General features: G+C 45.8%; 44 protein-coding genes and 1 pseudogene. 15 read left to right on the top strand and 30 right to left on the bottom strand.

Annotation, left to right across the window (positions count from 1 at the left end; all coding sequences use genetic code 11):
- Positions 1–148 precede the first annotated feature (148 nt).
- From E2R66_RS22625 to E2R66_RS22595, 7 genes are all read right to left on the bottom strand, one after another.
- Positions 149–634, bottom strand: a complete 486-nt coding sequence (locus tag E2R66_RS22625) for a hypothetical protein (protein WP_133235086.1) — start codon at positions 632–634, stop codon at positions 149–151.
- 51 nt (positions 635–685) lie between these two features.
- Positions 686–2,869, bottom strand: coding sequence for a penicillin acylase family protein (locus E2R66_RS22620; RefSeq protein ID WP_133235084.1), 2,184 nt, complete (start codon positions 2,867–2,869; stop codon positions 686–688).
- 843 nt (positions 2,870–3,712) lie between these two features.
- Positions 3,713–4,846 carry a DUF3810 domain-containing protein gene (locus E2R66_RS22615; protein WP_133235082.1) on the bottom strand — a complete coding sequence of 378 codons (1,134 nt, stop codon included), beginning with the start codon at positions 4,844–4,846 and terminating at the stop codon, positions 3,713–3,715.
- Between the two features lie 104 nt (positions 4,847–4,950).
- Entirely contained in the window at positions 4,951–5,466 is a 516-nt protein-coding gene (locus tag E2R66_RS22610; RefSeq protein ID WP_240049445.1) for a DUF2911 domain-containing protein, read from the bottom strand.
- 258 nt (positions 5,467–5,724) lie between these two features.
- Positions 5,725–5,919 (bottom strand): hypothetical protein, encoded by a 195-nt coding sequence (locus E2R66_RS22605; protein WP_133235080.1) that lies wholly within the window; start codon positions 5,917–5,919, stop codon positions 5,725–5,727.
- A gap of 270 nt (positions 5,920–6,189) precedes the next feature.
- Positions 6,190–8,679, bottom strand: coding sequence for a TonB-dependent receptor domain-containing protein (locus E2R66_RS22600; RefSeq protein WP_133235078.1), 2,490 nt, complete (start codon positions 8,677–8,679; stop codon positions 6,190–6,192).
- A 179-nt stretch (positions 8,680–8,858) separates the two neighbouring features.
- On the bottom strand, positions 8,859–9,272 hold the full coding sequence (locus E2R66_RS22595) for an EamA family transporter (protein WP_133235076.1): 414 nt from the start codon (positions 9,270–9,272) through the stop codon (positions 8,859–8,861).
- A gap of 181 nt (positions 9,273–9,453) precedes the next feature.
- On the opposite strand from E2R66_RS22595, the gene E2R66_RS22590 reads away from it, so the two are divergent.
- The gene (locus E2R66_RS22590) at positions 9,454–10,473 is read left to right on the top strand and encodes a fatty acid desaturase (protein WP_133235074.1); all 1,020 of its coding nucleotides are present in this window, start codon (positions 9,454–9,456) and stop codon (positions 10,471–10,473) included.
- A gap of 149 nt (positions 10,474–10,622) precedes the next feature.
- Positions 10,623–11,561: a hypothetical protein gene (locus E2R66_RS22585; protein WP_133235072.1), complete on the top strand. Its 939-nt coding sequence runs from the start codon at positions 10,623–10,625 to the stop codon at positions 11,559–11,561.
- A 3-nt stretch (positions 11,562–11,564) separates the two neighbouring features.
- Here the strand turns inward: E2R66_RS22585 and E2R66_RS22580 are convergent, their stop codons facing one another.
- The 10 genes and pseudogenes from E2R66_RS22580 to E2R66_RS22535 all read right to left on the bottom strand — a co-directional run bounded on the left by E2R66_RS22580 (position 11,565) and on the right by E2R66_RS22535 (position 23,552).
- A complete protein-coding gene (locus tag E2R66_RS22580; RefSeq protein ID WP_133235070.1) occupies positions 11,565–11,993 on the bottom strand; it encodes a hypothetical protein in 429 nt (142 codons plus the stop codon).
- Positions 11,994–12,037: 44 nt separating this feature from the next.
- A complete protein-coding gene (locus E2R66_RS22575) occupies positions 12,038–12,286 on the bottom strand; it encodes a hypothetical protein (RefSeq protein WP_133235068.1) in 249 nt (82 codons plus the stop codon).
- Positions 12,287–12,301: 15 nt separating this feature from the next.
- Complete coding sequence (locus tag E2R66_RS22570) at positions 12,302–13,189, bottom strand: AraC family transcriptional regulator (protein ID WP_133235066.1); 888 nt, start codon at positions 13,187–13,189, stop codon at positions 12,302–12,304.
- A gap of 44 nt (positions 13,190–13,233) precedes the next feature.
- The gene (locus tag E2R66_RS22565) at positions 13,234–14,478 is read right to left on the bottom strand and encodes an NAD(P)/FAD-dependent oxidoreductase (RefSeq protein ID WP_133235064.1); all 1,245 of its coding nucleotides are present in this window, start codon (positions 14,476–14,478) and stop codon (positions 13,234–13,236) included.
- 344 nt (positions 14,479–14,822) lie between these two features.
- A pseudogene (locus E2R66_RS22560) lies at positions 14,823–15,122 on the bottom strand (GIY-YIG nuclease family protein).
- A 179-nt stretch (positions 15,123–15,301) separates the two neighbouring features.
- On the bottom strand, positions 15,302–16,303 hold the full coding sequence (locus E2R66_RS22555) for a 4-hydroxyproline epimerase (RefSeq protein ID WP_133235062.1): 1,002 nt from the start codon (positions 16,301–16,303) through the stop codon (positions 15,302–15,304).
- A gap of 113 nt (positions 16,304–16,416) precedes the next feature.
- On the bottom strand, positions 16,417–17,994 hold the full coding sequence (locus tag E2R66_RS22550) for an aldehyde dehydrogenase (NADP(+)) (RefSeq protein ID WP_133235060.1): 1,578 nt from the start codon (positions 17,992–17,994) through the stop codon (positions 16,417–16,419).
- A 211-nt stretch (positions 17,995–18,205) separates the two neighbouring features.
- A complete protein-coding gene (locus tag E2R66_RS22545; RefSeq protein WP_133235058.1) occupies positions 18,206–19,153 on the bottom strand; it encodes a dihydrodipicolinate synthase family protein in 948 nt (315 codons plus the stop codon).
- Positions 19,154–19,333: 180 nt separating this feature from the next.
- The gene (locus E2R66_RS22540) at positions 19,334–21,529 is read right to left on the bottom strand and encodes a putative Ig domain-containing protein (RefSeq protein WP_133235056.1); all 2,196 of its coding nucleotides are present in this window, start codon (positions 21,527–21,529) and stop codon (positions 19,334–19,336) included.
- 16 nt (positions 21,530–21,545) lie between these two features.
- Entirely contained in the window at positions 21,546–23,552 is a 2,007-nt protein-coding gene (locus tag E2R66_RS22535) for a glycoside hydrolase family 127 protein (RefSeq protein ID WP_133235054.1), read from the bottom strand.
- 238 nt (positions 23,553–23,790) lie between these two features.
- Here E2R66_RS22535 and E2R66_RS22530 point away from each other — a divergent pair, with 238 nt between their 5' ends.
- From E2R66_RS22530 to E2R66_RS22525, 3 genes are all read left to right on the top strand, one after another.
- On the top strand, positions 23,791–24,228 hold the full coding sequence (locus E2R66_RS22530) for a hypothetical protein (RefSeq protein ID WP_133235052.1): 438 nt from the start codon (positions 23,791–23,793) through the stop codon (positions 24,226–24,228).
- 78 nt (positions 24,229–24,306) lie between these two features.
- Entirely contained in the window at positions 24,307–24,474 is a 168-nt protein-coding gene (locus E2R66_RS28715; protein ID WP_192902003.1) for a hypothetical protein, read from the top strand.
- The gene (locus tag E2R66_RS22525; RefSeq protein ID WP_133235050.1) at positions 24,461–24,829 is read left to right on the top strand and encodes a PIN domain-containing protein; all 369 of its coding nucleotides are present in this window, start codon (positions 24,461–24,463) and stop codon (positions 24,827–24,829) included. Before E2R66_RS28715 ends, E2R66_RS22525 begins: the two co-directional genes overlap by 14 nt.
- Positions 24,830–24,893: 64 nt before the next feature.
- On the opposite strand, the gene E2R66_RS22520 is transcribed toward E2R66_RS22525, so the two are convergent.
- Together E2R66_RS22520 and E2R66_RS22515 are read right to left on the bottom strand one after the other, a co-directional pair.
- A complete protein-coding gene (locus tag E2R66_RS22520; protein WP_133235048.1) occupies positions 24,894–26,270 on the bottom strand; it encodes a 3-keto-disaccharide hydrolase in 1,377 nt (458 codons plus the stop codon).
- Between the two features lie 201 nt (positions 26,271–26,471).
- Positions 26,472–27,797 (bottom strand): Gfo/Idh/MocA family protein, encoded by a 1,326-nt coding sequence (locus E2R66_RS22515; RefSeq protein WP_133235046.1) that lies wholly within the window; start codon positions 27,795–27,797, stop codon positions 26,472–26,474.
- 454 nt (positions 27,798–28,251) lie between these two features.
- On the opposite strand from E2R66_RS22515, the gene E2R66_RS22510 reads away from it, so the two are divergent.
- Both E2R66_RS22510 and cdaA read left to right on the top strand, forming a co-directional pair.
- The gene (locus E2R66_RS22510; RefSeq protein ID WP_133235100.1) at positions 28,252–29,223 is read left to right on the top strand and encodes a polyprenyl synthetase family protein; all 972 of its coding nucleotides are present in this window, start codon (positions 28,252–28,254) and stop codon (positions 29,221–29,223) included.
- A 410-nt stretch (positions 29,224–29,633) separates the two neighbouring features.
- A complete protein-coding gene (gene cdaA, locus E2R66_RS22505; RefSeq protein WP_133235044.1) occupies positions 29,634–30,425 on the top strand; it encodes a diadenylate cyclase CdaA in 792 nt (263 codons plus the stop codon).
- Between the two features lie 249 nt (positions 30,426–30,674).
- Here the strand turns inward: cdaA and E2R66_RS22500 are convergent, their stop codons facing one another.
- Positions 30,675–31,535 carry a hypothetical protein gene (locus E2R66_RS22500; protein WP_133235042.1) on the bottom strand — a complete coding sequence of 287 codons (861 nt, stop codon included), beginning with the start codon at positions 31,533–31,535 and terminating at the stop codon, positions 30,675–30,677.
- Positions 31,536–31,545: 10 nt separating this feature from the next.
- Here E2R66_RS22500 and E2R66_RS22495 point away from each other — a divergent pair, with 10 nt between their 5' ends.
- Entirely contained in the window at positions 31,546–31,833 is a 288-nt protein-coding gene (locus E2R66_RS22495) for a hypothetical protein (protein WP_133235040.1), read from the top strand.
- A 175-nt stretch (positions 31,834–32,008) separates the two neighbouring features.
- Here the strand turns inward: E2R66_RS22495 and E2R66_RS22490 are convergent, their stop codons facing one another.
- A complete protein-coding gene (locus E2R66_RS22490) occupies positions 32,009–35,134 on the bottom strand; it encodes a PVC-type heme-binding CxxCH protein (RefSeq protein ID WP_133235038.1) in 3,126 nt (1,041 codons plus the stop codon).
- A 1,007-nt stretch (positions 35,135–36,141) separates the two neighbouring features.
- Between E2R66_RS22490 and E2R66_RS22485 the strand changes: the two genes are divergently transcribed.
- The gene (locus E2R66_RS22485) at positions 36,142–36,645 is read left to right on the top strand and encodes a protease (RefSeq protein WP_133235036.1); all 504 of its coding nucleotides are present in this window, start codon (positions 36,142–36,144) and stop codon (positions 36,643–36,645) included.
- A 438-nt stretch (positions 36,646–37,083) separates the two neighbouring features.
- On the opposite strand, the gene E2R66_RS22480 is transcribed toward E2R66_RS22485, so the two are convergent.
- Positions 37,084–38,778, bottom strand: coding sequence for an AIPR family protein (locus E2R66_RS22480; protein ID WP_133235034.1), 1,695 nt, complete (start codon positions 38,776–38,778; stop codon positions 37,084–37,086).
- Positions 38,779–39,079: 301 nt separating this feature from the next.
- Positions 39,080–42,391, bottom strand: coding sequence for an NACHT domain-containing protein (locus E2R66_RS22475; RefSeq protein ID WP_133235032.1), 3,312 nt, complete (start codon positions 42,389–42,391; stop codon positions 39,080–39,082).
- A gap of 323 nt (positions 42,392–42,714) precedes the next feature.
- On the opposite strand from E2R66_RS22475, the gene E2R66_RS22470 reads away from it, so the two are divergent.
- On the top strand, positions 42,715–43,647 hold the full coding sequence (locus E2R66_RS22470; RefSeq protein WP_133235030.1) for an HNH endonuclease: 933 nt from the start codon (positions 42,715–42,717) through the stop codon (positions 43,645–43,647).
- 144 nt (positions 43,648–43,791) lie between these two features.
- Here the strand turns inward: E2R66_RS22470 and E2R66_RS22465 are convergent, their stop codons facing one another.
- Positions 43,792–44,151, bottom strand: coding sequence for a hypothetical protein (locus tag E2R66_RS22465; protein ID WP_133235028.1), 360 nt, complete (start codon positions 44,149–44,151; stop codon positions 43,792–43,794).
- A 273-nt stretch (positions 44,152–44,424) separates the two neighbouring features.
- Between E2R66_RS22465 and E2R66_RS22460 the strand changes: the two genes are divergently transcribed.
- From E2R66_RS22460 to E2R66_RS22440, 5 genes are all read left to right on the top strand, one after another.
- Positions 44,425–45,390: an EamA family transporter gene (locus tag E2R66_RS22460; protein WP_204985978.1), complete on the top strand. Its 966-nt coding sequence runs from the start codon at positions 44,425–44,427 to the stop codon at positions 45,388–45,390.
- 745 nt (positions 45,391–46,135) lie between these two features.
- Positions 46,136–48,982, top strand: coding sequence for an excinuclease ABC subunit UvrA (uvrA, locus tag E2R66_RS22455; protein ID WP_133235026.1), 2,847 nt, complete (start codon positions 46,136–46,138; stop codon positions 48,980–48,982).
- A gap of 26 nt (positions 48,983–49,008) precedes the next feature.
- A complete protein-coding gene (locus E2R66_RS22450; protein ID WP_133235024.1) occupies positions 49,009–49,728 on the top strand; it encodes a phosphodiester glycosidase family protein in 720 nt (239 codons plus the stop codon).
- A gap of 43 nt (positions 49,729–49,771) precedes the next feature.
- Complete coding sequence (locus tag E2R66_RS22445; protein ID WP_133235022.1) at positions 49,772–51,151, top strand: Fic family protein; 1,380 nt, start codon at positions 49,772–49,774, stop codon at positions 51,149–51,151.
- A 50-nt stretch (positions 51,152–51,201) separates the two neighbouring features.
- A complete protein-coding gene (locus E2R66_RS22440; RefSeq protein ID WP_133235020.1) occupies positions 51,202–52,701 on the top strand; it encodes an NAD(P)H-hydrate dehydratase in 1,500 nt (499 codons plus the stop codon).
- Between the two features lie 220 nt (positions 52,702–52,921).
- On the opposite strand, the gene E2R66_RS22435 is transcribed toward E2R66_RS22440, so the two are convergent.
- The 6 genes from E2R66_RS22435 to E2R66_RS22410 all read right to left on the bottom strand — a co-directional run bounded on the left by E2R66_RS22435 (position 52,922) and on the right by E2R66_RS22410 (position 57,343).
- The gene (locus tag E2R66_RS22435; protein ID WP_133235018.1) at positions 52,922–53,779 is read right to left on the bottom strand and encodes an anti-sigma factor; all 858 of its coding nucleotides are present in this window, start codon (positions 53,777–53,779) and stop codon (positions 52,922–52,924) included.
- 2 nt (positions 53,780–53,781) lie between these two features.
- On the bottom strand, positions 53,782–54,333 hold the full coding sequence (locus E2R66_RS22430) for an RNA polymerase sigma factor (RefSeq protein ID WP_133235016.1): 552 nt from the start codon (positions 54,331–54,333) through the stop codon (positions 53,782–53,784).
- Between the two features lie 25 nt (positions 54,334–54,358).
- A complete protein-coding gene (lipA, locus tag E2R66_RS22425; protein ID WP_133235014.1) occupies positions 54,359–55,237 on the bottom strand; it encodes a lipoyl synthase in 879 nt (292 codons plus the stop codon).
- A 200-nt stretch (positions 55,238–55,437) separates the two neighbouring features.
- On the bottom strand, positions 55,438–55,767 hold the full coding sequence (gene ytxJ, locus E2R66_RS22420; protein ID WP_133235012.1) for a bacillithiol system redox-active protein YtxJ: 330 nt from the start codon (positions 55,765–55,767) through the stop codon (positions 55,438–55,440).
- A gap of 238 nt (positions 55,768–56,005) precedes the next feature.
- Complete coding sequence (gene ribH / locus E2R66_RS22415; protein WP_133235010.1) at positions 56,006–56,503, bottom strand: 6,7-dimethyl-8-ribityllumazine synthase; 498 nt, start codon at positions 56,501–56,503, stop codon at positions 56,006–56,008.
- Between the two features lie 162 nt (positions 56,504–56,665).
- Positions 56,666–57,343: a tetratricopeptide repeat protein gene (locus E2R66_RS22410; protein WP_133235008.1), complete on the bottom strand. Its 678-nt coding sequence runs from the start codon at positions 57,341–57,343 to the stop codon at positions 56,666–56,668.
- Positions 57,344–57,671: the final 328 nt, after the last annotated feature.

The raw sequence follows: 57,671 nt of genomic DNA, 5'->3' as shown, positions 1-57,671 counted from the left end.
AGACGGTGAAAGAGGGGGCGAAGCAAACTCGTAGTGTGCAAAGCGGCAATGCATAGTGAAGAGATTGCTTCGTCGCGCAGCCCCGCCCGCAGGCTGCCTCGCAATGACAAATTGATGAATTGGCTTAATAGGAAATGTTTACTGCGCACTAATACGCTACGTATTCCTTCTGATCTATCCGTACCGATCCTTTATTTTCGGTGGTGCTGATGTACATGGAAACGCGGTAAAAATCGTTATCGAACACGTAGATATTATTATAGGTATCTGCCCCCTGAAACTGCATCACCAGCCTGGTGCGGCGTGCCTGTGCCACCAGGTTGAGGATATGCTGCGGATTGCGCGAGGTATAAGTAATGGTATGCAGCACAGCTGTATTAGGCAAAACCTTGTTCACGCCTATAATAATTGTTTGCTCGCTCTCTTTCGGGCTTATCGACCGGAAGTGCTCTATCTGCTTACCATCCACTTCTTCAATATACTCGTGCTTAAACACGCGGCCTAAGGTTAAATAGGTATGCGCCTGCCCATCGCTCAGATTGGCCAGGTTGGTCAAATCGTTAAACGTGATGCTTTGCGCACGTGCACTAATCTGCAGGCAAAACAACAGGACGAGCAACAGGTACTTTTTCATTTCTTTTCCTCCCAACAAATATAATCCATTTTAAATGAGTTTGAAATGATGTTACGGGTGATAAGTAATCACAGCATGCCGCAAAACATCTCCTTTATAAAACAGCACATCTTTAAACTTCCCGTCGATGTATCCCTGCGCCTGATCGGTAAAATTCGGCGATTGGGCATCGAAAGAGTGCCCACCTGTGATAATGGTTTTTGCTTTGAGGAAGGGGCCGAACTCAACCGCCGCGATAAAACTATTGCCCGAGTAACCGTAGCGTTTTTGCGTGCCCGGCATTATACGACTCACGAATGAGGGTAGTTGCCCAAAGTTGGATGAGGTTTGCCCCACCGGTAGGCTGGGCAAGGCATCGCTAAAAGTAATGCCATCTGCGGGGCGCTGAAACCGATTAATATCGCCCCATTGCACCTTCCAGCTGCCGTAACGGGATTGCAGATTATTGAGCGCGGTACCAAACAATTCCAGCTGGCGGGCGGCGGGTAGCGTTTGCAGCAGGGCGCGCATACGTTTTACAATGCAGCTCGTCTCGCCAGGCTCGGGCGGCGGCATGGCGCGGAATACCAGCGTGCCCCATTCTACCGCCAGCGTGGTAGCTACCGATGCTGCTGCGCTGCGCCTGTCCCAGTCCTTCAGCAGGGCCATAGGTTCGGCCAGTTTTGTCTTAAGGGTGTCGGGCGCGCCATCGTAGGCGGCGAACAGGTTAGGCAACAGATCGTCGAAAGCGGCGAGGTAACGATCGTAGCCTTTGGCAATCATGCCATCCAGCGTAAGCTTTTTGGCATCTTTTAAAACATTCACAGCGGTTATGCCGCGGTAATTTTCATCATCTGGTGCCATATAAAGGGGGTATTTCATCCTATCTGGACTTGCCACGCCTGCCGATGTAAAAACCGATGAATTACAGTTTTGGATATACCCGGTAGATGGGTTGTACACATGCACCAGCTCATCTATATTGCATAGCCCCTTCCACTCTGTAGCCGAAGTGCTGCCATCAACGGGTTTTTCCCAGTTGAAGGCCGGATCGCGTTTGGGCATAAAATTGCCATACCAAAAGGCGGTGTTGCCTCTATCGTCGGCATAAACGGTGTTGTTGCTGGTATTGGCCAGCAGGCCCATAGCTTTGCGGTATTCGGCCAGGTTATTGGCCTTGGTAATGAGCCAAGATTCCAGCAGGGCTTTATAGGATCGGTTATAGTGTTTCAGCGCGAGCCATTTTCCGTTGCGGGCCGCCAACACCGGGCCATGATGGGTGTAGTAAGCGGTAATATCCGTGGCCGACATCGCGTCGCCTTTTTTAACCCAAAGCTTCAATTTCTTTTCGGTAACGGGCCGTAGTTTACCGTCGTATTGGTAAAACCATTTGCCCTCTTTCCTCACCACCGTTTCAGCATACATATCGCCAACATCGGCATAGCTGCTGGTGTGCATCCAGCCGCAATGTGCATTAAAGCCCTGGTATATAAAAAACTGCCCCCAGGTAACTACACCGTAGGCATGCAAGCCCTCATCGCTTTGCAGGCCCACTTCGCTGCGGAAGTAAAAGGGTACATGCGGGTTGATGTACAGCATGGCATGGCCCGATGCCGTGCGCAATGGCGAGATAGCAAAGCCGTTGGAGCCCATCTCGCGTTCCTGCTTCATGTTGATGATGCTTTGCGGATTGTACAGCGCCCCTACCCTGTTGTCGGCATCGCCATAAAAGGCCTCCGTTTCTTTCGCAGTAATGTCGCCGGTTTCGGTTGCGGCTACACTGCCATCGGTAAACATCAGGGCGTACCATGGCTTGAATTTCCTGAACACAGTCGGCTTTACTTCCGGGTGTTTATAAAGGTAATAGTTGAGTCCGTCGGCAAAGGCATCCAGCAGTTTTTTGAAGGCCGGGGAGCTGTTTTTATAGTCGTTTATAGCATCCGCGCTATCGGCTATCAGTTGTAGCTGCACATCAGTAAAAAGCGGCGCGGCACCATCGGCCTCACTTTGGCGGCCCATTTGGTACAGGTAGTTGCGTTCGATTCCTTTGAAGTTTTCCTCGCATTGGGTGTACATTAACCCGAACACCACGCCGGCGTCGGTTTTAGCATATATGTGCGGCGTACCGTAATTATCGCGAACGATGGTTACCGATTGCGCCTGCTGTTTATAGCGGGCTACCTCGGCAGGCGTATATCCTTGGGCCAGCGCACAAAATGGCAAAGCCAGCAGGACGAGTATGAAAAACTTCTTCATATGCTATATATGGGCGGCGCTGCGCAGGGGGCTTGCTGCCGTGGTTAAACTTATTGCCTAAGTTACTAATAATTGCCGTAAAGCAGCAGTAGCCCATACATCCGTATAGCGTTTGTGGCAAACAATAGTGTATTATGCACACTTTAAAAACATTGGTCCATTTATCGCGCACATACATATCCCAAATAAGCTATAAACAGCTATAAAAAACGATCATTACCTAAAATTAACATTCGAATGGTGTATCGGTAAAAAAAATACTTTAAAAAGTTTTTTACACTATGCCTATAATTTGTATATTGGGCTGTTAAATTGCAGCATCCTACGCATTGTGCTGTATTTGTAGCAAAAGCAAATATTATTTAAGGATAGTGTAACATTTAAATGTAAAACTGCGTCTTTTTATAAAAGACGACATATAATATATGTTCTGCGATGTCGTTTATTTGTATATTTGACAGTTATCTAGCCGTATTAGCGGAATTATGACTGTTTTTTCTTAAGAAAACGGTGCCGGTGCTACCATTTAAAGAGCCATTCATCAGCCGCAGGGTTGCATAAATAAAGAACTTGGATAAACTTCATGTTGTCTGAGATTTAGTTGATCAACATTATTTGAGAGATGATGTTGCAGAGCGTCCCGGGGTGAGATACGGGACGCTTTTTATTTATGGGGATTTTGGTTGATTTTACTGATTATTTTGATTCCTTTGATTATTTTCTGAACCTTGATCTTACACGATTAAGCGATTTCAAGATTTGGCAGGATTATTTTCTGAACCTTGATTCTCCTGATAAAAGGATTACTTGATGCTTAGCTGTGTTGGCTAAGGGCCAAATGCTTCATTGTTTCCGCAACTTCGGCCCCCCAGCCCCCTTAAGGGGGCTGGGGGGCCGCCTGTACATCGCCATTACCAGCGTTACCATGCGGTTATAGGTGTCAAGGCCCTGGGGTTGATTGTTGGCCTTAAGGAAATTATCGTAAAATATACCTGTAATTACGTTAGCCTTGTTCTGGTAGGCCTGCCAGTACTGGCGTTCCTGCTTAAAATCGGCTTTTACTTGGGGGGATATGCGTTTTTTGAGGGGTTTGCTCGCCAAGCTATCGGCCATGTAAAGGCTAAACATAAACTCGCGCACGGCCAGTTGATAGGCCGAATAACGCAGCAACCTATTTTGCGAACCGGTTGCGGCCAGGTAACCAACAAAGTTAGCCTCGTCCTCGGCGCCGTACCCCATTTGGTGGCTCATTTCGTGGCAGGCCACAAAGGGCCGCACAAAGGTGGGCTGCTGGTAATTCAGCTGCGCCTCGCTGGTAAAAGGGTTGTAATAGCCCGATGTACCGATGTAGTTGAGCAGCGGCGTAAGCAGGGAAGGCTTAATATCAGGGCTGTACGTTTTAAAATTATCCGATGTGCCGCCAAGCTCTCTCACCGCAGTGATTGCATTTTTATAAATAGTATCGTTGGGCTGTGCCAGGTCGGCAGCGGTTACGCGCGCACGGGTAGCGTTGGCGCTATCTATCAGCAAAGTGGTTACCGCTTGTAACTCGGCCACGGTAAATTTCTCTTCTTTCAAATGCAGCCGCTCTGCTGCCGATGGACGGAAATAATTCAAGCCCCAAAAAAGGTAAAACAGCAATAAAGCAACCTGCACGCCTATCACCAATCCCAAAGCCAGCATACCCGCGCGCAGGAAACGTTTCCTGATCAAATGCCCGATGAGTTTAACCACAGCATACAGCAAATAGGCAACTACTGCAATGTAAACCACATCGCCAAAGCTAAAAGGGAACAGATTGAGTACCGGGTGCAGTACAAAACAAATGGCGGGGTAAAGGCCCTGCGAATAATACTTTTCTACCGCTGCGGGGTGCCGGGCAAAAAGCATCAGCAGCCAAATGGCAAGGGCAAACACAGCTACAAGTGCGCATCTTTTGAGCAAAGGATGTGCTGCGAAATATTGTTTTATCTCCACAGGGTAAATATATGGCTTTTAGTGGCTGCCGGTAAACATCGTGCATAAAACAAAAGCCCCCCGTTTTTGCTGCGGAGGGCTCTGCTATAGAAATCACAAAATGATTATTTTACGCTTACCGGTACCGATAACTTATCCCAGTTAAGAGAGAAGCCTTTGCCGTTGATCTTATAAACCAAACGCTCGTTCATGGCAGAGGCTACCGGTTTTACGGTTACACGCAGGGCATCCTGACTTTCGTCGTATTTGTAGGCACCCCATTGTTTGGCCACTTTGTTGAAAATGATGGTCCAGGTAGTTTCTGTAGGGATGGCGAAAAAGCCATAGGTACCTGCAGGCAGTTTCTTGCCTTCTATCGTAATATCTTTGCTGGTGGTAAACACGGTAGCTTCGTTTGCACCGGCGCGCCACACTTTGCCAAATGGCTCCAATTCACCAAAAACCTTACGGCCACGTACCGATGGACTGCCGTAGTTGATGGTGATAGTTGCACCTGCCACTTTAGCACTAACGCTATCGCGTGGGCTTGGCACTGTTTTTTGCGCAAAGGCAAAGGTTGTCATCAATAAGGCGAACACGAAAACTGCGGCTGCCTTAACCTGAACTGTTCTTTTCATCATAATTAAATGTTTCTTTTTAGATTGGTTTATAAACGCTTTCAGCGTGTTTTATTGTGAGCAAATATAGGTGCAAGCTTTGGCAAAAGTATCTTGTTAACGTAAAAACAACCCCATTTTAAAAACTTTTGTCTGCAGTTAATGTTACACAAATTATAACGCACATTGCAGTTAGGAATTGACCGAAAGGTTAAACAATTGTTGTGAGTTTTGGCCCTCTGTCTTCAGCAAGGCAGGGGGTTTTTATTCAAAACAACAGTTTTATTCTTCTTCCTTTATCTCTTCCCAATAAAGGGTCTCCTGATAAATATCGTTCTTGATAGCTACCTGCGCCTTTATCTTTTCCAGCTCGGCTTTTACCTCGTCGGTATTTAACGCTTTGTTTAAAGAGTGATAAAAAATAGCGTACCCGGTACGGCTATTGATACATTTGTAGTGTTTTTCAGCAGTATTCATGGCAGATAATGCTTGGTTATTATATAAATACAAACTGCCACGTTTTTGTTTTAGTATGGGGATAATCGCATTATGTTTTGCCTGGCGATTGGGGTGACCACGAATTTCCTAAAGGGCTATCGAATTAATATTCAGGAACATATTTGATAGCGACTGGAAATGGATTTAAAGATCAGATTAATATCAAATACCGAATGTTCAATAGTGAAGTGAAAAAATCCTTCCTTCATTATTGGCCATTCATCATTCGATATTTTACGGCCACCGTTGTTACCTCCCGCCGTCGCCTTGCGGCATGGCATTGTCTTCTTTATCGCGGCCCTTATCTTTATCCTTAGAAAACTCCAGCTTGCCGAATTTATAGCTAAGCGTAACGCCAAAACTTTGCAATGGCACCTGCCTGATGCTTACCTGGTTAAAGCCCGGACCAAAGGTTGTGCCACGTTGCGTTACGTAATGTGTAAACGGATTAGCCGCCTGCAAGCCCAGGCTTGCCTTCTTGTTCATGAATTGCTTGCGCACCGCAATGTTGTAAAAGAAAAAATACGGCCTGGTGCCCTGTAAGCCCTTCTGCGATGAGTTGTAGTTGGCAAACGCCTCAGCAGTAAAATCGTGCGGGAACTGGTAAGTAGCATTGAGGTTGATGCGGTAGGCCAGCCCTGTTACCTTAGATATCCCGGGGTTGGTATTGGTGCGGCTGGCAAAAAACATATTGGTACGCAAATTCAGTTTGCCAATGGGTACGGAGCCGAACAGGTTAGCACCTACCGTGGTTTGCGTACCTATGTTACTGCGCTGGTTCAATATTACATCCGGGTACACCCTGCCGTTTACATTGAGGCTATCGTAACGGGTGCTGAACTGCTGGATATCGTCGATATTATGGCGATAAAAACTACCGAAATAAATATTAGCCCCGCCATCGAAAGATTTATTGTAACCCAGTTCTATGCCGTGGCTCAGCTCTGGTTTTAAATTAGGGTTACCGGTACTGATGTTGTGCGGATCGCTGATGTTATAGAAAGGGTTGAGGTCGCCATAGTCGGGGCGCTCTATTCGGTAGTTGTAGCTTGCTTTAACAGATGAGGTTGGGCTCAATTTATGCGAGAAGGTTAACGAGGGTACCACGGTATTGTAACCGGGTATGGTTACGCCGGCAAAATCTGCCGAGGTGTTGGTGTATTCATTTCTGATGCCTGCTTTCACATCCAAAAACTCCTTAAATAATGATGTAGATACGGAGAGGTAAGCCGCATATATCTGGCGTTTATAGTTGAAACCATAGCTTTGGTTGGCATTGTTAATGTAAGTACCATCGTTTAGCAGGGTATCGGTGTTAACAACATTTTTCAGGTTTTGTATAACGGCTTTCGCGCCACCTTCCAGCGTAAAAGTTTTATTGAAGGGATGCACGTAATCGATAGAGATATTGGTTTCCCTATCGTTACCCGGGTTGTTGCTGCGCGAGCCGGATGTTGGATAGCCGCCGGTTAAATAATCCTGCTCGTTAAAGTACGAGAAGGTATTTTTGCCGTAGCTGGTGGTGTACAAAATCTCCAGTTCCTGCCCTTCCTTTTTAAATTGTTTTTTATAGGCGAGGCTAACGTCGGTAGCGTTTACGTGGAAACGGCTGTCGGAAATGCGGTTGCTTAGCAAATCGTATAGCGTTGCGCCGCCGGTAGTTGTCTTAAATTCGTCCTGGCTGCTAAAACCATTACCATGATTGCCAAAATGGTTAAAGCCTACAGATGCGGTCAGGTCATCTTTGGGCGTAATGCTCCAGTTAAAACTCAGGCCCGATTGGTAACCGCTTCGGCGCTGGGTATTATTCCCGCTTTGCGTTAAATTGGTAGTGGTGCCCGCTGATGCGTCGGTAGATGTGCGGTTATTGCTATTTAAACCGGTGGTGGCCAGTTGTGCGTTGCCGCTGAAAAATGCATTTACGCCAAAGTTATTCTTACGCATGTTGAGGTTGAACGAGCCATTCTCCAGCCTGGTGCCTGCAGCGAGGTTTACGCTGCCATTAATGCCCTGTACCTTGCTGTCTTTTAAGATGATATTGATAATGCCACCAGTACCCGCCGCATCGTACTTGGCACCGGGGCTGGTGATTACCTCAATACTTTTGATCTGGCTGGCGGGGATGGCTTGCAGGGCATCGGCAAGGCTGGCCCCAAAAATGCTTGATGGTTTGCCATTGATGAGGAAACGCACGTTAGCGTTGCCCTGCAACTCTACGTTACCATCAATATCTACCGAAACCTGGGGCACTTTCTTCAGCACGTCAAGCGCTACGCCGCCTTGGGCAGTAAGGTCGTTAGCTGCATTGTACACCATTTTATCTATACGGTTTTCAATGATGGGTGCCTTGGCGGTGATGGTTACGCCGGTTAACTGATTTTGTACCGGAGCCAGTAATATATTGTTTAAAGCGGGAGTGCCGATACCCTCTGTTACGATGACATGTTCAATAGTGGTACGGGTGTAGCCTAAAAAATCTACAGCCACTTTATAATCGCCGGCGGGTATGTTATCAATAACAAAAGTTCCTTTTGCATCGGTGCTGATACCGTTGAAGGGGCTGGTAGCACCCTGCTTAAATACCGAGATGGTAGCATAGTCCACAGGCAGCTTTGTAACTGCATCAATAACTTTACCGTTTATTTTGCCTTTGCCTGCGTTTTGGGCGAAGCTGTTAACAGATATTATAGCCAATAAGAGTATCGAAAATATGGCGCTGATAGATGATTTGAAATTCATAGAACCACAAAACTGCCAAAGAAATTTGGATAAAAACTGAGTTTAGGCCAAGGTTACGGAATTGTTACAGATGCGTTATGTAATACATAAGCGCGTTAAGGATAGCGCGGCTACACCATAGCGTCATTCAGATCGGTCGCCTGGTTAGTGGAAAAGCTGTTCAGAATTGGAGGATTTGCTTAAAATATCAGCACCAGCGTCCCGGCGATAATCAACACCGCACCTACAGAGCTTTTCAGCGTGAGCGGTTCGCCCAAAAAAATGACGGATAGCATAATGGCTATGGCTACGCTCAGTTTATCTACCGGGGCAACCTGCGATACCTTGCCTAATTGCAGGGCCTTAAAATAAAATATCCACGATAACCCCGTTGCACAACCCGACAACACCAGGAACACCCAGTTGATTTTGGTTAGGTTCCCCATCCCGTGCTCTGCTCCTTTGTACAACACAATTGCCCAGGCTATAATCAAAATAACTACCGTGCGAATAGCAGTAGCCAGATTGGTATCAACGCCTTTGATGCCGATTTTAGCAAAAATGGCTGTAAGGGCTGCAAACAGTGCTGATAATAAAGCGTAAATCCACCACATAGCGTTTAGTTTTTAAGTTTTTCTGCCCCTGGTACGGGATATTAATCAGGCATTATGTCTCGGTAAATAAATTAACCAAAAAGCAATACACCTGTGATCCAGATATTCAAAAATCATTAATTTTTTCAATAAAATGGATTTTATGGCACGTAATCCTTATCTTCATCGTTTTAACCCTAATATGAAGAAAACCGATTTCGTTTATTCAGAGGAGTCTGAACCACATCGTATCCGTACAAAAAAGATACTAAAGAAGTTTCCGGAGCTTAGGAAACTGATAAGCAAAAACCCCAATACCATCTTCGCCATCATTGGCCTGGTGGCGTTCCAGGTAGTGTTAGCCTGGTTCTTGCGCGATCAATCGTGGTGGCTGGTGGTTGGTGCCGCCTACTTTTTAGGGGCCTTTGCCGATCATGCTTTATTTGTGATGATACACGAATGTACCCACCAATTGCTGTTCAAAAACCGCAACGCCAATCGCTTTGCATCTATGTTTGCTAATTTGCCGCAGATATTGCCAAGCGCTATCTCTTTCGAAAAATACCACATCAAACACCACTCTTTCCAGGGGGTGCACGAACTGGATGCCGATTTACCCAACCGTTGGGAAGCCAGGCTCATCAGCAATTCGTTCTTCGGTAAAGCTTTATGGTTAATGTTTTTTCCGGTGTTCCAGTTATTCCGGTTATCGCGTTTACGCGAGATACACCCCTTCGATGGCTGGATAGTAACCAACTTTTTGATACAGGTGGTATTTACTGCCGCTATCGTTTATTTCATGGGCGCGCACTCACTGGTGTTCCTGTTGCTTAGCTTCTCGTTCTCGGTTGGGCTTCACCCGCTGGGTGCCCGCTGGATACAGGAGCATTACCTTACCCACAGCGTAGAGCAGGAAACTTACAGCTATTACGGCCCCCTGAATAACGTTGCCTTTAACGTGGGTTTCCACAACGAGCACCACGATTTCCCTTCTATCCCATGGAACAAGCTTCCTGAAATTAAGAAAACGGCCCCAGAGTATTATGATACTTTGTACTACCACACTTCGTGGACCAAGCTTTTCTTCCAGTTTTTGTTCGATAGAGAGATATCTCTATTCAACCGCATCCTGCGCCGCGAGCGCGGCCGCGTGGCTATTACCGATACCAGCAAGCCTGATATTGAAATGACCGCCGACCTCAAAACCGAAAAGGTAGCTTAGGCACCACTTCAAAATATAGACGAGCCGCCCCGAAACGGGCGGCTTTTTTTGTCCTTATAATCTATAGTTTTCAACCTGGTGCATTTCAACGCTATAATTTCGCTATTTTTGATAACCAATAAGCTAATTTTGTGCGAAGTTGATAATATATGAAACGATTGTATGTTATTAATGCTTATAAAGATATGAGCCGACGCAGGAAACTAAACATACTTATACCTATTGTGATACTGATGTTTGTTGGTGCCTTTGCCAAACATCGCCTCATTGATCGCAAACAGGAGGCTGCCGGCCGCTTGCAGGATAAAGCGATGGACGAAACATCGGGCATTGCAGCATCAACCCTTAACGCTAATATTTATTACGTACACAACGATAGCGGCGACACGAGCCGTTTTTTTGCCATAACGCCCGATGGCAAGCTGCGCACCACTATCTATTACCGTGGGCATAGGCAGCACCTAGGCGCGCTGGACGCGGAGGACATTGACGTTGGCCCTGGCCCTGTAAAAGGTAAAAGCTATGTGTACGTTGGCGATATAGGCGACAATTCTTCGCAACGGAAATTCATTACCATTTACCGAGCCGAAGAGAAGAAAAACTGGGGAAAAGACAGCGTAGCCAATACCATCCCGGTGCCCATTAACCTGCAATACCCGGGCGGCCCGCGGGATGCCGAAACCATGATGATAGACCCGCTGGAGAAGCTGATATACATCGTTTCCAAGCGTGGCGATAGTGTGGGCGTTTATACCTCGCCCCTTAACTACCGCAACGACGATACCGTTACCATGACCTTGCGCACGAAGCTGTTTTTTAAAGGCATACGCCCGTTTAAATGGATTACAGCCGGGGATATTTCTAAGGATGGTACTAAAATATTATTGAAAAGCTACGAGAAGGTGTATTATTGGACGCGCCGCCCTAATGAAGCGGTATGGCAGGCCATGCAGCGCCCTCCGCGCGAATTGCCTTATAAACAAGAAAAACAAGGCGAAGCCATTGGCTTTACACCCGATGGCAAAGGCTACTACACAACCAGCGAGGGCGTGTACTCGCCCATTTATTATTACGACGTGCCGAATTAAGCTTTATTTGTGCCCTACCAATAAGCGTTTAAAGTCAGGCTTATCAAATTCAAACTCTCCCACTTTCTGCGTTTCGCAGTAATTTACGATTAGGTCAAAGTATTTAATCGACTCTTTAGGTATGTAAAGGCTGTATCTATAAGCATCGGGCATTGCCGTATCCTCAAAAACAGTGATGTTGAGTTTGGGGTCGATAACGTAAATATTAAGATTTGACGCATGCATATCAAAACTCAATGTATTCTGCAAAGACAGCCCGCCATTTTTCATTTTTACAGCCCTCTGTAAGGGGCGCACTTCCGGGCCATCCATCCACCAATAAACTACGGTGCTATCCGTTATGATACGCCGGGCTAATTCGCCTGGCTCAGACGGCTTGTAAACGTAATATTTGCCTTTGTATAAGTATAAAGGGACCCAATCCCGAGGCAAACCAGTAAGATTGTGCTTTTTAAGCGGCCAAAGCTTTTTCTCTTTTAGGCTTTGATAGCTCCCCCGGAAAGTTGCGCTTTCGTATTTATCAAAAGTAAATCAGTAAGATATTTATAATATATCGATTGCCTGTTGCGCTCTATAAAAACCGCGTGGTAAAAATCTTTCGATTCCTCTCTGAGCAGGAAGGCTGTATCGGAACTTATCAGCGGTTGCGCAACAATGGCCTTCTTAGCTTGCTGTGCGTCAGCACTTACCCAACTCAGCAGTAATAAAACCAGCAACTTTCTCATGTTTTAAATATAACATCAGCGCGTGGCCTTTACCGCGCCTGAGTACTCGTTTATGTAATCCCTGGGCGATTTTCCGGTAATCGCTTTAAACACATAGTTAAAATTGGTAATACTGCTAAAACCGCAGCTATAGGCCACATCGGCAATATTATTGAGGCTGCCGTTTACCAGCAGCTTGCAGGCCTCGTTCACCCTTACTTTATTCACAAAGGCGATAAAGGTAGTGCGGGTATGCTTTTTAAAATACCGGCAAAATGCGTTGGGCGTTAAGTGTGCCAGCCGGGCAACTTCATCCAGCGTGAGCGCGCTGCTGTAGTTATGCATAATGTAGTTATACACCGTAGCGATACGGGCTCCCTCAGGATCAGTCATGGAATAGGGAAAATTGCCGGATGATAGTGGCTCTATACCCTCCAGCATGCTCATCGCATTCAGCATATCTATCAGCAAGGCCAGTTGCGCGGCTCCATTAGCATACTGTATCTTTTGTATCATGGCCCAAAAAGCAACGGCTGCCTCTGCAGGTACCTTAAAACCACTTTGCTGTTTGGTAAAAAAGCTTTTCACCAAAACCATCTCCGGCAAGCCAAAAAGCGCGCTCAATTGGCCGTTAGGGTTAAAAAACACGCTGACGGCCCTCACCTGTTTATCGCTATCTTCAGCGAAATATTCGGGACTGCTTTTAAACAAATGTGGCTGATTTGCACCCAATACATATACGTCGCCACTACCAAAAACGTGCATGCTATTACCTGCAAGTAATGTACCTTCTCCCTGTTGTATCCAGGTTACCTGTATTTCGGCATGGCGGTGCAGATGCGGGTAAAAATGCGGCAATACCTCCTCCTGCACAATAATGCTTTGCCCATGGGGCACCGGTATGGTAAAGGGGAGGACTTTCAATTTGGTGAGCGATGAATGGTGAGTAGTGAGTGGTTCCTGGCTTTTTAATACCTGTTGGGTGAGAACTGGTCAATATTAACAGAGACTTGCTTTTCGTTGAGTACTTCTTCAATTAGTTTACCTGTTGCGGGGGCAAGGCTAAGGCCCATCATGCCGTGGCCGGTGGCTATGGCTACGTTGCTGTATTTGGCCGATGTGCCGATATAAGGCAAACCATCGGGCGAGCAGGGACGGAAACCGTACCAGATATCTTTTACCTGCGGGATAGCGGGCTTAAAGCCGGGGAAATACTTGGGGATAGATTCTACGATCCCCGCTACACGGTTCATGTTTATTTTATCGTTTACCTTGCCAATTTCCATAGTGCCTCCAAAGCGAATATTACCATTCATCGGCGTTACCGATACCCTGGCCTCGCATAGTAGTGCGGGGATACTCATACGTTTTTGTGGTTCATCAACCATAAAAGAATAGCCTTTACCAGGCATCAACGGAACGTACAACCCCGCAAGTTTAGCAATCGCAGGCGACCAGGCACCCCCGGCAATAAGGTATTTATCTGCCTTAAAACTTTTATCATTACTTTGCACAGATACCACTTTACCGTAATCGTGCCCGATATGGGTTACAGTTGTATTACGATGGATCTTCACGCCCGCAGCCTCGAGGTATTTTACCAGGCCCGCAACTAGTTTATTAGGATACAAATGCGCATCGCAATGGTAAAGTACAGCACCTAATACGTCCAAATCTATATCGGGTTGCAAAGCGCGCACTTCATCAGCCGTAAGGTTTTGCGCGTCGAGACCCAGCGTTCTTGCTTTCTCGGCAGTGTGGTGTTCTTCTTCTTCAAATTTAGCTGTTTTATACAGCATCAGGATGCCTTTATCCTCCAGCCCAAAATCAAAGCCTGCAGCTTTGTCAAAATCTTGGTATAGCTTTTTGCTCAGGAGCGAAAAGTCGCGCAAGGCTACGGCCGAGCGTTCCACATGCTTTTTATTGGCCGCCTTTAAAAATTTAAGTCCCCAGCCAATCAGCTCGGGATTTAAAGACGGTTTTACGTAAAACGGACTTTTACTGTCAAACATCCAGCGGATGCCCTGCTCTATCATGCCCGGTGCAGCCAATGGTATAAAATGGCTGGGCACTATCATGCCCGCATTGCCAAAAGAGGCATTGTCGCTCAGACTGCCCTGCTCTAATATTTCTACTTCCCAGCCTGCTTTATGCAGGTAATAAGCTGAAAAAAGGCCGATTATTCCGCCTCCTATGATGGTTGTTTTACTCATGTAATCTTATTCTTTAACAAATTTGTCATTGCGAGACAGCCTGCGGGTGGGGCTGCGCGACGAAGCAATCTCGTCACCATGCATATCCGCTCTGCTAACTACGAGATTGCTTCGCCGCTCCTACCCCGTTCACGGCCCCTGCTTATAATGACGTGGCCTTAAGTTGTTGATTACCAGTGTGAATTTTTTACACGTCATAACCTTTTTTTTCAGGGTTACCCCTGATGGATACTCGCAATGACAAAACGGAAAAAATCCACATTGTCATTGCGAGGCGGCCAGCGGGCGGGGCTGCGCGACGAAGCAATCTCGTCGCCCATGCTCATCGGCATCATGAATTATTTTTATCCGTCATACCACCCCTCGCTCAAATCCTCCCACCCTGGATTATCTTTAACAACCAGGTCTATTTTCTTTTGCCTCGAGCCGCCTTTCAATTGTTTTTCTCTTGCGATAGCATCTTGTATCCACTGGAACTCTTCGTAATAAACCAGTTTATTACATTCATATCTAGCGGTAAAGCCCTTGTACGCCTTTTGTTTGTGCTCCCAAATCCGTCACTCCAAATCATTTGTCACGCCTACATAAAATACCGTATTCACCTTATTGGTAATAATATAAACATAGTATTCGTGAATTTTCATAACACCAAAAATAACAAATTTGTCATTGCGAGGCGGCCCGTGTGCGTGACGTTGCGACGAAGCAATTTCTTAACCTTGCGTACCGAATGCATTGTGAGGCGATTGCTTCGCCGCTCCTACCCCCCGCGCTGCCCTGGCTCGCAATGACATAGTCTATTAAATATTCGTTGATAACCGCTCTATATCACCTGAAAACCATGCGCGTACGGGTCATCTTCATCATCAATTTTGATGGTGTTGTAGCCGTACACTTTTGCCCAGCCTTCTATGCCGGGGATAATGGCGGGCTTGCCGCCTAATGTCACTTCATCCTCCACCGTGCCGATGAACTGGCTGCCGATGATGCTTTCGTGGATGAACTGGTCGCCCTTTTTTAATTTTCCCTTGGCGTGCCATTGTGCCATACGTGCCGATGTACCTGTGCCGCAGGGTGAACGGTCTATCGCCTTATCGCCATAAAACACCGCGTTGCGGGCAGTTGCCTCCGGCGATATGGTTTTGCCTGCCCACAGGATATGCGTACAGGTATTGATGGTAGGGTTCTCCGGGTGAACGAAGGTATATTTTTCGTTAATGCGTGTGCGTAACACCCTGCTCCAGGATATCAATTGATCGGCGGTGTAGTTTTCAAGTCCGCCGAAATTCTCCTGAGGGTCAACTATCGCGTAGAAATTACCACCGTAAGCCACATCCACGGTGAGCATCCCTAAATCGGGGCATTCTACCTCCAGCCCTTCCGAATCCAGATACGAGGCTACGTTTACCAGCTTCACCGATTTTACCTTACCGCCCACTTGTTTGTAGGAAATAAGTACCAAACCGGCAGGTGCCTCCATACGGATAATGCCTGGCGTTTTTGGGGTGATTAGGCCCTCTTCTACCGCGATGGTAATGGTACCGATAGTACCATGCCCGCACATGGGCAGGCAACCGCTGGTTTCTATGAATAGTACAGCTACGTCGTTAGCCGGATCGTGAGGCGGATAAAGGATACTGCCGCTCATCATATCGTGCCCGCGCGGCTCAAACATCAGGCCTTTGCGTATCCAGTCGTATTCTTTTAAAAAGCGCTGGCGCTTCTCGCTCATGTTGGCTCCGGTTAAGTTGGGGCCGCCACCGGCAACCAGCCTCACAGGGTTACCGCAGGTATGCGCGTCTATACAGAAGAATGTTTTAGTCATTTCATTTTGGTGAGTGGTGAGTAGTTGAATGGAGAGTGGTTGGTTCGGTGGTTACGGTGCATTTAATAGTATTCAGCTTTGCAACCATTCACCACTCTCCATTTACCATTCACCTATTTACTCCATTCATTATTAAATAGCCGCCATATGCCCAGCGGATTTTCGTCTTTCAGGGCATCGGGCAGCAGGGCGTTATCCCAGTTTTGCCAGGCTACGGGGCGCACAAAACGCTTGATAGCACCTGTACCTACTGAAGTAAACCTGCTATCAGATGTGGCCGGGAACGGGCCGCCATGCTGCATGGCGTTGCCTACCTCCACACCTGTTGGCGGGCCGTTCAGTATCACACGACCGGCTATGGCTGATAGTTTATCTATCATGGTTTCGTACATGGCCAATTCCTCCCTTTCGGCCATAATGGTAGCAGTTAACTGCCCTTGCAGGGAGCCGATAACGGTTTCTAACTGTGCCACATCGTCGGCAACTACCAACATGCTATATGGACCAAAGACCTCTTCCTTGAATTTTTCATCCGCCAGGAAATCTGAAGCCGCTATTTCGCTTACCACAGCCAGTGCCTGGTTTGCGCTTTCGGTATTCAGTTTCTCTGATTTCCCAATAACCACTACTTCATCACTACCCATCCTTTCTTTGGAAAGTTTTTGGTAATTGCTGCAGATACCGGCAGTGAGCATTGTAGCCGAGTTTACATTTACTATGGCTGAGCCAAGGGCGGCTTTAAACCTATCCAAGCCTTCTGATTTTACGGCGAGCAATAAGCCCGGGTTGGTACAAAACTGCCCCGCACTCATAGTGATAGATTCGCCGTAGGTTTTAGCCAGTTCTTCGGCACGGTTTTGCAGGGCCTGCGGCAATAATATTACCGGATTAATGCTGCCCATTTCGGCAAATACCGGGATAGGCTCATCGCGCTCGCGCGCCATTTTCACCAATGCCATGCCGCCTTTAAGCGAACCCGTAAAGGTTACGATTTTTGTTTTAGGATGCTTCACCAACGTTTCACCAACGGTATAACCATCATCGAACAAATGCGAAAAAACGCCATCAGGCAGGTTGTGCTTTTTAGCCGCCTGCATAATTACTTCGGCAACCAATGCGCTCGCACCCGGGTGTGCCGGATGCGCTTTAACCACTACCGGGCAACCGGCAGCCAGTGCCGAAACGGTATCGCCGCCGGCAACAGAAAACGCCATAGGGAAATTGCTGGCGCCGAACACCACCGCCGGGCCAATAGGCACCAGCATTTTGCGGATATCTACGCGGGGTAAAGGTGTACGGTCTGGAATGGCGGTATCTACCACAGCATCCACCCAACTACCTTCTTCCAATAGGTTGGCGTACATATTCAGCTGACCGGTGGTCCTGCCACGCTCGCCCGTTAAACGGGGAATAGGCAGACCGGTTTCTGCTGCGCAGCGATTAAGCAATTCATCGCCTAGTGCGGTGATACCTTCTGCAATACTGCGCAAAAAGGCAGCTTTGGTTTTGGCATCGGTATGGCGGTAAACGGCAAATGCTTTGTCGGCGAGTTGCATGGCCGCATCGGCATCGGCAGCAGTTGCTGCCGAAAAGTCGCCCTCAAGTTCGGTATTGCTTGCGGGGCTCATTGCCTTGAAGCTTTTACCGGTTGGGGGTACTAACGAATATCCTATTATGTTTTGCGTGTTCATGTGTTCTATTTAAAACCTATTTAAACACCCAGTCATTGCGAGGCACGAAGCAATCATCGGCAAGCAGGTTGGGCTTACAGAGCGGCCCTGCTCACCGATGATTGCCTCGCTATCGCTTATAATGACGTGGTGGTGTTAGCGTGGTCAGTTGTCGCAGCTAATTTAGCTTTATCTTGCTAAACTCTATGCTCTTGCCGCTAATATCTAACACTTAGCTCACCCCGGTCACATCCACTTCCGCTTCTACACCCCAGCTACCGGCAGGCAGTTCGGGGCGATTTTTAACGGCATCGTTAATTATCTTTAAAACCCTTTCGCGCTCGCTGCCTACAACTTTCAAGCGCGGCAGGCGTACGGTTTCGGTACCCAGGCCAGTTACGCTTTCGGCAAGCTTAATGTATTGTACCAGTTTTGGATGGATATCCAGCTCCAGCACAGGCAAAAACCAGCGGTAAATAGCCAGAGCCTCCTGCATACGTCCGGCTTTAGCCAAACGGAAAACAGCTACCGTTTCACGCGGGAAGGCATCAACCAAACCGGCTATCCAGCCGTCGGCACCCATAAAAAGGCTTTCGAGGGCTAACGTATCAACACCTGTCATAATCGCGAACCTATCGCCGAAACGGTTGATCATACGGGTTACGTTGCTTACATCGCGGGTTGATTCTTTTACCGCCTGGATATTCGGGTATTGAGCCAGCTCTTCAAACATATCCAATGTAACCTCAATCTTATAATCGATGGGGTTATTATATATCATGATAGGCAAGTGCGTACTTTGGGCCACATCTGCAAAATACCTTACCGTTTCGGCATCGTCGGCTTTGTAGCGCATCGGCGGCAGCATCATTAAACCATCCGCTCCATATTTTTCGGCATTTTTTGCACACTGCAACGCGCCTTTGGTTGTTTGCTCGGCAATGTTCAACACTACATATGCACGCTTGTTAACCACCTTAACGGTATGTTCCAGCAGCGCAATCTTCTCTGCTTCGCTTAACACGCTTGCCTCGCCCAGCGTACCGCCAAGTACTATACCGTTTGCACCGGCCTCTAGCTGCGCCTCGATATTCTTATCAAACGCGTCAAAATCTAATTCATCATTGTCGGTAAACTTTGTTGTTACCGCGGGGAATACCCCTTTCCATACTATACTCATATTATTTTACTTTATTATTTATCTTCAACGTCATTGCGAGGAACGAAGCAATCACCGGCAAGCAGGTCGGACTTGCATGGCGGCTCTACAAGCCGATGATTGCCGCGCTATCGCTCGCAATGACGCGTTTTATTTTTTTAAGCCCTTCCGCTCACGAGCCGATAGGGTTTGGGGGGCTACCTAATTCACCCTCAGCAACAACACACCGTGTGGCGCTACGCTGGCTTTAAAATCGCCTGCGCTTTTGGCCAAATCCTTTTGTTGCCATACGTTGCGGATGCTGGTATATGCACCTGCTGTTTGGCTATCCAGCGTAATGGTTTGGTACTTATCGCTCAGGTTAAACAGGCCTATTGCCCTGCTACCGTCTTTCATTTGTTTTACCCATATCTGGTAGGTATCGCCCTTTACAATTTGGCGGGCAGCTTTGCCCAATGCATCCTGATCTATGGCCAGCACTTCGCTGTTGGTAAGCAAGTTAAGGGTAAATTTATCCAGCGCACCCATATCACAACCTATTAACAGTGGTACCGACTGCAAGCTCCACAAGCTGATGTGCGTATATTGCTCATCGGCAGTAAGACGACTGTTATGCAGGGTTGGCCCCCAGCCTACTTTGCCTACAACCAGCATATCGGGGTCGTTAAAGTGACCGGGCTGCGCAAACTTAGCGGCTTCGTCCTGGTTAAAACCAATGTGCGACATGCTCTGCCAGGTATCTTCAATATCGCCTGTAGTGCGCCAGCTGTTGCCACCGGTTTCGGTGCCCCACTCCCACACTTTGCCCCAGCCATATTGGCAAAAGCTCAGCATAATATCACGGTTTACTTTATCCAATGATTTGCGTATTACCTGATAAGGTTTCTTTAAATCATCAAGCGTTGGCTTCGAAGCTGTTACTTCGCTGTATGAGCACCAATCGTATTTCAGGTAGTCGATACCCCAGTCGCCATAGGTTTGGGCATCCTGGTCCTCGTGCTGCCAGCTGCCTAAGTAGCCGCCGCAGGTAGTTGGGCCGGGCGATGAGTAAATACCCATCTTAAGCCCCAGGCTATGTACATAAGCAGTTGTGGCTTTCATATCCGGGAACTTGCTGTTGGTCGTAATCGCACCGTTTGGCAGGCGTTTATCTATTTCCCATCCATCGTCTATATTCACGTAGTTCCAGCCGTAAGCGGCCAGTTTTTGTATCATTGTGTTGGCGGCGGTGCGCACGCGGGCGTCATCCACGCTCAGTCCGAAGGCGTTCCAGCTGTTCCAGCCCAAAGCTGGGGTCAGGCCAATTTTATCGCCTATACTAATGGTAATTTTTTTGCTGTTGCTGCCCAATGCATTGCTTGCCGTAAGCGTTACGTAATAATCGCCTTTGGGGGTAATTGCGCCGGTGATGATGCCGGTTTTGCTATCCAGCGTTAACCCTTTGGGTAAACCTGCAGCTTTATAGGTAATGGGTTTTTGCCCCGTTGCAGGTATCAGGTACAAAAAGGGGTTACCCGGTCTTGCACCATAAACCTCGGGACCATTTATTTTTGGCTGTGCCGATGGTGCCGGTGTGAGGATATACGGTGTACTTTCTGTTTTTACAATTTTGGTTCCCGATAAGCTATCGGTAAACACGTAGCTCAGCACGTACGATTTCCTCTCGAGCGCGGCTGCGTTGAAAGTATAGGTAAACGGCTTGTGGTTTGTGAAAGCCGCTTTGTTTGTTTTTTGATAAAGCACTTTGCCTGTCTCCGGGTCGGTAACTGTAAAATCCAGTTTGCCTTTGTAGGCATAGCTGCCTTTTGATACCAGCTTGACAGATTTGCCTACGCTGTTCTTGTCGCCGTAAATGAATTCCGCTTCGGTGTTGATGGAAACGTAATCCATAATATCGTTCATGCTGATGCTGAACTTATTGCCGTAAAGTCCGCCATCGCCGCCGGTATCAAATATGCGTATGGCGATTACGTTTTCTTTATCCCACAAAATAGCTGGGTTGTTGGCGGCCAGTACATAGCGGCGCGGGCCATAGTGGCCTTCTTTGATATTACTACCCGTTTTGGCTACCAGCTTACCGTTGAGATACATCTCGTCGTTATCGTCAACATTCTGCAAATCAAAACTGAGGCTATCTTTTAAGTATGCATTGTTTTTTAATGATACGGGGATTGTTACACGCAGGCGATACCAGCCGAAACCGTTACGATCTGGATAGCCTTGCTGCTCCCAGGGTTTGGCTACATCAATGGGTTTCCATTGGCTGTCGTTATAGGTTGCATCACTATAGATGGTGCTGTCGCCGGGCATGAATTTCCAGCCGGAGGCAAGTGAAACCTGCGCATCGGCCTTTGCAAAGCAGACCAGCAGGAACAAAATGGCGAATATCTTTTTCATTTAATAGGGATTTGGTTTATTGGCTGATAATATCGACATATTTTACCTGTTCCGGAAACCAAACCATCATCTCTCCTTTACCCCGGTTGGCCCATGCGTAGTAGGGTATGGCGGTAAGCGTTTTTGTTTCGGTGCTGATGCTTTGCTTATCGGCATCTATATTGATGGCCTTTACATCGGCCTTTAAAACGGTTACGCCATTGAGCAGGCCCGCATCAAATTGCGAGGTGAACACCGCATCTTTAGGGATGATGATATTGCTGGCCAGGCCGCCGTTATCCTTCCACTCGGCGGCGTACATCAGCGGGCCGCGCTGCAGGGCTATTCTGCCGGCATCGTTGGGTAGTTTATCGCTGGCTACCACGCGCTGCACATCCATAGGCAACAGCATTTCTACTTTGTCGCCTTTTTTCCATTTTTTGCTGATGACGGCGTAACCTTTTTCTATTTGGTAATCTACCGGTTGACCGTTCAGCTTAATAACTACTTTCTTGTTAAGGGGTTGCTGATAGCTGTACAGATCTGATGGTACCGCCTGGTTCTGTGCCCAGCCGGGGATTCGTATCTTGAAATTCATGTCCATAGCCGAAGCAGGGTTGATGATAAAGGCTAACCCTCCATCCCATGGATAATTATTTTGCTGGGTTATCTGCAAGGATTTTTTATTTACCAGCATGCTCCCCGTACCGCTTATGAATAGGTTCACGAACACATCCTTGCCGTTTTGCCCATAAATATAGCCCGGCACCGAAGGGATGAGCCTGGCGATATTGGTTGGGCAGCAAGAGCATACGAACCAGCCCGAACGCTCGCGCTCGATATCGGGATGATTAAAATGCTCCTGTATTTGCATGGCATTGGTATAAAAGAATGATTTGCCATCCAACCCAACGCCGGATATAAGACCGTTGTACAATACTTTTTCCAACACGTCGATGTACTTAGCATCTCCGTGCAATAAAAACATGCGCTGGTTCCAAAACACGCTACCAATAGCGGCGCAGGTTTCGTTATAGGCAGTGGTGTTGGGCAGTTCGTAATTATCGCCAAAGCGTTCGCCATCGCCAACGGCACCTATGCTGCCCTGTACGTACATTTTCTTTCCCACCATGTTATCCCATATCTTATCTATGGCTGCCAGGTATTCTTTGTCGCCTGTCAGGGCTGCCACATCGGCCATACCAGAGTATAGGTACATGGCGCGCACGGCGTGGCCCTCGGCTTCCTCCTGATTAATGACAGGTTTATCATCCTGATAGTAGGTGCCGTTTTCCCAAACGTTTTTGCTTTTTTTATTGTAAGGCTTTTTGCCGCGCTGATCTATGAAAAATTTAGCCAAATCAAGGTATTCCTTTTTCCCCGTGATGCGGTAAAGGCGTACCAGGCCCATCTCTACAATTTCGTGGCCTGGCGCAACGGCCCTTTTCCCCGGACCGAAAGTTGCTACCAGCAGGTCGGCATTTTTAAGAGCGATATTTAAAAAGTTGCGTTTGCCGGTTGCCATAAAATGGGCGGCTGCACCCTCGTACATATGGCCGGCGCAGTATAGTTCGTGACTTTGCTCGTTCTCTTTTACCCAACGCTCGGGGCCGGCCGCACCTCCGGGGTGCAGGGGGTCGATAGTGCGGTAGGTGTATAAGTAGCCATCTTTTTCCTGCGCTTTGCCAACAATGGCAATCAGCGAATCGAGGTAGGCATCTAATTGCTTATCGGGGTGTACGGCCAACGAGTACGAGGCCCCCTCTATGGTTTTGTAGATATCGGTATCATCAAAGGCGTAAACGGTGCAAAACTTGCCCTTGCCTTCAGCAGCCATCTCAAAATTCTTTATCCTGCCCGTGGTTTTACAACGATCGAAAGATGCCGGAATGGTAACCGTTCGGTTGATTTCGATGCGCGAGTTCCAGAATTTATCCACCAGCGTTACCTTGGTGAAGGCCACAGGCTGTATGGGATAATCGTTCATCTGCGCTGATGCCGAAGTACCGCCAAACGCTAACAGCAAAAAAAGGAGCTTCTTCATGTGCAAAAAGGATTGTTTGATAGCTAAAGGTTAAGCTATTCAAAAGTACGCTAAAAGAAATGGTGTGTTGATTGGTTTTTATCTAATTATCACTAAATATTATCATGATAACTAATTATGTACGCTATTTTACGATAAAATACAATCATTCATGATAATCTGTAAACATATAGTACTTTGTATTGCATAATACTATATTAAACATATATCTTTGTGGAAATCCAATCCAATAAAAACAATGAAAACAAAAAACAACTATTTAAAAGCGACCGCATTGGCCGCTGCTTTGATACTGGCAAGCAGCACCATCAGCTTTGCGCAGTGCGACAAACCAATATTCCTGGCCTCATCGGCAACTAATTATTATAACGCTAAAGGCGAACTGCAACGCACTAAGGACGAAGAAACGATTATCACCCTCACCAAAACAGAAGTAATAATTGCGCCCGGCGATGAGGCGCATAAAATGACCGGCCCCATAAAATCTTACAGTTGCAACTGGACGATGCCCTATAAAGAAGGAAAAACCGTAGTGACTTCCACATTTACCGATGGCGGCAAGGAGCTAAATGCCACCATTACCATAGAAGGCAAAGGGGGCCAGGTTACCGTAACCATGGTAGCAGCAGAAATGCCCGATATGAGGATACAGGTGGTAGCGGATAAGTTTGAGTAATTGCCACTTCATTAGCTTTGGCAACTTTTTAGAGTTGTCAAAGCTTTTAATTATATTTGTCATAAGCAGATAAGAAAGATGGTTATTACAATTAACAAGGATACCAAAGCAGAAGATTTAGATAAGGCGCTTAAAAAACTGCAAAAAACTAAAAAGAAAGGCATGAGTAGCTTTTACGGAAAACTCAAAGGCACTTTTGGCGATGGGCTGGAATATCAGAAAAAGTTAAGGGATGAATGGGATTAACTACTTGGTTGATACCAACTGCTTTATCTATTTGCTCGATGAAAACCCCATAATGTTACCCTTTTTGGAAGATACCTGGGCTTTTTCATATGTTACAGAGATAGAACTATTATGCAAAAAGGGCATAAGCAGCCATGAGGAACTTGTTATAAAAGACATGTTGAACTCGTGCTTTAAAATAAATCACACACAAAAGCTAACTGATACAGTTATCAGCTTAAAAAGAAAATATCATATTAAGCTACCTGACGCCATCATAGCTGCCTCCGCTCAATTACTTCAAATACCTCTAATTACTGTAGATAAAGGTTTTGCCAAAATCTCAGATATCGATTGTATCCTTTTAGATTTCTAAGTTTAGGGATAAAACACATCGTGTACCATCCCTAAACTAATCTGTTACCACCAGCCTCCAATCCTTACAGCTGCTTTATCTTTATATTCCTATAGTTCACATCAAATCCATGATCCTGCAATAGCAGGTGCCCTTTCGGGGCTTCACCGAAATCTTTCCAAATTTTGTATTTGCTGATGGCTACCAGATCGCGGTATGCCTGCGAGCCACGGTCGTATTCCAGCACTTTAATGCCGTTGAGGTAATGCTCTACGTGGTTATTGGGATATACTACAATGCGACCGATATTCCAGGCACCTATGGGGTGCACAAAGCGAGCCTGTTTTTTGGCGGGGATCAGGTCGTAAAGCGAAGCCAGGGTGCGGTTGCCATCGCGGCCCAACTTGGCATCGGGGTGCACGGCATCATCCAGCACCTGGTACTCCAGACCTATGGCCGAGCCGCTAGTTTTCTCGCTCAAGGTAACAAAGTATTTCACCCCGCTATTAGCGCCTGTTACCATTTTAAACTCGAACGACAGGTCGAAAGCGGCATACTCTCCATCTGTAACAATATCGCCGCCATTCGTAGCTTCGCCACCTACCGAGCCCAGTACCGAAATGGTGCCGCCTTTTACGCTCCAGCCCTTTGCCGGGAACGTAGCGGCGGTTGCGCTGTGCCAGCCTTTGTTGCTCTTGCCGTCAAACAGCAGTTTCCAGCCGCCGTGCTCCTCAAAATCCGTCAGCTTATTGGGCATCAGGTTCACTACATAAGTATCTTCTGCAAATGGTTGCGGGCTAAGCTTGCCCGTTTTTATCTGGATGTTTTTGAAAAATATCTTTTTGCCCGCTTGGCCGGCTTCACTAATAGCGTGTACCTGCAGGCCTATAAAACCTTTGTTATCCAGCGTATCAACCACAAAGGCTTTGGCTATGCCGTTTACCCAGGTCTTTGTAACATTGCCAATGCACTCTACTTTAATGTGGTTGTACTCGCCGGTTTTCCAAAGCTCCCTGGCTTTGGCGTTCAGCTCCATGGGGTATAGCCAGTCGCGGCGGCCTTCGTCGTAAATACCGCCGGTCCAACTGCGGTCGCTGGGGTCAACTTCGCATTGCTTGCCGTAAACCAAGCCCTTGCCTTCGTGACCGGCCGGATCGTAATGGCTGCGCACCTGCACACCCGAGTTGGTGAGGTTGCTTTCGGTCATCACATCCAGTTCCAGCACAAAATCGCCGTATTCTTTTTCGGTTACCAAAAAAGTGTTGCCGCTGTTAAGCACCGCCGTACCGATGATTACGCCATTATCCACAGCATATTCCGCATTGCCGGCCAGTTTTTTCCAGCCTTTTAAGGTTTTACCGTCGAACAGGCTGGTATAGCCCGGTTTAATTTGTGCCGATGCTGCCTGCATGCCAAGGGTCGTTACCCCGGCCAGTATCCATATTTTTAGGTTATTCTTCATGTTTATGGTTGATGTGTTATACACTTTTATCTCTTAAAGTACCCATACTTACTTTTTATTACGGGAGCGTGGACGCTTGACCGGGCGAGCGGCTCTACCGCGGCTTTAAGCCCCACCTAAATCCTCCCGGTAGGGAGGACTTTAAAACAAAGTGGCCGAACCGAAGTCTCCCCTACCGGGGGAGATTTAGAGGGGGCTAGCCTACACCTTCAAATCCCAACCCGGCTCGTAATCCCTTGTCCAAAGCTTCATGGCTTCGGGGTCGTGCAGGATGTGGCCGTTAGTGGGGTCGCAGTTCAGTACCCTGCCCATGCGCTGTGCTATGTTGCCCAGTTGCGGTATCACGGTTGATTTATGGCCGTTGATGATGGTTTGGTTCAGCTGCGTGTCGCCCTGTATCGAGGTGATAAAGTTTTGCAGGTGCACCCTGTCCAGCAGTTCGGTTGGGCTTACTTTATTGCCCGCATCTACCGGGGTTTCGTCTTTTATCTCTTTTACCAGCTTGTTATCGTAATCAAAAACCTGGTAGCCATTGCCGCCACCATAGTTGATGGTGCCCTTATCACCATAAAATACCACACCGCGGCCTACGCCTTCGCTATTGAAACTATTGCAGCTGCGCCCTTCCCAGCTTAAGGCCGTATTATTGGGGAAGTTGGCTAAAATGGTTTGCGTATCGGGGGTTTCCCAATCATCCTTAAAGGCAAAGCGCCCGCCCGATGAAGTTACCCTATCCGGGAAATCAACACCCAGTCCCCAGCGCATTACATCTATCTCGTGCGTACCGTTGTTCAGGGCCTCGCCTGTGCCCCAGTTCCAATGCCAGTGCCAGTTATAATGTATCAGGTTATCTTTATAAGCTTTGCGCGGGGCGTAGCCCTGCCATAGTTCGTAATTTAAATTAGAAGGCACCGGCGCAGGTTTACCAAAACCAATGGATTTACGGTTGTTTACATACCAGCCACGCGCAAAATACGCCCTGCCGATAATGCCATCGTGCAGTTCCTGCACCATCTTCTGCACGTTACTGAAACTGCGGCGCTGGCTCCCCATCTGCACCAGTTTATTATACTTAGCAGCTGCAGCTATGGCCATTTCGCCTTCGTGCGGGTTGTGGCTACAGGGTTTCTCTACATACACATGCTTGCCGGCCTGGCAGGCCAGTATGGTGGCAGGCGCGTGCCAATGATCGGGCGCGGCTATTACCAGGGCATCCAAGTCCTTCTTCTCCAGCAACTGGCGGATATCGGTAATGCCTTTTGGCCGTTTGCCGGTTATTTTTTCAATTTCGGCGATGCATTTATCCATCGCTTTACTGTCTACATCGCAAATGTAGCCTATCTCGGTATCGGGTATGGCGGCCAGCTTTGCCGCCAAAAAGGCACCGCGACTGTTTACGCCCATCACACCTAACACTACTTTTTTATTGGGCGAGCCTTTAAATACGCCGCCCATGGCCATTTGCGAGCCAACGAGGAAACTGGTGCCGGTGAGGGCCATGTTCTGGATAAATCTTCTGCGTTGCATAAAACCGGGTTTGGTAAATGTATTTACGGTAATTGGTAAAGGCTAATTTAGGTTTTTATGTATTTACTTGTGTGTAACATTAATACATAAATTGAGGTAGAGGATATTTAAACACAGAGTGCGCCGAGGTTTACACGGAGGTCGCGGAGTTTTTGTTCGGTTGAACTTATAAATCTCTGTAACCTCTGCGTTTTTATCTTTGTGGCCTCCGTGTTTAAATCGCCACCAAAGGCCACAAAAAAAGCAGGCCCCGTACCACCGAAGCCTGCTCAAACGAAAACTCTAACTCACAAAATCAAAACTTATATATCGTCTCTGGCGATGTATAACTTATAGATGCTTTTGGCAGCCAATAGTTTAATTCCTGTAAAAAAATAAGCCTTTTACGCAGATAATTTTTTTTAGCTTATGTTTGCTTCAAATAACAACGCCACCAAAGCGATTCATTGTACAGATGCTGAACATCGACGAGATCAAAAAACCCATTGCTGCAGAAATTGATGTTTTCGAAGAGAAATTCAAGGTTTCGATGCAAAGTTCGGTACCCTTGCTCGATCGCATTACCCACTACATCGTAAAACGAAAAGGCAAGCAAATACGCCCCATGTTCGTATTTTTTTCGGCCAGTATTTGCGGGGGAATCAACGAAAGCACCCATCGCGGCGCGGCTTTGGTAGAATTGCTGCACACGGCCTCGCTGGTGCACGATGATGTGGTTGATAACTCTTACCAGCGCCGCGGTTTCTTCTCCATCAACGCTTTATGGAAAAACAAAATAGCTGTTCTGGTGGGCGATTACCTCCTATCCAAAGGCTTGCTGCTATCCATAGATAACGGCGACTTTGCTTTACTTAAGATCGTATCAGAAGCGGTGAAGCAAATGAGCGAGGGCGAACTGCTACAAATAGAAAAAGTGCGCCGCATGGATATTGGCGAACCGGTTTACTACGAGGTTATCCGCCAAAAAACCGCATCGCTCATCGCATCCTGCTGTGCCTGCGGGGCAGCATCTGCCGGTGCCGACGAGGAAACCGTAGAGAAAATGCGCCTCTTTGGTGAGCATATCGGCATTGCTTTCCAGATCAAAGATGATATGTTCGATTTCGGTACCGACGATGTGGGCAAACCCGTGGGCATCGATATCAAAGAAAAGAAAGTTACCCTGCCACTCATCTACGCGCTGAACAACAGCAGCGCCGCCGATAAAAAGCGCATCATCAACCTGGTGAAAAACCATAACGACGAACCCAAAAAGATCGCCGAGATCGTAAGCTTTGTAAGGCAAAAAGGCGGACTGGAATACTCGGAGATACAGATGAAAAAATACCAGGAAAGCGCCTTCGCCATACTGGATACCTTTCCCCCAAGCCCTGCCCGCACGGGCCTGCAGCAACTGGTGCGGTTTACTACGGAAAGGAATAAATAATAGGTTGCGTCGCTTTTTAATTCCCCCATAGCCATGGGTTTGAAACCCTTGAAAATTTGCTGTCATTGCCCCTCAGCACTGCCAATCCGTTCCATAAATGGAACGGCAATGAAGGTACATTGCCGTTTACCATATTTGATTTGCACCAATGACCGCAAACCCACCTTCATTGCCGTCGACTTTTAGTCGACGGGCTACGGAAAGGAATAAATAACACCCCACGCTTTTTAATTCCCCTCTTGAGAGGGGGCGCGGTAGATTGTGCGGCTGCAGGGGTGTGTTTGCCACTATGCAATAACGCCATGCACAGCGCACAAACACACCCCTCCACCCCTCTCAAGAGGGGAATCGCACACTCCCCCGCGTTTTAAATGCTTACAATATCACCCAAAACTTATTAACTTAGCAACATGCAAGGCATCGATTTCAGCTTCCTGAAACCCACTATCCCTAATATACTGGATGTGTTGTTGGTGGCATTCATACTGTACCAGCTGTATAACCTCATGCGGGGCACCATCGCCACCAATATCTTCATCGGTTTCATCGCGATATGCCTGCTGTACAAAGTGGTAGAAGCACTGGACATGAAGCTGCTTACCGCTATCCTCAGTCGCTTTGCCAATGTGGGCATCATTGCCATCATCATCGTTTTTCAGCAGGAGGTGCGGCGGTTTTTGCTGCTGGTGGGCAAGAATGCATCGCTGCAGCGAAACAAGGCCTGGTGGAAGTATTTCTTTGGCAAAGCCGAAGCCGAAAAGAACAACTACGCCCGCATCAAACCCATCATAGATGCCTGCAAAACCATGAAGCAAACCCGCACCGGGGCACTCATCGTGTTCGCTAAGTATTACGACGAGCAATTTTACCAGAACAGCTGCGAGGTGGTAGAAGCCAAAATATCCAAACGCCTGCTGGAGGCCATCTTCCAAAAGAACAGCCCCCTGCACGATGGTGCGGTGGTAATAGCCGGCAACAAAATTAAATCGGCCAGCTGCATTTTGCCCGTAACCGAAAAAGCCGACCTCCCCGCGCAATTCGGCCTGCGCCACCGGGCCGGAATAGGTGTTACCGAAGCCAACGACGCTACCGCCATCATCGTATCAGAAGAAACCGGCGAAATATCCTACGCCAAACAAGGCCGCATCAAAATGAATATCAGCTTCGCCGAACTAGAGAAGTTGTTAAATAAGGATTTTTAGGGAGGGACCTACATCATAAAGGAGCCATCGCGCCACAACCACCTTCACCACCCCGTCATTTCAGGCGAGCCGGAGTGGGAAAGTTTTGTCGACGATAACCATACCTCGGTAGCACCGCGTATAGGTTCCCTCCTCGCCCTATTGCGCAAGGTCCCTGCGCTCGTTCGGGATGACATGGTGGTGTATTTATCTTAAAACTTGTTATTTCGATGAATAGGGGGCCTCATAATAGCGACAATTATAGGCAATTTAAACTGCGCGAAGTATGTTGCTGTTGATGGTTTCTTTAAATAAAATTTTGTCGTCCACGTGAAAAGCAAGGGTACTGTAAGTCTTCACCCTGCCATAAATAAACGATATAGAAGCCGGCGTGCGTAATTCTAACAGCATGTTATAACTATCCAAACTATTAAGCGGAGAAAGACACCCAAAACCCGGTGATTTTTCCGTCACCGAGGCAACTTGTTTGATAGATTCGATCTCCGTTAAAGGGATTTCTGTTTGGGCCAGCACACCATACCGCAGGATGAGCACATTATCTCTAATTTCAATGGGCCTCCTAAAAAGTGCCCTTGCCACCCCCATTAACTGCAACGCAGCATACACACTCAGGCCCGAAATGATCCAGGCCGCCTTATTGTTCCATTTAGCTAAAAGCAGGTGTATTGCTGCAGTTTCCATCAAAACCATAAATACCAAAACACTAAACAAGGCAACGGTGCCGGTGTCTTTGTGGTAACTGAAACGCTGATGATCATACTTGATTTTTCCTCTGTGAAAAAACAGGTAATATAATATGCCGATTTCTGATGATACAATATACGCTATGCGGTTTGGGATAATCGTAAACGTGGCTTTTTTAAGTTCATCGTAAAAATCGCCATGACGGAGCGCATTGTTTTTGTAAGCCTTCGAGGCCTGTCTAACTTTTACGATTAAGAAAGTAACGCCCACTACCTCTATTACCGGAACGATAAACAATTTGATGTAATGGAGTAATACTTGTTCATTCTTGGGTATAACTAAACCGGCAACAACAATACCAGTCGTAAAAAGCAGCGAAGAAAGATACTTAGCACCTGACGACCTATAATTTAAAATAATGGGCAAAGACGGTATTATGAAAACAAGATCCAACGTAACTGCAATAGCCAGTGCACCACTATACGCAGGCAAAAAGTTTTTGTACAGCACGATGATTAAAAAGCAACTACATAGCACTATCGTTGATACTAAAGCCAATAAAAAACGTTTTTGCTTTTTTATATTCATTGCATTTCGGGTATTATTTTGTTCATTGCCGTATAGCTTTGATCACTTTGTAAACCTTATCTCCGTTGGCGTACACGGAAGAAGGAGTTGGAACATCTACGTAGAATGGGAACCTGCGCCCGAGTTGGATCGGTAAATATTATGCTCCTAAAGGTACTCATTTAGGAGCGTCTTTTTTGAAGATATTTGCATTTAGCAAGGCTAAATGCAAAACAGGGCCGCATCAAAATGAACATCAGCTTCGCCGAACTAGAGAAGCTGCTGAATAAGGATTTTTAGGAGGTTGAAGGGCTAAAGGCAGTGTATTTGTATTATTCTTTTTTCTTTAAAGAACTAAGGAACGTAAGCAGATCCGCTAATTCTTGTTTTGACATGGTTTGATTTAGGCCGACCGGCATCATAGAGGCCGATAGCTTTTTTATTTGCTTAACATCACTTGTTTTAATTTTCTGAACGGAGCCTCCGGGGTATTTCAATTCGATATCTGTCTCTGTCCGGCTCGAAATAATCCCCATCAGGGTAGATCCATCTTTCATCATAAGTTGTGAAGTCTCATATCCAAAATTAATACCTGCAGAAGGGTTAACAATAGCATCAAACAATCCCTCCTTTGGTAACTTGGCACCTATTTCTGATAAATTAGGCCCAAATTCAAAACCGGCTTTATTAGCTCTATGGCATACGGAACAGGATCTTAGGAAAACAGCATTCCCTTTCAACGCGTTTCCTTTTAAAGCCAGTATGGCATTCAAATTAGCAGACGGCACCTTTGTTTTAGCAATTTTGGCAACATTGGTTTTGGGTAAAAAGGCTGTTGCTTTGTCGAGTGTGCTTTTTCTGAGTGTTCCGCTCAAGCCTGCAACAGCTGGCGTAATTAAACTTTGAAGTAATTTACCACCCTGCAGCATTTCCAGAACGCGGTCTTCCCCATTTTGGCTTTTACCCAGCGCTTGAATTGCTTTTTGACGAGTGGCTATGCTGTACTGATCTGATAAAATCACCTTCGACAGGATAGCAATTGATTCATCGTTGCCTATTGCACCAAGTACTGATAAAACGTTCGACGCCTCTTTTTCATCTTTACCTTTAATAACATTCAGGAAACTAACGTCATCATTAGCTTTAAGTAATAGCCTGGCCGCATCGGCCCCTATTCCTCCGCTCTGATATCCTCCGCTACTCTGAATACCTTTGCTTTTTACCAGATCTATCAATCTATCGGCTTCTGTTGTAATATTATACTGTTTTACCATATCAACAAAATCGGGTGTCCCCGTGTAGGAATTTAAAACCAGTTGAACCTGCTCCCTGGCTGCAGGCGAAGCTGATATATCCTGAGGGGTTAAAGACTTCAATAGCATTGCACTTAATTGCAAATCTTTACCATTGTTTTCTTCTAATAATTTCACCAAAGCTTTAGATTTATCGGGCTGCGGATAAAAATCAAAAGCTCTTAAATACCTCAAACGGGATTTTAATGGCACACTTGCATCTTTAGCCAGCGTTACCAGGTACGGAAGTGCCATTGTTGTCCGGGCCCGCCACACCATATCCCTGCCTCCGGCTGTTGATAAAGGATAAGGCACTACTTTGAGGTAGGCTGCAAAGAATTGGTCCCATTGCTTGTCGGCCCCTATACCCAGCGCCTCCAAATACCATTTGTCATTACCAGTATGTTTCGCCGCAAGTGCCGCCCATATGGTGGCGGCATCCGGTTCATTCCTGTGCCGTAATGCAATCGCACAATCGCGCCTTACCTGTGCGTCTGCATCATTTACTAAAGCTGCTGCAAGCTTAATCACGTCGGTATTTACTTCTCTTGCCGCCCTCAGCCCGGTTATCCTTAAATAAGGGTTAGCATCGTTGATGGCTTCGGAAAGATATTTTGTGGCCTTTGTTGATTTTGAAAGCACCCACAGGGCCCGCGCACGCATACGGGGATTGGGCGATGTTAACCACAACTTCTCCAACTCCGTTATGGCCGATTCGCCCATGCCGGTTAATGCGATGAAAGCATGCCTGCGAACGCCGAGATTTGGATTTTGCAAGGCAATTACTGCACCCGTTGGCGTGGTATAATCCTGTTCGGGTATTTTATAAGTATTTTTCATGCCTTCCGGAACAACCCGGTATATGCGGCCACGCTGAAGATCGCCCACCCGGTGCCCACCAACGCCGGGATCGTACCAGTCGGCTACTATTAAAGAACCATCCGGCGCTGTACAAACATCTGCCGGGCGAAACCATTGATCGCGATCGCCGTTAAGCATGTTCACGATACCGGCAGTATATCCCGCGCCAGCTTTTTGGACAGGATAGGCCCGAACAACATTATGTCCCGGTTCGGCATGGATCATCCCATTTTGAAACTGCTGCGTTAACAGCGTCCCTTCATAAAAAACCATTCCGGTGGGGGAGCCGGAGCCCGTTTGTAAAAGATTGGGGATAACACCCGGATCATTTTGATGCCAGTGACGCAGCGGGATCGAATCTTCCATATTAATGCGTTTAGCACTCCAGCCCGCACCGGTTACTTCATCGGTGTAGCCATAATTTCCGTATTCCATTACGTAATTGATCCGTACGCCTTTATTCCCGTCATCATCATTATCACTTTGCCATATATTGCCATAACTATCTACGGCCGCTTCGTATTCGTTCCTGAAATTATGGCCCAGGCATTCCACATGCGTACCGTCCGGGTCGCAACGGAATAGCATTCCCTCTTTGTATTTTTTTGGCCCTATCTCATCACCATCCTGATCAAGCACTACCTCATTATTTTTATCTCTGAGGGTTTTACCGGCATTCCCAAAATTGAAATATAGTTTACCATCGGGGCCAAATGCAAAACCGTGTATGCCGTGATCGTGTTGTTCGCCGCTTATCCCCTGGAACAGTATTTCCTTCCGGTCGGCTTTACCATCATTATCATCATCATAAAAAGCCCAAACATAGGGGCTTTGCGATACCAACACCCGGTTACCTAACACGCACACACCTAAAGGTGCATTAACCTCGGGGCCCTGATAAAACACCGTGCTGGTTTCCAAACTTCCGTCTCCATCCTTGTCTTCCAGAATCAGGATGCGGTCGCCGGCCTCCCTGGGTTTGTTGTGATTAATCTCAAACCGGTAATTATAAGCCTCCGTTACCCAAACCCTCCCTTTTTCATCCACGTCGATATTGGTAGGGTTAATCAACATAGGTTCGGTTGCCATCGTTTCAACACGCAGGCCAGGCGCCACGTCCAGCTCCTTCAAGCCATTTTTAGCCAAATGTTTTTGTGCTTCGGTAAGCGGGGTATCAATGGTAGCCAATTGATACGATGCGTGTTTTTCAGTAATATTGGAAAAGGCACCCAATATTACCAACAAAGGAATAGCCGCCACTGGTGCGCTTATCAGAAAAAAAGGTTTTCTTTTATGGTTGTCCATTGCTATGTTTTCTTTTATTGTTGTTCGTTTCAATTTACATTACAAAATGCCGAACTTGTTTCGGCACCCCAGAGGACAGGTAGCCCTGCGGGGACACTATAATATCGAATGATGAATTTCGAATTTCGGACGCCGAAGTTTTTAACTTCATTATTCGGTATTGGACATTCGGTGTTCGATATTATACCGTCCCTGCGGCCCCCAACAGCAGTTCGTAAAACCATCACGTCATCCATACCGCCGCGACAAGCGTCCACGCTTGTCGCAATGTTTGTTGTGAGCGTCCACGCTCACGAACCAAATGTGCTAATGAGGTAAGCGTGGACGCTTACCATTTTTGCATCCAAGCGGGGACGCTTGGATGGGCGGAGTTGAAATAAATCCAACATGACGGGTTATATTTCCCCGTCCCCAGGGTCTGTTGAAAACGACCGTGCGACGACAAAATACGGGTTTTGCGCAAAGCTTGTGCGGTTATAAGTATTATCAATTGGTTGTTGATTACGTGTAAATTTAACAATAAAATATTCACAGTAGCAATGGCATTTTGGCTTGCCCCATTTTAATCATCCCGAACCGAGATACGAGGGAGGAATCTTATAAGGCACGCATGGTGTAGATATTAATCAGCAACGAGATGTTGTTTTCGGGATACGCGTCATTTTGCCCGAACCCGAATTTTTTGAAATCGCCGAATGGTCAGCATGTAAATGCAGCAATGCTAAATATTCCGTAAAATCCGGGTTCAAAAAACTCACGTCCCCGCAGGGTCTGTTGAAAACGACCCTGCGGACCCCAAGCGTCCTTTTGCCCGAACCCGAATTTTTTGAATTCGCCCAATGGTCAGCATGTAAACGCAGCGATTCTGGCAATCCTAAAAATTCCGTAAAATCCGGGTTCAGAAAACGGCCGATATTTTAACCCACTCACCCTAAGCGCCTAATAAAACAGTTTAAACTTTATGCCTTTAGGGCTGTCTATCCTCTAACGAAACATATACTCAGTCCATGAAAAAGATTTTTTATTTGCCCATAGCCCTTTTATTAATTGTTGCTGCATCCTGCGGCATGCAAAACCAACAGGCCGCAGATGCGCCGGCTAATGGCGGGCAAACCGCTGCCGCCAAAGGGCTTTACGCGGTACTGGCCATTAACCCCAGCATCCGCATGGGCGATGCCGTACAGCTAAAGTTTACCGTGTATAATCCTGCCGACAGCGCCCAACACTTCCTGAAATGGCAAACCCCATTTGAACCCCTGCTAAGCAAATACCTCGACATAAAAAATGAACAAGGCGAAGAATTGCAGTATAAAGGTGCAATGGCCAAAAGGATGATGCCGCCCCCGGCCGATGCGTATATCAGCATCCCCGCTAAAGACAGCTTGGTAGCCAATGTAGACCTCATGAAAGGTTATGCCCTCAGCAAACCCGGCAAGTATACCATTACCTACACCAGCGAAAGTATCAGCGGGCTGAAGGCGGCACAAAGCGTATCGTTTGTTTACCGGTAGGTTGGTATGACATACTTGTTTATGCTGGCGCATGAGTGCCGCGTACCAGCAACCATATAATATCTACTTAAAAAGCATGGAACACCTGACAGGCTTGCATCAGCGGAGAGGAAATCTTGGGTTATGGAGGGATTTCGACTCTGTGCAAATAAAGCTAACTGCCCACAGAATGATGGCAGTCCCCGATATTCATCGGGGCCGAGCTTTGCCGGTCCCGACTACTGTCGGGATTGCTTCGGCCTGCCTGCCGGTAGGTAGGCCGCCCTACCTCGCTCAATTCCCCGCGCAGGCGGCTTCCCCTCTCAATCCCTACTGCAAATGCGAGGTAGATAAAGAACACCCATTTATTTACACATGCACCTTGCATGCTTGGGCACGGGTACACTGCGCGCTTGCCCGGCGCTGCATATCCGCGCCAGTTGAGGGCCAGCCGAGGGATTACGAGCTGGCTTTAATTCTCAATGCGCCTTTCGACCATTCTTGTGCAAATGAATCTATTCTTTCACGAGCAACCTGTTTTAGATAGCTATTTACAATTTCTTGCGATATTTTCTTAACCCAACTCTCTTCACGTAATCGAGACTTATAATCAAAGTCTTCTCCTAGATTCGCGACCTCGCCGTTAAAGTCTATTATTACGTCGTTAACAATAGTCTTTATTGCTTCGATAAAAGAGTTTCGATTCAATTTATCCAACACAAACAAATCAGGGTTTTTCAATAATTCTACACCCACGCTATCATTCTCCAATATTTGCCTAATCATATATAGAATCGCATATCTTGTTAATGCGTATTTAGCAACGAGTTGATTTTTTATGTTAGGCAGCTTTGAGATTATTATATCATCGATTAATTGTAACATTAAAATTCTGTGAGCCGTTACTTCTGGTCGACCAAATATTTCAGTGTATTTATCGTCGAAAACTTGGTATTTCCTATGGGTACCCCAAGGTTCTTTTAAATCAAATGACATAAAATATATTCCGGCATTCTCATTAGATATTACTCTCTTACCATTGCCGCCGGTTTCCCCTCGTTTAATTTCAAAAAAGTACTCACTTCCATAATGCAACATAAATTCATGTTGAAGTCGAGTTTGTATTTTGTTATTTGACTTAAAATCTCTTGCCTTAACGCCGTTTTGATTGTTTGAATAATGCGTTATAATTTTCGATAAATCAGAATCCACCGAAACTTGCACGATTTTTGTTAAAATCCTCAAATCCTCTGTCAACTCTTTTTGGTAATTGTATAGTGTAGTCAAACTTTGGCATCCGTTAACCACATAAAATGTTTTAATAGATAATTTCTCAGCAGTTTCTACAATCTGATTTGTTACAATGGTTATGCCATTGTGAAAGAGCGGAAACTTTTTATGCAGGGACTTATCTTTGATACTTTTTATAATGTCTCTATTTACATTAGTACCGCCTAACGAACCTCTTACATTATATGCGAATACAGACTGATCTGATATTCCTGGCATTTTAACCAATTCGGTACCCTTTAGAGGAATAATGTACGCTAGTGTATCTGCATCAACATAATGTTTAGCCATGGTTTGACCAGAGATGTCGAAATGAGCCTCCAAGTCGTGAGGAACGGCCCTCTCATGTGCTATGTATGTCCTCTCTAAAAATTCCTTCCCAATAAACTCGATGTTTTGAGTCTCAGTCAAGTAGGCGAGACCATTGTTATCAAGTTCGACATTGCTAATAAATATGCCTCTAATTTTATATTGGTCTAAAACAGCCAAAATGTTAAGCCGTTTTATAAGGCCTGCGACCTGAGCGCTTCCAGCAGTATCTATTAAATTTCGTATGCTTTCTTTAGTGTCAAATTGTGAAAGCGTGCCGGAAAATTCTTTTAATGCGGTATCTCCAACCGTTCGTCCTGGTTTTTGCGAAATTTTTGCTTGAAAAACATCTATTGTACCATTTGCGTCGTTCAAGTATATTCCGTCAATTCCTTTGTCCCCTTTTTGGTCACATACGGAATCAATAGCTTCTAAACTATCCAACCTATAGTAATTTTCTAAATACCATATTAAAAATGAGGCACTTTCAGACCGACTTGGGTCAATGTGATCTTTAATTAAGTCTAATATGTTTGGGTAATCGGTGGTTATCATGTAATTTGGTTTGGTTTTGTATAGTTACAAGTTAATATTGAGATATCCATCTAGTAATCAAAAATTAATCACTAGATGGCTGGCGCAAGGACGTAACGAAAAGAGCGCCCCTCCTTGACGTGACACAGCACAGATTAGGAAAGTGCAACACACCTGCGACTTTATGGCTAGCCGAGGGGGCTAATTGAAACCATTTGGTAAATATTAAGAACATTAATAATCCTCGATATTTAAATTTACCGTTCCATATTGATTACAATGCATATTGGCCACTAGCCCAAGATTGCGCGGCTATTTGGTATTATTTTTTTAAAGCTTTATTGAGAATAAGAGCAAAGTCAGATTCTGACTTTATTTGCGAGTAGCGTTTTTTTGGTTTATACTTAAAAGATTCTCGAGCAGGATGCTTTTTCGACTCTGAACTCACTAGTTCAAGTGTATAAATACCATGTTTATACTCGATAACTTTGGTTTCGACTTTTTTACCAACTATTTTCGGCTTCAAAAGTTTATCTTTCAGAACACCATAATATTTATCTTGTACCATTACATCAGCAGTTCCGTCGACAAGATAAAATATTCTTGAGTTTACCTCATCGCCAGGTGCCGGCAATTGACATAACTGATAGTAGTTTTCAACCGCTGGGGTCTTTTGGGTTAAATAAATTTCTTTACTTGCGTAATTTATAAAAGCGACCTGTACGTTCAAATACTGTTCTAATTTTACATTTTTAACAACTCTTTCTGCAGTACGTATTGTCCCTGAAAACCGAGGGTGTTTCGATTTTATCGTTAATCCCTCAGCTGATATATCGGTTACGCGACACCTGTATTTACGATTATTGGTGTCGATATCGATGAGCGATAAATAAGCCTGTTCACGGTTGTAAATTACTGAAATACGATCTCCCATCTCTTTATTATCGGTAGAGTTCCTTAGCAACTTCATTCTCTCCGGATCACGAAACACACGAAGCTTAACCATGTCTTCATGATATTCTGGCTTCTTGCCAATTTGTGTTGCAATTACTATGCCCACACATTGACTACTGATATTATTTGAGTTTAAACATTTACTAATAATAAAATCTGTCAACGCGGGGTTATGATCGGAAAGTTGCTTAATAAATAAATGATTAGGTTTTTGACCATCAATAAGGAAGGATAGAACCTTTTTAATATATATATCGTCAAAATAAAGGCCAAAATGCCTAATTAAATTCCATGCGCTATTTTTGTTTTGTAGCACATATTCATTGCTCTGCTTACAAAGTTTAAGGCAAAACTCTTCTAAATCAGCTCGGCCCACGATAGACGGGTTATCAATACCTGTCAAAATAAAAAAACGGAAAACAAAAGCCCCTTCGAGTCCCGAAAACAAGTAGGGCCTAAATACTGTTAAAAGCCCATCCCTAATTTCTATAATTTGTTCTGGCTCTCGCTTTTGAAGGTTTCTAACAATTGACGGCAGAAAAGATTGATTAATTCGAAGTACAATTTTTATGAAATCAACTAAATAATTGAAATCAATTCTTTTAACAAGAACTGCTGCAATTTGGCCAAGTAACCTAAAAACAATCTCACCGTGATTGAGTACACTTGATTCGAGCGACTCATTAATTAAGCTAAACTCACCCAGTCTTGTTAAGGCCATCAACCCATCAGATGCAATTTGAATCTGTTGAACTTGGCCGGAGTTTTTAAAGGCGTTTGAAATTATCGTTGAACGGAGTTGTGCGTCATCGACAACTGTGTTTTCATAACATTTAATAGCGAGAATTGGATTTCTTTCAGATAAATCACTAATAAACGCACTGGGATTTGGCACCAAGCCTGAATACAAAATTATGGGTTGTTCCCAATCGGAAGAATTTTCTAACTCTTGCAGTTTCGACTGGCTCAAGGATTCTTTTAAAAGACCCTCCGCAGCGAAGTATTCTTGGTACAACTCATGGGTAAAACTAAGCTGTTTGTCATTTTGGACTAATAACCCGGCATCAACAAGCCATGCGACAACTTTTAGCCGGTCTGTTGCTGGTTCCAATTTTGCTGCTACCGAATCTATGACATCAACCAAATACAACATATCAAAGCTTACACGTTTATCTATTCTCGTCCGAATACCGATAGCACTTAGGTAATTAAAGAATTTAAACTCATCAAATTCTATATTTTTATTTCGCTCTCTTTTTAAAATATTATCGATAAAGGTTTTTATTAATTGACCTTTGTTTGCCGGAATTGAAATTGGCGGGTGTGCGGCAAGCGAACAAAGAAAATAGAGAATTAATGGGTTGCGACAAAGTTCTTTTAATTTCTTATGCTTCTCCAGTTCATCAATCAGTCCAAAAGCTGAGGTTGCGAAATTTTTCTGTATGAATTCAATAATCTCTTGGTCAGTTAGTGCCTGTAACTCAAATACGGGAATATTAAAGTCATTTCTATAAGCGGCCGGGCGAGTTGTAATAACAAAAAAACACTGGTCAAAGGTTCTAATCAACGACTTAATTTGATTTTTTAAGCCAACTGAATCAGCTCGAATTAAAACTTCGTTGAGTCCGTCTAGCAAAAATATCAAGTTGCCGGGACTTTTATAATCAGTAAGTTCCGCCAATTCCAACTCTGCGTAAGAGGCGATTTGTTGAATCAAATCTTGATTTGGTATAAAATCCCTAAGCGGAAAGTAGAGGGGTAGATTCTTGGCCGAAAGTGAAAGGTGATAGCCGAGGAATTGCAAAGTTGTTGTTTTACCTAGTCCAGGATCACCTACGATAACCAACTTATGGTTATCTGTCAAAATATCCAGTATCTTGCCTTGTTTAGGGATAAAAGTTTGCCCTCGATCATGGACATCCCAGTCCGTTTCAATAATGTGGGGCGACAGACCAGCCAAGTCGTTGCGGTTTTGCTCTACAAAAAGTGTTTGTATATATCGGTTCTGCCACTTGGAAAAGTAGCCATTTAATTTTTCCTTTGATTGAAATTCAGTGAGCAACCGTTCGGACAAAAGCAGTTTATTATCCTGAATCACCAATAAATAACTCAACAATATATACTCCGTCCAAGTCACCAAAATTCGACGAGGATATTTGGGTGATTGATGTACCCTATTTCGAAGCTCTATGCGAACGAATTCGGCAAAAGTGTAGGTAATCCCTGTATTGTCCAATAGACGTTCTGATAAATTATTGGCGCTTGTACCACGTGGAGCACTGCGCTTAGCCACAAGTTTTCCGTCACATAAATTTTTAAATGTTGAATTTCGAATCCCCTCGTGAGTGGACGTTCCAGTCCACTCATCTCGGCCTTTATACCTAAAATACCCAACCTTTTTAAGAAAGCTTTCAAATTTCTGTGCTAGGCCCTCTAGGGCCATTGGTAATTCTTCTATATTCCCCTCCAAGAGAATATTGTAGTTTTTTTCAAAGTCATCTTTCAACCTAGCGAGGGAAGTATCATTCTCTTTGCTGTCAATGAACAAAAACAACAGCTTCACGCAAGATGTCAAATCAGAAATCAAGGCATCAATCCGTTGAATCCCACCACCATTTGGAATTTCGACATCGTTTACATCTACAAAATATTTTATGAGTCGCTGCTCTCTCTCTGTCATCTAGTTTGTGACTGATTATCGGTTATATTTAATCAATGATACAAATTACAATGTTTTAAACAAAACGAGTTGATTTCATTCGTAACGTCAACTTGAAAAGGCGTAAGCTTCGCCTGCTTGGCGTCAGTATGAAGCGCTAGCCATGCAGCGCGGTATACCTAACCACTTAGTAGGTATTAATCAATAGCCAAACGGCAAAGCAACGTAGAGAGAGTCACTAGTACGCCCCCGCACTTTCCCACCGCTGAACCTCGCGCCAGACTGTGGTAGATTAGAATACATATTGTCATAATATTCCTAATTCAAATTCATAATTTCACGATATGGATTTTTATTTAGGAGTTACAGACAATAGTTGGTATCGCTATCTAAGTATAATCAACCCGGAAGATATAAACTTTTGGCAGCCAGGGGGTAGCTTGAATTTTAAGGCGTTGAATCCAGGAGCGCCGTTCCTTTTTAAATTAAAGGCGCCCTTAAATGTTATTGGGGGGATGGGCTTCTTTTCCAGCCATACGTTTTTGCCTATCTCGGTAGCTTGGGAAGCATTCGGAGAAAGAAATGGATGCGCCAGCTACGACGATTTTAGGAAGAAGATAATTAGTTACCGTGGAAATAAAACGGACGTTAATCCTCAAATTGGATGTATTGTATTAACCGATCCGATATTTTTTGAAACCGAGGATTGGATTGAAGTCCCGGAAAACTGGTCTAAGAGTATTGTTCAAGGTAAAACTTACTCAACTGAAGAAGAGATTGGACAAAAGTTGTGGAGCAAGGTCGACCTGCTACTTAGCAAATACCTTGATAATCGTATTCCTGAAGAAAACCAATTTATGGTAAAAGAGCCGGAAGCCAGATATGGTAACGTGCTATCAAAAATCAGGTTGGGTCAAGGAGCTTTTAGAGTATTAGTGACTGACGCTTACCAAAGGAAATGCTCTATAACTGGTGAGAAAACATTGCCGGTATTAGAAAGTGCACATATAAAATCGTTTTCAAAGGACGGACCTCATGCTACATCTAATGGAATACTGTTACGCTCGGATATTCATAAGCTGTTCGATTCTGGATATTTAACTATTACAACTGACTTAAAAGTGGAAGTTAGCAATAGAATTAAAGAAGAATTTTTAAACGGAAAAGAATATTATCAGTACCACGGAAAAGAACTTCTGACTGTTCCCACCAAAATTATTGATCGGCCAAATACTCAATATATTGAATGGCATAACTCAAATGTATTTAGAGGGTAACAGGTTTTTCAGCGTAAAGTCAAGAGCGTAGATGCTCGTGACATTGCCAATTTCCCCGCACAACCCCTCCCCCCTAAACCCGATAGCAGCGGAAAGCCCGCTAACACCAGCGGCATAAAGTATTTAGCGCAGCAATCTGTTTGGTTATTTAACGATCGGGCGACGTAGCAGGTAATGTATGCCGTGGTCGTCGGCATAGGTATTCACATACAGCCAGCCCTGGCGGGCCATATAGTTGAGTGCATCTACCACGTTATCGAAAACCATGGGCTGGCGCCTATCGTCGAGCAGTTCTTTGTCGTAAGTACTGGCTTCGGGCATACCTTCTACCAACAGGGTGATGCGGCTGCTCATAAACTTGTTTCTGGGCAAAATGGAGGCGTATTGTTCGGTGGCTTTGCTGGTGGCAATTAGCGGGGCGGTGCCGGTTTTCAGTGTGTCGGTTTGGGCCATGGCCAGGCAGGGCAGCAAAGCCAGGGCGGGCAAAAGGAAAAGTTTTTTCATAGAGATGAGGCTGATTAGTTTCTCTTAGAGGTCACCGGGCCCCGGGGGTTTAACGGCTGCGAAAAAAAGAACTGGCGAAGCCCCCCTCCCACCTAATCCCCATAACAGCCTAAAACAGGCTGGCGGGGCTACCCTAACCCAAGCACCAGCCCTTGCTTTTCATAAACCGTAATGAGCATCTCCCACCTTTTCGCGGACGGCGGTTGTAGCCATATCCTCCTGCGCACCAGCCTGTAATTACCCCATGGCAAAATCCCCGATTTTAACAATCCCGTGGCTTTAGTACCCTTCGTTTTTGCAGATATTTGCGCGCACCCCAAAAGCCGCAATTTGAAAAACGCAAAATATTACCTGGCCGCTATAAGCGCATACGCCACCTGGGGCTTTTTTAGCCTGGTGCTTAAACCGCTTAAGGCCTATGCGTCGGTGGATATTTTGTTTTACCGCATTTTTAGCTGCGCCATACTCATGCTGCTGATAACCGCGCTGTTTAAGCGTAAGGCCCTGGCCGATGCGGTGGCGAGGTATAAGGCGCTGCCCGCCGCGCAAAAACGCAGCGTGATGCTGCTCAACATAGGCGGCAGCGTGTTTTTAAATATCAACTGGTTCTCGTTTATTTATGTGCTCAACCATGTCAGCATTAAGGCAACGTCGCTGGCTTATTTGGTTTGCCCTATCTTAACCACCCTCCTGGCCTTCTTCCTGCTGCACGAGAAGCTGAGCAAACCTCAATGGGCGGCGGTAGCGCTAAGCATTGCCGGCTGCCTGCTGTTATCCTACGCCGATATGATGGATATGGTGTACGGCATCATCATCGGCCTTACGTATGCCCTGTACCTGGTGAGCCAGCGTAAGAATACCGGCTTCGATAAGTTTATTTTGCTCACGTTCCACATTGTGCTGTCGGCCATTTTGCTGCTGCCCTTTTACCCGGCCTATAGCGGCCCCGTACCTACCGAAACCCACTTTTGGGTGTATATAGAAGTGATCGCCGTAGCGTTTACCATCATCCCCCTGTTCCTGAACCTCTACGCCCTCAAGGGACTCAACTCCTCCACCGTGGGCATGCTGCTCAACATCAACCCCATCATCGCGTTCGTGCTGGCCAATGTGGTTTACCACGAGCACATCAGCACCCTGCAGCTTGCAGCCTATTGCATCATCTTTATGGCGGTGCTGGTGTTTAATGCGCAATTGCTTTTGAAGGCGAAAGCGGTAAGCGAAGCAGCTTCAGCCTAAAGAGAAAAGCCGAAATAGATCAGGTCATCCTTTAATCAAAAAAATCATGGTTCAGACACCATCAGCAGCCAAGCTTCGGCCGAAAGCGGGCAGAACGTGGTGGGCTGTGCGGCTGCAGGGGCATAGTGAATTTTGCTGAAGCGGGGGCATTGAGCGGCGCAGCGAGGGGCAATGTTCACAGCCCGTGGTTCTGCCCGGATTGCAGGGCAAAGGCCAAGTGCGGCAAAGAAGCCTAATTGCTGAAAGCGCTTTTGTTACTTTTGGCGCAGCAAAAGTAATAGCCCCTGCGGCAATGAGCAGACCGATATAATTGTATTCTACTAATCCAAACCAAGCTGGAATTTCCTGGAAAACCATCGCCGAACCTGTAAAATGGCAATTTTTTGGTCAGCAATAAAAACCACAGAAAAGCACCGAAAAATCACAGAAAAACACAGATTTTTTAAGGTTTTTCCAGGCCGCCCAGTGCGAAAAAGCCTAAAACCAGCTTGGTTAATTTTCACGGAACGGATCTGATTTCAGGTGGCCGACCAAACATTTCCATAAATAATTCCCGACAAACAAGGCACCAAAAAACAGAGGCTTTTATTGGGCAAGCCAACCTAAAATTTTACATAAAACCACCATTCGCGCCGGTGCTAACCGTATGAAACACCGCTTGTTTTGCATATATTTGCGAAAATTTTTAGTATAAACGCGGCCTGCGCAAACGCGTGGCTGTCTTATACGTTTCCTTGAAGCATATATGAGCGAAAAAACAATAGACCTGGGCGAGCAAAGCGAAGTAGAAGTGTACGGTGCCCGGGTGCATAACCTCAAAAATATAGACGTGTCGTTCCCGCGCAATAAACTGGTGGTAATCACCGGGTTAAGCGGCAGCGGCAAGAGTTCATTGGCCTTCGATACCATCTATGCGGAGGGTCAGCGCAGGTATATGGAAACGTTTTCGGCCTACTCGCGCCAGTTCATGGGTGGCATGGAACGCCCTGACGTTGACAAGGTTAGCGGTCTTAGTCCGGTGATTGCCATCGAGCAAAAAACCACCAGCAAAAACCCCCGCAGTACGGTAGGTACCATTACCGAAATCTACGATTTTATGCGTCTGCTTTTCGCCCGTGCAGGCGATGCCTACAGCTACACCACCGGCGAAAAAATGGAGCGAATGAGCGAGGACCAGATCCTGCGCACCATTATGGAAAAGTTTCAGGGTCAGCCGGTTAACATTATGGCCCCCGTGGTAAAAGCCCGTAAAGGCCACTACCGCGAACTGTTCGAGCAGATACGCAAGCAGGGTTTCCTGAAGGTGTACATCGACGGCGCTATCGCCGATATCGAACCCAAAATGCAGGTAGATCGCTATAAGATACACGATATCGACATCATCGTAGATCGCCTGGTGGTAACAGAGGATGATAGCAAACGCCTTTATCAATCTGTACAACAGGCACTTAAAATAGCCAAGGGCATCATCCGCATTGCGGATAAGGATAATAATGTGGCCTACTTCAGCAAGTATCTGATGGACCCGGTATCGGGTATATCCTACGATGAGCCGCAGCCTAATACCTTCTCGTTCAACTCGCCCTACGGTGCCTGCGAAAAGTGCAACGGCCTGGGTTATATCTTCGAAGTGGACGAAGCATCGGTTATCCCCAACCCTAAGCTCAGCATCACCAATGGCGGCCTCGCCCCTATTGGCGAATACCGCGAAACCTGGATATTCCAGGTACTGAAGGCTTTAGCGAAGAAATACGAGTTCAGCCTTACAACCCCAATAGAAAAACTAACCCGCGAGCAGCTGGATATCATCCTGAACGGCGCGCCGGATACCATCAGCGTTGCCGTTGAATACAACAAGTGGAACGTACAGAACTACCAGCTCACCTTCGATGGCATCATCCGTATGCTGGAAGAGCAGCAGGAACGCCGTAACGACGAAGGGATGGACGATATGGAGAACTACCGCGTACTTCGCACCTGCCCTACCTGCGATGGCGCAAGGCTAAAGAAGGAATCGCTTCATTTTAAGGTAGATGAGAAGAATATCTTCGAGCTGGCTACTATGGATATCACCACCCTCAGCAAGTGGTACGATGGCCTGGAAGACCGCCTGAGCGAACGCCAGAACGTGATTGCCAAGGAGATACTGAAAGAGATCCGCGCCCGCATCGGCTTTCTGTTGGACGTGGGTTTGAGTTATTTAACACTAGATCGCACAGCCAAAACCCTCTCTGGTGGCGAGGCGCAACGCATCCGGCTGGCTACCCAGATAGGTTCGCAGCTGATGAACGTGATGTACATTTTGGATGAACCGAGCATCGGCCTGCACCAGCGCGATAACGAGCGGCTGATAAATGCCCTCAAAAACCTGCGTGACCTGGGCAATACTGTACTGGTGGTTGAGCACGATAAGGATATGATCCTGGAGGCCGACCATGTGATAGACATGGGCCCGGCAGCCGGCGTACACGGCGGGCAGATAGTAGCGCAAGGCACCCCGGCGGAGCTAATGGCTCACCATACGCTCACCACACAATATATAAATGGTGAACGTGAGATTGCCATCCCCAACAAACGCCGCGAAGGCAACGGTAAAACCCTGAGCCTTAAAAAAGCTACCGGGCATAACTTAAAGAAAGTGTCGGCCGATTTTCCTCTGGGGAAACTGATTGGGGTTACCGGGGTATCGGGCAGCGGTAAATCAAGTTTGATAACCGAAACGCTGTATCCGATACTGAATCATCACTTCTTTCGCGCCAAAAAAACGCCGCTCCCTTACGATAAAATTGAGGGACTTGAGCATATAGACAAAGTAATTGAGATAGACCAAACCCCGATTGGTCGCACGCCAAGGAGCAACCCGGCTACTTATACAGGTGTATTCTCGGATATCCGCAACCTGTTTGTGGCCCTGCCCGAGTCGCGCATACGGGGGTATAAGCCCGGTAGGTTCTCGTTCAACGTGAAAGGTGGCCGTTGCGAAACCTGCCAGGGTGCGGGCCAAAAGGTAATAGAGATGAACTTTTTGCCTGATGTACAAGTGCCCTGCGAAGAATGCGGTGGTCGCCGTTACAACCGTGAAACGCTGGAAGTGCGCTACCGCGGCAAATCCATCAGCGATGTGCTGGATATGAGCATTGAAGATGCTACGCCATTCTTCGAGCATATCCCTGCAATCTACCGTAAGGTAAAAACCTTGTTTGATGTGGGTTTGGGGTATATTACTTTGGGCCAGTCGTCAACCACCCTATCGGGCGGCGAGGCGCAACGCGTAAAGCTGGCTACCGAGCTTTCTAAAAAAGACACCGGCAATACCTTCTACATACTGGATGAGCCAACAACCGGCCTGCACTTCGAGGATATCAATGTACTGCTGGGCGTAATAAATCAACTGGTTGACAAAGGCAATACCGTACTGGTGATAGAGCACAACCTCGATGTTATCAAAGTGGTAGACCACGTGATAGACCTTGGACCTGAAGGTGGCTCGGGCGGTGGTAAAATCCTCTTCAGCGGCACGCCAGAAGGCCTGTGCAAGGTGAAGGATAGCTTCACAGGGCAGTTCCTGAAAAAGGAAATGGGGATAAAATAAAGGATAACCGCTATATTGTGGATGAGATGAAACGAAGCAGGATTTTCTTATCCACAATTATATTGCTGTTAGCAGCGGCAGCAGCCTTTGCTTTTACGCAAGATAATGACACTTTCCTCACCTACCGGGTGAACCCAAAGAAGCCGGAGCTAAAACTCTACTGGCGAGATGCGGATGGGCTAAACTACCGTAGCATCCAGAACCTTAAAACGGCTGTCGAAAAGGAAAAGAAAAAATTATTATTCGCCACGAACGGCGGCATGTATAAGCCGGATGGTTCGCCGGTAGGCTTATATATTCAAAATAAAGTCACCTTATCGCCATTAGATACTACCAGCGGGAGCGGCAATTTCTACCTCAAACCTAACGGCGTATTTTACATCACCACGGATAATACCGCAGCTATCTGTACCACGGCGGATTTTAAAGATAATGGCAAAATAAAGTATGCCACGCAATCAGGTCCGATGCTGGTCATCAACGGGCAAATACATCCGGCTTTAAAAGAAGGCTCGCTAAATAAAAATATCCGCAACGGCGTAGGCATCCTGCCCGATGGTACGTTGATATTCGTGCTATCCAAACAACCCGTCAACTTCTACGATTTCGCTGATTACTTTAAAAAACAAGGCTGCAAGAATGCGTTGTATCTGGATGGCTTCGTATCGAGGGCTTACCTGCCTGAGAAAAATTGGGTGCAGTTGGATGGAGAGTTTGGTGTGATTGTGGGGGTGACGGGGAAGTAAATCCTAACGATAAAAATCCGATATTGCCAATCGAAATGACAATATGAGCTTTACAGACAAACTTCAGGAAATCGATAATCTTCAAGCCGCTATAGAAGGGCATGGACAGATACCTGTTACTTTACTCAACAAAATCAACTACAAGCTACGTTTGGAATGGAACTACACCTCTAACAGCATGGAGGGTAATAGCCTCACCAAACGGGAAACAAGGACTGTGATGGTTAATGCTATTGAGGTTCATGGAAAGCCCTTAAAAGACATTCAAGAAATCAAAAATCATGATACTGTAATAACCACTATCATGAAAATGGGCAAAGGTGAGCTTAATATTTCAGAAAGCCGGATAAGAGAAATACATAAAGGAATTATGTATGAGGAGGATGAAGACAAAAAGAAATATGTAGGGCAGTGGAAAAATGTAGACAACTATATGCTCAACTATGATGGCGAGCGTTATGACTTCGTGCCATATGCAGAAGTTCCTGAACGGATGCATCAATTGGTGAATTGGACAAATAGCGAAAAAGAGAAAATACAGCGTTCTCAAAACGATGCTATACATCCTGTGTCACTGGCATTAAAATTCCATTTAGATTATCTAAACATACATCCTTTTTATGACGGAAATGGACGCACAGCAAGGATACTGTCTAATTTGATATTGATTAGCTATGGATTACCTCCATTTTATATTAAAGAAAACGAAAAGCAAAATTACTATCGCTATCTAACGGATATACAAACATATGGCGGCGAGCCTGATCTGTTTTACGAATTCATGGTAGGATTGGTGCAACGATCTTTGCAAATTACCTTAGATGTCATTGAGGGTAAGGAAATCGAAGAAGAGGATGATATTGATAAAGAAATTGCGCTGCTCAAATTAAGGTTAGATAAAAGCCATGAGCGTAAAGAAGTAAAAAACTGGAGCAACATCATTAAAATAATAGAACACAGCGGAATCCCTTTGTTTCAAAAAATAATAGCCAAACTATCAAAGTTCGATGATCTTTTTGAAAGCATAGAACATCGTATAATTTATAATACTGACCAGTTTCCCAAATACGATTTACAAGATAGAAGAGGTGGAAATGCATTATCTACCGCATTATTTCCAAATACATTGTTGGATTGGTTGCATCGACCCCAATTATTAAATGGAAGTATGGTAAGTTTTGGCATAGAATATTTTTTAAAAGGCTACAAATTCTCTAAGCCGTTCAACTTACCTGTATTTATACGATTTGTTTTTAACGAATATACTTATTCAATAAGCATTACCGTTGGATATGATTCGAAAGATAATTCTATTCCAGAAATAAATTATGATAGGGTGGTCGAAAATGATACTATCGTTAACATTGTCAATGACGCAATGAAAGCCGCCCTTGAGATAATAAAAAAAGAATCTGGCCAGTAAGTTATTTCTCCCTCCTCAAACAATTCCCAAACTCCTACCTTTAGCATTATATGCTACCCTTACTAATTGCCTCCCAAATCCGCGAAGCGGATGCTTACACCATCGCGCATGAGCCTATCTCTTCTATCGATCTGATGGAGCGTGCTTCGAAGGCGTTCGTGGGCTGGTTTATCAATCACTTCCAGGATAAGCAGAAAGCCATTGCGGTTTACTGCGGCACAGGTAATAACGGCGGCGACGGATTGGCTATAGCACGTTTGCTATATGAACATGGCTACCAAACTATTGATATCAAAATCATCCGCTTTAGCGATAAAGCCAGCTACGATTTCAACAACAACCTTGCCCGCCTCAACAACATACCTATCGTCGAAATAAAACCCGGAGCTGCATTCCCCGACGAGAAATGCAATATATTGATTGATGCCATGCTGGGCACAGGCCTCAATAAACCTTTAGCCGGCGATTATAAAACGCTAGTAACTCACCTGAACCAACTCGCCACCACTGTTGTAGCAGTAGATGTACCCACCGGGTTCTTTACCGATGGCGAGATACCCGCCGATGCCGTGGCCATTAAATCGGCACTTACCATAACCTTTCAGCAGCCTAAAGTAAATTTCCTGCTTCCAGAATCTGGTACGTATATTGATTGCTGCGAAGTGGTTAAAATTGGTATCAACGATGCATTTATCCATTCAGTTGATACCCCCTATCTGCTTGTAGAAGAAGCCGACGTGCGCAGCCTGCTCAAACCACGTAAACGTTTCAGCAATAAAGGCACCTACGGGCACGCGCTTATTATTGCCGGTAAAGATGAAACCATGGGGGCTGCCCTATTATCTACAGCAGCCTGTGCACATGCCGGAGCCGGACTAACCACCGCCTGCATCCCGCAAAGCGGACTGGTGGCGCTCAACAGCTACATGCCCGAACTGATGGCGATCATTCGCAAGGACGGTAAAGCACCCGATATAGAATGGGATAAATTCAGCACCATAGCCATTGGGCCGGGTCTTGGCAAAGACGACGAGGCTTTAGGGTTGCTAAAGGCAGTACTCGACAATTATAAAAAACCTATTGTGGTTGATGCTGATGCGCTAAACCTGTTAGCAGAAAACAAGGAATTAATGCAAAAAATCCCCGCAGGCAGCATACTTACCCCGCATATGAAAGAGTTCGACAGGCTTTTTGGCGAACATACCAGCTGGTGTCAGCGCCTGCAAACGGCTAAAGAAAAAGCTGTAGAATTGAACATCAACATCATACTCAAAAACGATTATACCATAACCGCCACGCCAGAAGGGAAGCTTTATTTCAACTCTACAAGCAATGCCGCTATGGCAACAGGCGGTATGGGCGATGTATTGACTGGTGTTATCACCGCGCTAATGGCACAAAAATATACGCCGCAAAACGCCTGTATAACAGGCGTATATATCCACGGCAAAGCCGGCGACGAGTTGGCCCTACACAACCGCATGTACGTTACGCTCCCTGGCAAAATTATACAGCAACTGCCCATTACCATGGCAAAATTGAAGGCATAAAAAAAGGGATGTAAGTATCAAACATCCCTTTTTCTTATTAACTATTAACTGATCTTATAAAGAACTAAATACTTCTTTTTTGTATCTATATGACGTATGAAAATCATATTAGTTACTTTGACAGTGCATTTAATTTAAGGTTTTAACAAAATTTAACACATGCAAAAATCCCGGGTGGTATTACCAGCCGGGATTTTGTGTTTATCGAGTAAGCTATCGACTATTTTGATGCTCCTGAAACCACCATTTCGGTAATGGTTGGGTTAACGCTTCCGCCCATAGGTTCTACGGTCACGGCAAAAGCATCTGCAGCAGCAATGGCTTTCATTTCTTTTACGCCCGAGGTGTCTATCGCGTTAGCAGAATCGAATACGCCCAAATCTACGGGCTTTCCGCCTACCAACGCCCAAAGCTGGTACTGGTGTGCACTGTCATGTTCCGGAAGCTTCATGCTCTTCATATCCAATACTATCTTTTTGTTGATAGTGTTCCAGGCAATTGTCATGGCGGCCGTTGGCGTTTTAGGCGTGCCTTTAAGGCGCAGTATCCTGTAAACAGTATCGCGGTATATATTCAGTTCCTTTTCGCGGTTGCTAACGTCATTGGCAATCTTCTGCTTATCCAGTTGCATGGCAGTAAGCTGCGTATTGGTATCCTGCAGCTTGCTGTACAGGTTTATTAATCCATAAACACTGATGAGGAGTAAAACCAGGCATGCGGCAAATGCATATTTAAAAAACGATGGTTGCCTTACAGGCATAGCTATCACATTCTCTGCCTCTACATCATCGTCCTCAAATACTTCCTCGGTGCGGCTATGTGCTTTGGTAAATATGCGGTCGTCCGCCAAATTGGTGAGCAGGCTGTTCAGTATCCGGCCACGTAAAACCTCGGGTGGTGCAATGGCATGCACTTCCGCGTAAGCTTCCATCGACCGTTCTATTGCTTCTATTTCTACCTTAACTTCAGCATTTTCAGCGGCCATCTTCTCCACTTGCAACTTTTCGTCGGGGCTGATGCTGCCCAGAACGTAAAGTTCCAATATCCCAGATTCTATATATTCCTTGATGTTTTCCACTGTCAATTAAAATGTTTTCTGAGCTGCTGTATGGCCATCCTTAGGCGCGTTTTAATGGTTCCAAGCGGAACGCCAAGTTCGTCGGCGGCTTCCACATGGGTGTAACCTTTAAAGTACACCAGATCAAGTATCGACTTTTGTTCGGGCTTTAGGGTAGCAACCAGCTCCTTTATACCCAGCAACTCAGGTTTGTAAACTGTATTCCTTTGTTCGTCAACGAAAGTTACGTTATTTTCAAGCTCATGGTTTTTGGCCTGGTTCTTAAAATCTTTTGAACGTATCTTGTCTATAGCCAAATTGCGGGCAATATTCACCATCCAGGTAAACAAGCGCCCTTTTTCGGCGCTATACCCCGAAAAGGAATTCCAAATTTTTACGAAAGTTTCCTGAAGCACATCCTCTGCAACCGGGATTTCGGTAATGATACGGGAGATTACCCCGAACAAGGATGCGGAGTACATATCATACAATGCCTCTACCGCAATCTTTTCGCGGTTGCGGAGGGCAAGTATTAATTCTTCCTCAGATAGTGATATTTTTTTTTTCCTGCTCAACTCGGGTGAAGATAGAAAGGATTAATTACATTTCAAATAAATGCTTTTCGGCATGGTAAGATGAGCGCACCAGCGGCCCGCTTTCCACGTACCTGAATCCTTTTTTCAATCCCCACTCTTTGTAGCCGGCAAATTGGTCGGGGTGTATCCAATCTATAACCGGGTGGTGGTTACGTGTTGGCTGCAGGTACTGGCCTAGGGTAAGGATATGCACGCCCGCTTGCAGCAGGTCGTCCATGGCTTCTAAAACATCTTCTTCCTTTTCGCCCAGGCCCAGCATAATGCCCGATTTGGTGCGTAAGCCCGCATCAGCTACGTGGCGCAAGGCTTCCAAACTACGGTCGTATTTCGCTTGAATCCGTACTTCTTTGGTTAAGCGGCGCACGGTCTCCAAATTATGCGATACCACCTCGGGCCGGGTTTCCAGCACGCGGGCGAGATTATCCCAATTGCCACGAAAATCGGGCAGTAGAGTTTCTAAAGTAGTTTCGGGGCTTTCTCTGCGGATAGCATTAATTGTTTCGGCCCAGATGATAGAGCCACCATCTTTAAGGTCGTCGCGATCTACAGAGGTAATTACGCAGTGTTTTACCTGCATCAGCTTTACCGAATTGGCAACGCGGTTAGGTTCATCCGTATCAACCGCCAGTGGGCGACCCGTTGCCACGGCGCAAAATGAGCAGCTACGGGTACAAATGTTACCCAATATCATGAAAGTTGCCGTGCCGGCACCCCAGCACTCGCCCATGTTGGGGCAATTGCCGCTTTCGCAAATGGTGTGCAGCTTATGAGTATCAACCAAACCGCGCACATGCGCGTATTCTTTCCCTACCGGGAGTTTCACCCTAAGCCAATCGGGCTTACGTTGCGGCTGATTAGCGGGCACTACTGGCAATTCAATCATATCACAAAAGTAGTTAAAAACCCCCTAACCCCCTAAAGGGGGAACAGAAGTTTTACAGTAGGTTGATTTTAGTCCGAAAGACCTTAATTCAGTAAAAAGATAAATTAGCACACCAATCGTCAGATAAAAAAAGCCCTTAAGGGATTCTTAAGAGCTTCATCTATCTTTTTTCTTGAATCTTGGTTCTTGATTTCTTGAATCTACGCCAATACGCTCACCGCTTCATCCACCGAAATAGAACCGTGCGATTGGTCTAATATGCACTCGCCGTCTTTTATCACCAGCATCTGCGGCGATTCGTGGTGTACCTGGAAATCTTCTGCAATTTTCGCGGAAAGGTCGCGATGTTTGAGGAGGTCTAAGAAGTAAAGGGGCATATCGGCGGGTAGCTCTTCCCAATCCAGTTCGAAGCGCCTTTTGGCCATCATGCTGATGCTGCAGCGGGTGCTGTGCTTAAAAATAAGGCTGTAGCCTTGTTGTTGCTTAATACTATCCAGCTGCGAAGCCGTCTCCAACGATATCCATTCCATGGCGCAAAAATAAAAGTATCTACTCTGTTAAAAGTAAATACAATGTAAAACTGCGTAATGTTTTAAGGTTGCGTTGGAAAGATGACAGGCCAACTACCGGCCCCTGTTAGGGTACGAGCCGTATGCCGGGCACAATTTATTTGAGCACGAAGAAAAGCCTATGCCAATTACCAGGGCCACAACAACTATGTAAAATATTTTTTTCATCTCCTGTTTTTATATATTTCTTTTTACGCTTTTAACCTTTTAATGTTTCGGCCAATTTAGCCATTTTTATGGCAGTTACAGCAGCTTCGTCGCCTTTGTTGCCGTGTTTGCCGCCTGCCCTGTCAATAGCCTGTTGCTGGTTATCGGTAGTAAGTACTCCAAATATAACAGGTTTTGAATATTTTATAGCAACATTACTTACGCCATTGGCAACTGCATGGCAAATAAAATCAAAATGGCGGGTTTCGCCTTGTATAACGCAGCCCAGGCATATCACCGCATCAAATTTGCCGGTTTGTAAAAGCAGTTCGGCGCCGCTGGTAAGCTCAAAACTGCCCGGCACAGGGTAGCTATGTATGTGCTTTGGTTTTGCACCGTGTTTTATAAGGCTATCGTAAGCGCCTTTATATAGGGCATTGGTTATTTCGGCATTCCACTCGGCCACAACAATACCAAAGGTAAAGGGCTTTGCCGAAGGTATTTCGGTAGCGGTAGAAAAATCTGAAAGGTTTTTAAGGGCGGAAGACATAGTGTAAGTTGTAAAAAGTTTTAATAGTTAGAAAGGTTAAAGATGTTAAAAAAGTTAGGAATCAAATATACTTAAAACGATAAAGGGTTAAAAAGGAGTAACGCAATCGCAATTACAACCTTTTTAACCCTTCTAACTTTTTTTAACCTCTTGGTAACTTATCTACGATTTCGCTTCGCTGCGGGCAATGTAAGCGTCTATGCTTTGCGCTTCGGTGCTGGTAGGGTAATCGGTTTTTATTTTCTTGTAGGTTTCGGCAGCCGATTTGTTATCGTTCTTGGCTTCGTAAACCAGGCCTAATTTTTTCAGGTAAACCGGAGAAAGAAATTGGTTGTTCGCTTTATCAACAGCTTTTTTGAAGTAGGTTTCTGCTTTGTCGTAATCTTTCAATTCAACGTAAGCATCGCCTGCGCCGCCAAATGCTTCGGCAGCAACCATCATGTCGTCGCCGCGGTAGCTATCGAAGTTATCAATCGCTTTGCGGTACTCGCCTTTATTTAAATAAGCAACGCCTAAGTAAAAATAAGCCAGGTTTGCGGTTTTGGTGTTGCTGTAATCTTTAATAATCTGCTCCAGGCCTGGGTAGCTATCAGCACCTTTTATAGCTTTGTCCCAGTCTTTTCTGGTCCAGTAGTCTTGCGCTACGTGTATTTGGTTGGCGGCTTTTTCTTCGCGTGGGCCCAGGTACACTTTAAGGTAGGCAATATATACGCCTACCATCAATACGATAGCGGCTGCTATAAATAACAAGCTTTTTTGGTTCTCCTGAACAAAGCTACCACCCTTCACTGCTTCTGTTTGTGCTGGCGTAGCCTTTGTTTTCAACTCGGTTGCTGACATCTGTATTTAAAAATTAAGTTTGCAAAACTACGGTTTTCAAAACTTTTAACAAATAATTATTTTGTGTCATTAAATCATTGAGTCATTGGGTCATTGATGGGGTTGTCTGAATCAGAATTTACAGGATTTTAGAATTCACAGAATGGATTTGGATATCATTTCTAACAATCGCTCTTCATGGCATCTTGAAAATTCTTGAATTCTAAAAACGGCGAAGCCCTCCTATGTTTGTCAATTACAAAGGAAGTGTTAATCTTGAAGAAAAAGTGAAAAAGTGTGAGAGTAAACGGAGCCCTAAACAATTTTAAAAATATGTTGGTCAAGAGAT

The sequence above is a fragment of the Mucilaginibacter psychrotolerans genome, from assembly GCF_004519315.1.
GTDB lineage: Bacteria > Bacteroidota > Bacteroidia > Sphingobacteriales > Sphingobacteriaceae > Mucilaginibacter > Mucilaginibacter psychrotolerans.
This window is presented reverse-complemented; position numbering and strand designations above follow the sequence as displayed.

Excerpts from the sequence above, each read along its gene's own strand:
- E2R66_RS22625 (WP_133235086.1), bottom strand. The coding sequence starts at position 634 with ATGAAAAAGTACCTGTTGCTCGTCCTGTTGTTTTGCCTGCAGATTAGT.
- E2R66_RS22620 (WP_133235084.1), bottom strand. The coding sequence starts at position 2,869 with ATGAAGAAGTTTTTCATACTCGTCCTGCTGGCTTTGCCATTTTGTGCG.
- E2R66_RS22610 (WP_240049445.1), bottom strand. The coding sequence starts at position 5,466 with ATGATGAAAAGAACAGTTCAGGTTAAGGCAGCCGCAGTTTTCGTGTTC.
- E2R66_RS22605 (WP_133235080.1), bottom strand. The coding sequence starts at position 5,919 with ATGAATACTGCTGAAAAACACTACAAATGTATCAATAGCCGTACCGGG.
- E2R66_RS22600 (WP_133235078.1), bottom strand. The coding sequence starts at position 8,679 with ATGAATTTCAAATCATCTATCAGCGCCATATTTTCGATACTCTTATTG.
- E2R66_RS22595 (WP_133235076.1), bottom strand. The coding sequence starts at position 9,272 with ATGTGGTGGATTTACGCTTTATTATCAGCACTGTTTGCAGCCCTTACA.
- E2R66_RS22590 (WP_133235074.1), top strand. The coding sequence starts at position 9,454 with ATGAAGAAAACCGATTTCGTTTATTCAGAGGAGTCTGAACCACATCGT.
- E2R66_RS22585 (WP_133235072.1), top strand. The coding sequence starts at position 10,623 with ATGAAACGATTGTATGTTATTAATGCTTATAAAGATATGAGCCGACGC.
- E2R66_RS22575 (WP_133235068.1), bottom strand. The coding sequence starts at position 12,286 with ATGAGAAAGTTGCTGGTTTTATTACTGCTGAGTTGGGTAAGTGCTGAC.
- E2R66_RS22565 (WP_133235064.1), bottom strand. The coding sequence starts at position 14,478 with ATGAGTAAAACAACCATCATAGGAGGCGGAATAATCGGCCTTTTTTCA.
- E2R66_RS22555 (WP_133235062.1), bottom strand. The coding sequence starts at position 16,303 with ATGACTAAAACATTCTTCTGTATAGACGCGCATACCTGCGGTAACCCT.
- E2R66_RS22550 (WP_133235060.1), bottom strand. The coding sequence starts at position 17,994 with ATGAACACGCAAAACATAATAGGATATTCGTTAGTACCCCCAACCGGT.
- E2R66_RS22545 (WP_133235058.1), bottom strand. The coding sequence starts at position 19,153 with ATGAGTATAGTATGGAAAGGGGTATTCCCCGCGGTAACAACAAAGTTT.
- E2R66_RS22540 (WP_133235056.1), bottom strand. The coding sequence starts at position 21,529 with ATGAAAAAGATATTCGCCATTTTGTTCCTGCTGGTCTGCTTTGCAAAG.
- E2R66_RS22535 (WP_133235054.1), bottom strand. The coding sequence starts at position 23,552 with ATGAAGAAGCTCCTTTTTTTGCTGTTAGCGTTTGGCGGTACTTCGGCA.
- E2R66_RS22530 (WP_133235052.1), top strand. The coding sequence starts at position 23,791 with ATGAAAACAAAAAACAACTATTTAAAAGCGACCGCATTGGCCGCTGCT.
- E2R66_RS28715 (WP_192902003.1), top strand. The coding sequence starts at position 24,307 with ATGGTTATTACAATTAACAAGGATACCAAAGCAGAAGATTTAGATAAG.
- E2R66_RS22525 (WP_133235050.1), top strand. The coding sequence starts at position 24,461 with ATGAATGGGATTAACTACTTGGTTGATACCAACTGCTTTATCTATTTG.
- E2R66_RS22520 (WP_133235048.1), bottom strand. The coding sequence starts at position 26,270 with ATGAAGAATAACCTAAAAATATGGATACTGGCCGGGGTAACGACCCTT.
- E2R66_RS22515 (WP_133235046.1), bottom strand. The coding sequence starts at position 27,797 with ATGCAACGCAGAAGATTTATCCAGAACATGGCCCTCACCGGCACCAGT.
- E2R66_RS22510 (WP_133235100.1), top strand. The coding sequence starts at position 28,252 with ATGCTGAACATCGACGAGATCAAAAAACCCATTGCTGCAGAAATTGAT.
- cdaA (WP_133235044.1), top strand. The coding sequence starts at position 29,634 with ATGCAAGGCATCGATTTCAGCTTCCTGAAACCCACTATCCCTAATATA.
- E2R66_RS22495 (WP_133235040.1), top strand. The coding sequence starts at position 31,546 with ATGAAAACAAGATCCAACGTAACTGCAATAGCCAGTGCACCACTATAC.
- E2R66_RS22490 (WP_133235038.1), bottom strand. The coding sequence starts at position 35,134 with ATGGACAACCATAAAAGAAAACCTTTTTTTCTGATAAGCGCACCAGTG.
- E2R66_RS22485 (WP_133235036.1), top strand. The coding sequence starts at position 36,142 with ATGAAAAAGATTTTTTATTTGCCCATAGCCCTTTTATTAATTGTTGCT.
- E2R66_RS22480 (WP_133235034.1), bottom strand. The coding sequence starts at position 38,778 with ATGATAACCACCGATTACCCAAACATATTAGACTTAATTAAAGATCAC.
- E2R66_RS22475 (WP_133235032.1), bottom strand. The coding sequence starts at position 42,391 with ATGACAGAGAGAGAGCAGCGACTCATAAAATATTTTGTAGATGTAAAC.
- E2R66_RS22470 (WP_133235030.1), top strand. The coding sequence starts at position 42,715 with ATGGATTTTTATTTAGGAGTTACAGACAATAGTTGGTATCGCTATCTA.
- E2R66_RS22465 (WP_133235028.1), bottom strand. The coding sequence starts at position 44,151 with ATGAAAAAACTTTTCCTTTTGCCCGCCCTGGCTTTGCTGCCCTGCCTG.
- uvrA (WP_133235026.1), top strand. The coding sequence starts at position 46,136 with ATGAGCGAAAAAACAATAGACCTGGGCGAGCAAAGCGAAGTAGAAGTG.
- E2R66_RS22450 (WP_133235024.1), top strand. The coding sequence starts at position 49,009 with ATGAAACGAAGCAGGATTTTCTTATCCACAATTATATTGCTGTTAGCA.
- E2R66_RS22445 (WP_133235022.1), top strand. The coding sequence starts at position 49,772 with ATGAGCTTTACAGACAAACTTCAGGAAATCGATAATCTTCAAGCCGCT.
- E2R66_RS22440 (WP_133235020.1), top strand. The coding sequence starts at position 51,202 with ATGCTACCCTTACTAATTGCCTCCCAAATCCGCGAAGCGGATGCTTAC.
- lipA (WP_133235014.1), bottom strand. The coding sequence starts at position 55,237 with ATGATTGAATTGCCAGTAGTGCCCGCTAATCAGCCGCAACGTAAGCCC.
- ytxJ (WP_133235012.1), bottom strand. The coding sequence starts at position 55,767 with ATGGAATGGATATCGTTGGAGACGGCTTCGCAGCTGGATAGTATTAAG.
- ribH (WP_133235010.1), bottom strand. The coding sequence starts at position 56,503 with ATGTCTTCCGCCCTTAAAAACCTTTCAGATTTTTCTACCGCTACCGAA.
- E2R66_RS22410 (WP_133235008.1), bottom strand. The coding sequence starts at position 57,343 with ATGTCAGCAACCGAGTTGAAAACAAAGGCTACGCCAGCACAAACAGAA.